Here is a 52,368-nt window from a genome sequence, read left to right as displayed (position 1 = left end):
ATAGTGCGTAAGTCCTATTATATATCTTTTAATTACACTATTTACTTAAATTTACTTATTCTGCCAACTTAATTGAACTATAAGATTACGGCAAAATTCCATTAACGGCAGATATAAAAAAGCCTTGTAGTCTCTCCCAAAACTACAAGGCTTAGCGGCTGTAAGTTTCCTCTTTCACTTACTTCACTGTAAGTTCGCTGTCTGGTGACATTCTTGTTCTTATTATGCGATTTATACCCAACTTTCCGTGTTGAGTTCTTTTGTGTGACCAATCTTCTCAAAAACCGAGTAAAAGCTCCATGCGCCAATTTCCTGAATCCATGTAAGCATTTACCTACAACAGTTATTTATTTTTTGCCAATAGATTGTTGCATTGTTCAAGTATTTTTTCGCTTAAGCCACTCTTTCGTGTGGTTCTGACGCATAGCGCTTGTGTAAACGCGTCGCGATCTACCAGTAAGCTCACAACTTTTTTGGCCCGGGTAATCGCTGTATAAATCAGTTCCTTACTCAGCAAATTTTTGGCCTGTTGATCGAGTACTACAGCCGTATGAGTAAATTCTGAACCTTGCGATTTATGAATCGTCAAAGCAAATGCCGTTTCGATACTTTTCGGTAAGCGGGTCGCCAGCACCCATTTTTCTAAGCTCGGGAAATACACTTCAAATTGTGACTGTCCTTCTTGTTCTCTCCAGAAACAGATGCCAATATCACCATTGGACAGACCCAGCTGATAATCGTTATAAGTCATCATCACTGGTCGACCGGTATACCAGTCGCCCTGTTTTAACTTGCCTACACTGGCCAGAAAACGCTGTTCAATCTGCTGATTGATTTTATTCAAGCCCAGATCACCATGCCGGATTGCGGTGAGAATCCGGTAATGATCAAAGTACTGAATTGCCTGCTGTACATATTGCTCGAAACCAGCCTGATCCTGAGCCAGCTTGATCGCGTCTGCATAAGCCTGATAGCCATACATCAGTTGATCATAATATGGGTCTAACTGTAGACCTGTAGTTGGGTTTATTTCTGACAAATATTGCAGTTGCAGCTGGTCAATTTCCACTTGGTCCAGTGCAATTGCTTGCAGCTCACTCGCAGTAACTACTTGTTGTTCAAACTGGTTTAAAACTGATGCTGGAACATGCTCCTGCTGGATAAAGTGTGCCATCGCTCCAATCCGGGCGCCTGAAGCAAAACGGCGCGTCGTGATTAAATTCACTCGGTTATCCGCCAAAACAGAAGTCTGCTGTAAATCTGCCAGTACAGTGCCGACATCCACCGAGGCCAGCTGATCTGCATCGCCTAATAAAATTAAGCGGGCTGAATCTGGCACTGCAGCAAGAAGCATCTGCGACAGGCTTAAGTCCAACATGGATGCTTCATCAACCACGATCACATCATAGGGTAAAGGCTGCTTGGCATGAAACCGTGGGCGTCCCAACCGCCCCAAGCCCAGTAAGCGGTGCAAAGTAACGGGTTGAACCTGCTTTAAAGCCTCCAGTTCAAAAGCTTGTAACTTTTCACTATGTAAAGCTTTCTGCAAGGCTTCTTGCATTCGCTGCGCAGCTTTACCCGTCGGAGCGGCCATCGCAATCCGGATATTAGGCAAGGCTTCATGCAGTACCGCAATCATATGTGCCAAGGTATAGGTCTTACCGGTTCCTGGCCCACCAGTAATAATATTCAGTCCCTGCTTGGCGACCATTTCCAGCGCTTGCTTTTGCTGTGGATCTGTCAGGAGGTTATGATCACGCTCACTTAAATTTACTGGTGTGATGGCTTGTGACTTGATCCGGGCGATCTCTGTAGCGACTGCCTGCTCCAGCTGCCAGTAGCGGTATAAATACAACTGCTGGTTTTCAAAAATAAAAGGTGCAATGCCTTGAGCCTGCTGGCTACGATCCAATACCAAATGATGCAATAGAGCTTTTTGCTCAGCACTGGCCGGAATACAACTATTGCCCTCCTGCATCGCTTCAAGGAGCTGCTGAATCAGCAATTTTGCGGCAGCATCAAAGGTCGCCGAACTGAACGATGGCTGACATAGATAGTCAATCCAGGCCATTAAATGGGCTGATTGCTGAGACACGTGAATTTGCTCATTTTCCACACAGTTATCCTCAAAGTTATCCACAGGATAATCTTCTGTTTAAACTCTTAAAATTTTATAAATCATCAAAATTATGCTGATTTTTTCTGCTCAAAATAGCCCAGAATTTCATCCAGTTTCAGAATAAATTCCAGACCGGGCTGCCAGTGATAAGCACCCTGTTCAGCCTGGCCATTCATACCGCGCAAATACAGATAAGTCGCCCCACCCAGATGCTGCCGCATGTCATACCCCTGCATGTTCACGCTTAGATAACGATGCAATGCCACCAGATATAAGGCCGCTTGCAGCCAGTAACTGGAGTGAGTCATATTCTGCTGGATGGCCTCGGCCGTGTAATGCTGCTGATCCGGCCCGAGAAAATTGCTTTTATAATCGGCAATATGATAGCGCTGGCCATCAAAATAAACCAAATCGATAGAACCGGTCAGATAGCGTGCTGATTTTACCTCATTAAAATCAGGCATGAGAATATCATGCTCGGCAAACAGTTGCTGGATCTGACGAATCTGTAACGGCACATCGGTTAAAGACAGGTAAAACGGGAATTCAGACAAATAAGTACCTTGCTGCAACTGCTCCAGGCTGAACTCTGCCTGTAGGGGTGCAGCCAGAATTTCTTTGAGCCAGTCATGAACCCGATTGAGCAGAAGATCTTCAATCATCTCATCAATGAAATGATCGAATGCCTGCTGAAAAACGGTTTCTACATCCAGTTCTGCTGCTGTCTCAGCAGGCGTCATCTGCGCCATTTCCTGTTCGAAAAACTGGATAAAAGGCTCATCATCCAGTTCTGTAACATAGCGCTGAAACTGCCCTAAGAAGTTCAACCATTCAGAGTGATCGAATGTTTGAGCGGAACGGAAAAACTGCTGCCATTCCTGACGATAAGCTTCACTCTGATCATGCAGGCGAATTCCGGTCAGGATTTTATAATTCAGGCTGGAGAGTACTTTTTGCATACTCTGCTGCAATTTCTCCGGCTGCATTTGACCTTGACGGGCCACCTGACTAAACAGGGTCTGTAAATTCACACAGGCCGTCTGATAGCCCCGAGTAAATGCCTGCTGTAACAATGGACGAACATGAAAGGCCTGATGAAATTTCTCTTTCAGTTCCTGCCAGATTTGTGGCGCCGTATTTTTAAAACGGCGGCGGATTTCCAGATTCCAGTAACTGCGATCCTGAAAATCGATATGCTCAAAAATACTGTGCAGGAAGGTTCCGGCTACCGTGCCTTTTGGAAAATTCAGCCTGATCCAGTCCAGTGGCTGACTGGCTATCTGCTGTTCCAGTTCCAGCAGATTCATTTCATCTGCGGCACTGTCCGGACGTTCAGAAGCGATGACCAGATCATCCTGCAATATCGCCTGATGCGGGAGATGCTGTGACAGCGCGGTAAAGCTGGTTTTAGTCCGTGGATAGAACTGTCGCTCCGGTAAAGGATGAGCCTGCATCTGTAACGGTGCTTCTGTCTGTTTTGCCACAATTCTAGGCGGCTCAGAAGCCAGAGGTTGTTCCAGCAGACTTAGGGCATGCTGAAAGGCCGCCTCACCTTGTCCACGCCAGAATGCCAGTCCTGAATCCGCCTGTCCGCTCTGATCTTGCAGCATGGCATAAACCCGGTGACTGGCCCGGGTCAGTGCCACATACCAAAGCCGGTGATTTTCTGCGGCATTACGGGCCGCATTTTGCAAAATCGCCTGCTCATGCAAGTCCTTATGATTAACTGCAATCACCCGGGATTGTTCCAGTACATTTTCCGCGGCTGACAGGGAAAAGTTCAGATTTCCTTTATTCACATCAAAAGGTGCATCGGCACCTAACAGGAACACCACTTTAAATTCCAGACCTTTGGAAGCATGGATGGTTAAGAGCTGTACCCCATGATCGCCAGAGAGTTTTCGCTCTTTTTCGTTATCCTTGCCTGAAGGTGATTGCAACTGACGCAAATACCAGTGATACAGCTTTTGAGCACCCTGATAATATTCACTTTGCTGACACAGGATCTCGGTTAGGTGACGTAAATTCACCACTACCCGTTCATTGTCCAGGCTCTGGCTTGCAACCAGATTGGTCCAGACCTGAAACAGATTTAAAGCATAATTCCAGGCCGTCAGAAACCCTTTTTCAAACCACATTTCCCGGATAGCATCAAAGTCGGCAATATAATGGCTCAGACCTTCGCTCTGCTCTTGCAGTTCGATTAACTTTTTCAGGTTAAAGCCCAATAAACGGGTCAATAAAGCACGTTTGACTTTGGCTTCGTTAAAAGGCTCCATGATCGCGGTCAGAACAGCTGCAACATCCTGAGCCACCGGACTGGCAAAGACGCTCTGCTTAGATTCCTTATAACAGGGAATCCCCATGCGTTGCAGACGCTGCTTGACCTGTTCCAGCGCATAATGGCCAAAACTGAGAACTGCAATATCATCCGCTTTTAAGTGCTGAACGTTGTCACCCTGCTGGAAATACAGGTGCTGCTGTTCAGACTGATTCAATAACTGGCGGATTTTCCAGACCACCTGATCCGCTTCAACATCCTGTTCACCGAGTTGAATCCAGCGCAGTGGATGCGGATTGCTCAGCGTTTTATCGATTAAATCCGGATGTGGCCGGCTCCCCGCCTGAATCAGGGTGTAATGCACCTGTTCACCAAAATCCATCTGGCGTTGAAACAACGCGTCCACCACCTCGACCAGAGGTTTTACCGAGCGATGGTTTTGGATCAAGGTATATTCACGGCCCTGCTTTTGCAGCACATCGGCACGCGCCTTGTTATAGGTCAGCATGTCGCCGCCACGGAAACCGTAAATCGCCTGTTTCGGATCGCCCACCATGATCATACAGCCGGCTTTGACCCGGTTCGGATCACGCCAGACTTTAGCCAGCAGATCATCCTGATCCTGGTTGGTATCCTGAAATTCATCCACCAGAATGAGTGGATAGCGTGCCTGTACAAACTGGGCAAAGCGTTGACCTTGCTGTCCCTGTAAAGCTTCAGCCAAGGTTCGAATCTGTTGGGAAAATGTGGTTTCACCCTGTTTTTGCAAGGTTTGCGGCAGACGGTTCTGCACACTGCGAATAATATGATATTCAAGATAGGTGGTCAGCTGCTTCAACTGTGCATCCATCTTCTCTTTGACTTCGCACAATCCATCAATGGCCTGAATCAGGCTATGTTGCAGAATCTGCTGCTGCTCTGCTTCCGGACAGCTTTTGTTAAACACTTGAGTCGTCGGCTGAAAATCGGTTTTCTTACGGCGCAAATAACACAGATTCAATAAGATCGCATGCAGTTCTGGATCAAAAAAGCTCATCACACCTTTGGTTTTCAGTGCCGCCATCCAGGTCATAAAGTTTTCACAAACGTCACTTAATCTGGTCAAAAAACTCTTATGAAAATACTTCGGAGAATTCTGGCAATACTCCCGAATGATCTTAATTTCATGTTCATGTACATCGAACAGACGCTGAATGCAGTGCTCTAGTTCAGTCAGATCCCATTCGACTTTTTCTACCTTCTGAAAGTATTGCACACGGAAATTTAGAGCATCACGAACTAGTCCAGTATAATGTTCTACTGGTTTCAACAGGTTTTGCAGATATAGATGATTGATCATATATTGCGGCTGCTGCTGGATCCATTCCCGCAACACATCATGAATCAGTTGCTGGATATACAGATCCTGATCTTCAGTCAGTTCAGCCCGTTCAATCTTGCCGCTTTCAAAAGCAAATTCACGTAATAATTTCTGGCTAAAGCTGTCCAGTGTCCCGACAAACAGCTCATCTAGCTGGTTCAGTACCAGACGTAAACGGCGCCGGGCATAATCCATGCGTGAGCCATAATCTTTTAATACCTGCTGAAATAGTGGATCCGATTCAGCCTGGATTTTGGCGGTGATTTCGACCGAATTCAGCTCCTGATGACGCTGAATGAAGGCCAGCGTTTCCTCGACTCTGAGACGTACCCGGTTTTTCAGTTCAGCTGTAGCCTTACGGGTAAAGGTTGTGGCAATGACCTGATGCGGATAATACTGATCCAGAAAAATCCGTACCATCAAACTGGATAAGGTATAGGTTTTACCGGTCCCCGCGGAAGCTTCAATCCAGTGCAGGCCGCTAAAGCGCATGTCCTGAATCGGATTGGTTGAAATCTTTTTGTTCTGGTTGGGTAACATGGTCATTATTCTTTTATCCATTCCAGATGTTCATGAATCGGCGCATATAGCGCATGGGCAAAATCATGGCAACAGCGTTGCAAGGCCAGATCCGGGTCCTGATCCTGCAAAATAAACTGCCAGTCCTGATGCAGCTGGCTGGATTCATCGCTGGCCAAAGGCTTGGCACTTTCATAGCTGTTGTTCCAGGCCTTTAGCAGTTCCTGCATCTCGGCAATAGTGATCTGCCCCTGTTCATTTTCAGTCCATTCCCAGGCCTTTTTCATCAGCAATTCGGCAGGCAATACCAGCGGCTGGGTCTGTCCCACTTCCCAAGCTTTCAGCCAGGCCTGTAAATGATGACGTGCCTGACTAGAACGCAGTCCGGAGAATTTCAGGGTTTTATTACTGAAAATGACAATCCGTTCCAGCTGCGGCGACAGTTCATCATTATTCAGATAGGCCAGCCAGAGCAGATATTCCAGCCAGACCTGTGCCCGACGTTTTTCCGAAGCGGAGGAAGACTGCATACTCAGCCAGTAACTGCTGTGCGGCACTTGCGGCAAGGTAATATGAATCAGCAATTCAGGGTTATATTGCCAAGTTTGCTGCGTTACAGGTGTCAGCTCTTTATTCAGCTGCAATAAACGTTCTTTTAGCGATTGCTGTTCCTGCTGACTGCTGAGCCAGGTCGCTTCCTGAGTTTTTCCGACCGGTAAGCGGTCCAACATCAGCTGTGGCTCAATCTCTTGATCCTGTTGTAATAGGAAATCACGGACCTGATACTGTTCCAGTTTATTCAGCAATAAGGGTTCTCGTGAACTTGGCAGATCGGCATATCTCACACTGGAAACACCGATACTTTTCAGGAATAGACGTGCTGGGAAAATCATGTCACGAATCCACTCATCCCCTTTCAGCACCCGGATTTCTTTCTGCATCAAGGCCGGATAATGGGCATTGATCCAGCTGCTGCGCTTGCCCTCTGCACTGCGAATATATTCTGCTACAGCAAACCACTGGGTCTGATAACGTGGAGTATGAGATTCGACGTAACCGATCGGATCGAACGGCTGTAGTGGATGCACATGATAGAGCTGACGGATATGCTTGGCCACGCTCAAACCATTCATCTCAACCGTTTCATCGACTTCAGCATCGGGCTGGTCTGACTGGCAAATCAAGGCAATATGCTGGATCAGTTCCTGCAATGAAGTGGATGGATCACGCGCTTCACCATCATCAACATCAAAGCCATTATAGAACAGCCATAAATTGTCCTGTGCCAGTAGCAATGCATCCAGAAAAGCGCCTTGGTCATCATCCAGACGGGAACGATCCCCTAGTTGCGGCTTCAAACTGTTCATCAGGTCAAATGGCACCTGCTGCTTCCGGCTCGGAAATTTACCGGTATCTAGATTCAGCATCACCACCAGTTTATATGGCAACGGACGGATCTGGCCGATTTGACTAAAGGTAATTTGTCCGGTCGGCTCGGCCTGATCCAGTTGCATCTCCAGCGTATTCTGAATTTCTTCCAGTACATAAGGCAATGGCAGACTTAAGGCGACCAGCTCCTGGCTGGCCTGCGGATCATCCTGATCATGGTAATCGGCCAACGTCAGCATCCGCATCTGCTTGTCAATGATTTCTGCGACCGTCTTTAAGGACTCGACGCCGGCTTCACGGAACTCATTCAAGTCTTCACGCAGATATTCCAGCCAAGTTTTTACCGGGGTACGTTGTTCCTGTTCATGCAAAATCAGCCAGTCACGGCGCTGTACCAGATCCTGATAAATCTGGATTAAAGTCGAGATGAGAGGGAAATCACTACTCAAGACCCGAGCATAGCTTAAGGTATCCTGAAACAGGGCATGTTCCGGAACTGCAAGTCCGAGTGCCAGCCGATCCAATGCAAATTTAAAACTGAAGCGATAGTCTTCATCGCCTGCGGTCAGGCTTTGCTGTAAATGCTGCTGATCCAGACCGCGTTTAAAGCCCGCTTCACCCAGTAACTGCAACATGCGCTCAACTTGCGCGTAGTCCAGCGCATATAGTTGCTGGGTCGCATTCAGGCTGAGCCAGTCGGCAAAATCTTCGATACTGAAACGTCGATGCACCAGCTGAATCCGGCCCAGTACCGCGCGCCAGGCATTGCTGACATCGAGTCGGGATACCCCGGCAATCTGAATCGGTAAATATAGATTATCTTTTTGCAGACGCTGGCTATTGCCTTCCCGTTCTCGTGGCGGCGGTGCAAAGACACTCCGAATCGCCGGTTCCAGCTCTTTCAGATTCGGGGCCAGTACCAGAATATCGCTCGGCTGCCGTGGGGCATCTTCGGTACCTTGGGCCAGCCAGTGAATCATCTGTTCTTTTAAAACTTCCAGCTGGCGCAGTGAGGAATGACAGACATGAATTTGTACCGAATCATCATCTGGTTTGAGCGGATACTGGTGTTTTTCTGGTTCCAGCAGGTACAGAATATCCGACTGGATTTTGGCCAGTAACTTGTCTTGATACTCATCCACGAAAGCATCGGCCCAGAGACCTTCTTCACCCGAAGACAGTTTGGACAATAACGAGAAATGATCACGTGCCTGCTTGCCAAAGCGGGTCAGCAAGGGATGACGCGATTCCCGGTCTTCGGCATTAAAGTTCAGCTGAAAGGCTGCAAAGAAATGCTGGATTTCGGTATCAGTCGGCAAACGTCCCTGAGATTTTTCAAATTTCTTGATGAAACGTTCCTGCACGCCAAGGTCATAACGTGCTTTCCAGTCCGGATCGACACTATCGGCCCAGTATTCCTGTGAAGGGTTAAAGTGGAAAATATAAATATCGATGTATTGACCGAGACGGCGCAAGAAATCCAGCTGACTCGGTGGCAATTCTAGCAAGGTAAAGACCACGACCTGTTGTGGTAAGCGTTTTAAAGCCTGTGCCTGGGTATCTTCATTCTCCAAACGTTCCCAGTACATCTGTTCGATGTCCAGAATCTTGGCATAATCGTCCTGAAAGACATGCTGCCACAACCAGCGTTGCCAGGCTTCCAGTTCGCGTGCCTGAATCTTGACGAAGTCCGCCACCGGAATTTCATAGCCATTTTCATCTTTAGGAATATAGATCATCTGCTCAAGATCGAGCGCGATATCCTGTCCCCAGGACGCTAGCCAGTTGGTCGGACAACGGCATTCCTGTGGCGGGCAATTCCGCGCACAATAGCCACGATAGTCCATATAATGACTAAACAGGCGCGAGACCTGTTCAGATACCCAGTACAGCATGCTCTGTTTTTTCAGCTGCTTCTCTGTACCCTGCTCCAGACGATCTGCACTGTCATAAATCCGCTTGATAATCGAATACAGCGGATGATCGATCTCTAATGGAATCTGCTCAGGCAAAATACATTTACGTAGTGCCTGAAATACCCGCCATTTAATAATAATTCGGGGAATATTGGCTTCACGGACTTGTTCGACTTCTTTTGGATTATTTAGCACCCACTGATAGGAAGTCCACTGAAAGGCACGGATCCGGTGATGAAACTGGGTATTGGCACTGATGCCCTTTTTCTCAGCAATTTTCTGGGTGAGCCAGGCCTCTACTGCAGGAGACGGTACAATAAAATGCCGCGGCTGTAACACGGCCAAGGGATTTTTTGCGCTCTGGTTGACGATACGCAGCATACTATCCAAAAGCACATCAATGCGTTGACTCTGAATAACATGAATTGCCATCGTTTCCCCTGAAAAATGAGATGGAGCAGTACTACAAAATGATAAAGATTATTTACTATACTTACTGAACTGTCTATGTCACTTTAAAACTCATACTTCAGTCAAAAAAGTTCTTTGAAAAAAGCATCTTATTGATGTTTGAACAGAAAAAACAACATCTAGCTTTAGGTAATGCCCATGAAATTAGACAAAATTCCAGATCGTATCGATCCAAGTTTAGATTTAGACAGAATTCGCAACGAGTGCTTAGAGCTAACCAAAAAACGTGCCTATTATTCTGCCGGAGCAGCTGTGATTCCGGTGCCATTTCTGGACGTGGTCATTGATGTCGGCATTCTGTCGCAACTGATTCCGGAGATCAATGCCCGCTTTGGTCTAGCCCCTGAACAGATCAGTGTGTTTGATCCTGCAACCAAGCAGGTGCACTGGAATGAACTGCGTAAACGCGGAATCGAGTTTTCCGGTCTGGTGGTGGCACGCACAGCAGTCAAAAAATCTTTGAACAATGTTGCAGCGAAAGTGATCACAAAGCAAGTCACAAAATTCATTCCACTCGGTGGTCAACTGGTAGCCGCGAGCCTCGGTTATTTTGTGATGAAAAAAATTGCTGAAGCGCATGTGGAAGATTGCTATCGCACAGCAAAAAATATTCAGCAAAAACAGATTGCTCAAAGCAAATAAATTGCCCGCCCCATTTTTTATCCTCAAAATTTTCATAATTCAGGCAGATTAATCTGCCTGAAGCTGCTTTAAAATTGTTTTTAAAATTTCGACCCGAGCGGTGTTTTTATCATCAGTGGCGATAATGTGCCATGGTGCCTGTTCTGTCGACGTACGTTCAAACATGTCGGCGGCCGCTTTTAAATAATCCTCCCAACGTTCCCGGTTACGCCAGTCTTCATCGGTGATTTTAAAACGCTTATGTGGAGTATCTTCACGCGCCTTGAAACGGGCGGCCTGCTCTTCCTGGGAAATCGCCAGCCAAAATTTAATAATTACGGTTTGATGGTTAATCAGGCTCTGTTCAAATCGGTTAATTTCATCATAGGCCCGCTGCCATTCTGCCGGACTGGCAAAGCCTTCTACCCGTTCTACCAGCACCCGACCATACCAAGAACGGTCAAAAATACAGATATCATCATCAGTTTGCAGCTTGTTCCAGAAACGCCATAAATAAGGTCGATTCAGTTCATATTTTTCCGGCGCCCCGATGGTCTGGATTTCATATTCACGTGGATCCAGCTTTTTCACAATCCGCTTGATCGCTCCGCCCTTGCCTGCTGCATCCATCCCTTCAAACAGTAAAATCACATTGCGTGGGTCTGAGCGCAGCGCCTTGGCCACCTGAGGAGACAGTTTTTTCAGTTCCGCCTTATAGTGCTCTGTCTTGGCAAGCTCTTGCGAAGGATGCTGCAATAATTCTGGAATTTTGGCTTGCTTCCATCGTCCCTCGGCTCGAACCGGATGATTAGGACAATGTTTTAAAGACTGCAAAATATGCTGCGCAAACTGCTGGTCACGCCGTTTTTCATCTTCCCCATCAATGATCAGCCAGTCTTCGTCTTTAGTAAACCGCTCTCGCAAACACTGCACGGTGTCGTACTTTTTTTTGTCGCGCCAGTCCAGGCCATGCAGTTTGTGCCATTGCATTTCACTCGGATCAATCTGATCCAGGCGTTTTTGTAGCGTTTTCCAGGGCAAATCAAACCAGACCTTGACCACATCAACATAGTTATTTTTCAGATCCTGCTCAAAGGTACGCATATCCTCCAGATAGGCATCAAACTGGGCATCATCAATGGCACTGGTCTGCATGGTGGTTCTGAGCAGATCGCTGTACCAGTTACCAAACAAGACCATGATCTGGCCCTGGGCAGGAATAAACCGTGTATAGGGTTGCCAGAAGGTCTGTTTTTCTCCTAATACTTGCGGCTGATCGGCCTTTACCTGCAAATAACGAGGATCTACCCATTTACGTAACTGTTTGACTGCTTCACCCTTACCTGCCAATTCGATTCCATTGACCAGAACAATCAGGCTTTTGCCATTTTTCTGACCTTGGGTTTTCCTTAGATCATACTGGGCATTGATCAGCGCAAGGGATAGCTTGTCTTCATCCATTAACTGGAAACTTTGTTCTTCTGTACGCATGGAGATCCCTCATCTTTTATTCTTGTGGGCAGTATAGCGAGGAGTTTGAAGGCAAAAATAGCGTTAGCAACGTTTTTCACACGATTAGATTGTCTGTTTAAACAGCAAATTGACATTCAAATAAGGAATCATTGATCAATTTGTCATAGCGAGATTGCGCCACACCCTCTAAGATTCTGAGATCGAAAAATCATATTTGAAAATACATGTCCAAACTTGCCCGATTAGATGAACTCTTAGAACAGTATTATCAGCTGAAGTATCACACTCAGCCTGAAATTTTAAGCCGTTTACAGGATGTGCAGGCATGGCAAAAGGCACGGATGCAGCGCAGCCATCATCAGCATTTTTCTGAAAAAAATAACCAGCTGATGGCCGAATATTTCCTGAATCGGCTCTATGGCGGCCCAGACTTTGACGCACTGGCCGAACAGATTGCCCGACTGATGAAATATGCGCACAAGGCAGAAAAAATGATTCCGGAAAATGCCCTGAAAACCGGAACCTCAGGCGTAGAACTGGCGATCTTGGCCGTGCAACTGGATGAACAGGTCGCAATCCAGCTTTTAGAGGATTATCCTGCCAACACACCACTGACCGATGAAATGATGCGCGTGACCTATCTGAAACTGGATCAGGGGGAAGCACGCTTGAAACAGCTGGCATTGCTGGATCAGCTAGGTGTTAGCCTGGATAAATATATGCGTTCCTTTGTGGTTTATACCGCTTTCAAGATGTGTAAAGGTGCAGCCAATAAATATCATTTTCAGGTGATGTATGAGTTTATGCAGGACGGTTTCCAGGCCATGAAACCGTTAAAATCGGCAGAAAAATTCGTGCATGACTTTACTGCGATTGAACGTGGCATTATTGATAAGGTGCATTCAGGCGACCCAATGCCATTTCAATAATAGATTCCTTTCCCATCCATGATGAGGAAGGCTTGCGGTCCTGCCTGATCCTGATATTTTCGGGTTTGTATGGCAGGACATTGCCAGTGATAAATCATATGAATTATTCGATCACTGGCGGTGAAGATTTCCGCCCACATTCCTATTTTTCTGTATATTATTCATAACAATTGCATCATGATTGCTGAATAACATCCAAGAATCTGTCATTATGCAGGCAATGCAAGATTAACCCGATTGATATGTTAGGAGTGACTCCAATGTCGAATGAAAATCAAACGCCTACCCCTACACCCGAGTCGGCACAACAGACAGACAAAGTGAGCCCATTCTTAACCACTCCGCTTCCGCAAGGCGCTCCACAAGGTCAGCAACAATCTCTAGAACAACGCCTGACCGATACCCCTGTGACTGGAACTGTCCCTAAATATAACCTGCCACGCGGTGCCAATACCGGTAACGTCGGTCCAACCACACACTTCGGCTACAAGACCGTGAGCAGTGATGAAAAAGCCCAGAAAGTGGCTGAAGTATTCCATTCGGTGGCCAGCAAATACGATATCATGAATGACCTGATGTCATTCGGTATTCACCGTCTATGGAAACGTTTTGCGATTAATATGTCAGGTGTACGCCGTGGCCAGCATGTGCTGGATATTGCGGGCGGTACGGGTGACCTGGCCAAAGTATTTAGCCGTGAAGTGGGCCCTACCGGTCATGTAGTACTGTCTGATATTAACGAATCCATGCTGAATGTTGGCCGTGACCGTCTGATTGATGCCGGCTGTACCAATGTTGATTTCGTTCTGGCGAATGCAGAAACTCTAGAGCCATTTGCCGATAACAGCTTTGATCTGGTGACCATTTCGTTTGGTTTGCGTAACGTGACCGATAAAGATGCAGCACTGGCAGCCATGTATCGTGTGCTTAAGCCAGGCGGCCGTTTACTGATTCTGGAATTCTCTAAACCAGTCTTCGAGCCATTTTCAAAACTGTATGACCTGTATTCATTCACCGCTTTACCAATCATGGGCAAAATCGTGGCGAATGATTCAGAAAGCTATAAATACCTGGCTGAATCAATCCGTATGCATCCAGACCAACGTACTTTAAAAGGTATGATGGAAAATGCTGGCTTCCAGAACTGTGATTATCACAATCTGACCGGCGGTATCGTTGCCGTTCACCGTGGCTTCAAGCTTTAAGGGTTGTACCCAATATGTGGTCACTTCTCGCACTCGGTGCTGTTGAACGCCTGATTCATCATATGATTGATCTGGATGCGATTACCCGCATTCAGCTCAATGCTTTGGCTGGGAAAATGCTGCGGGTGGTCATTACTTCACCGCAGCTGTCCGTCGATGTCTTCTTTGATGAAGGCAAGGTTCGTCTGGAGCCAACGCCAACCGGTCATACTGAAGACTCTTCGATATTTGAACAGCGCCCTTATGAAGCCAATAGTGCTCAAACTCCTGAAGCAACGGCGACGCTGCAGGTGAGCAATGTCGTAGAGCTGCTTAAACTGCTGCTTGCTGATGAAGTCGGCAATATTCCATTGCAAGGTGACTATAAACTTCTGCAAGAAATCCAGCGCATCATGCAGCAGGCTGAGCCTGATCTGGCAGCTCATTTGAGTCCCTGGATTGGCCCTGCTCTGGCACATGAAATTGGCAAGTTGCAGCTGGCTCCGAAGCATTTAAAACGCACTTTACAAAGCCAGTTATTTTTTGCTGAAGATGCCCTGAAAGAAGATAGTGGTCTCTTTGCCCCGCGCTGGCAAATGGATGACCTGAATCAGGATACTCGCATCCTGAATCAGAATTTGGATCGCGTTGAAGCCAAAATCCGTCAGCTTCAGGCACAGATTGAATCTGACGATTCTACTGATCAGCCATTTACTCCAGCTACACCTCATATTCCTTCTCAATACTAGGTACACCGCTTTATGATTCCGCATGTTTCACGTCTACTCGAAATTTGGCGCATCGCCGCGCACTATAGACTCGACACGTTGTTTCCTGCGGAAGAACTTCCTGAAAAAGCCCGGCATATTTTATCTTTGATCCGTATGCATCCGGCAGCCTGGTCTAGCCGTGAGCGTAAGAATCCACTCAAGCTGAAACTGGCACTGGAAGAAATGGGACCGCTGGCAATCAAGCTGGGTCAGTTGCTTTCGACCCGTCGTGACCTGATTCCGCCTGAAGTGCTGCAACAACTGGTCCTGTTACAGGATCAGGTTAAGCCTTTTGATAATGATGTCGCCAAGATGCGTATTCAGGAATCATTAAAAGCGGATGTAAATACCCTGTTCGCCCGATTTGATGTTCAGCCACTGGCAGCTGCCTCGATTGCACAGGTGCATACCGCAGCCCTGCATGATGGCCGTGAAGTGGTGGTCAAAGTGACCCGTCCGAATATTCGCCAGCAGATCTTGCAGGATTTTGAAATTCTAAGCTGGCTGGGTGATTTTCTGGAAAAACGTCTGGAAGCAGCGCGTGCCCTGCATTTGTCAGAAATTATTCAGGACTATCGCCAGATCATTCTGAATGAGCTGGACCTGACTCTGGAAGCGGACAATACCCGCCGTATGCGTTACTACTTCACTGGCTCCAGCATGATGTATGTGCCTGAAGTCTATATGGACAGTAAGGACGTGCTGGTGGCAGAACGGATTACCGGTGTTCCGATTTCGGATATTGCCACCTTTGATGAACTGGGTATGGACCGTGCTGATCTGGCACGTAAAGGTCTGACGATTTTCTTTACTCAGGTGTTCCGCGACAACTTCTTCCATGCGGATATGCATCCGGGTAATGTCTTTGTTGAAACTATCAATCCGGCCAATCCGCGCTTTATTGCGCTGGACTGCGCGATTATGGGAGAGCTGTCCAAGCATGACCAGATGACCGTGGCACGTATGCTGCTGGCGGTCATGAACAGTGACTTCATGCAGCTGATTCAGATTGTGCATCAGGCCGGCTGGATTCCACCAGGTACCGATCAGGACGCACTAGCACGCGAAATGCGTCGTACCGTGGGTCCAATGGTCTCCAAGCCGATGCATGAACTGGATTTTGCCGGGATTCTGATTCAGGTCATGGACATCGCCCGTCGTTTCCATCTGGAAATCCCGCCACAACTGATGTTGTTACTGAAAACATTGGTACATGTGGAAGGCCTGGGAACAGATTTATATCCTGAACTGGATATCTGGAGTCTGGCGAAACCCATCCTCACCGATTGGGTCAAAGCCCAGATGAATCCGCAAAAGAATATCAAGGAACTCGGACAAAAAATCCCGGATCTGCTTTTGGGCGCGCAGGACCTACCGACCCTGATGATCGACAGCCTGAACGGTCTGAAAAACCAGTCCGCCTGGCATGCCAAGCAGCTTAATGAATTGCAAAGCATGCGCCTGCAAATGGAACATCAGCAAAAACGTAGCTGGATTTTTGGCAGCATCATGGCCATTCTGCTTTCGATTGCGATCATTTCACCATGGTTTGTGTCAGTGATTTTGATCGTACTGGCAAGCGTACTCGCAGTCTGGCGGATTGCAAAATAACTGAAATAACCTTCTTAAAAGACCTGACATTGTTCAGGTTTTTTTATTTTTCTCCTCCCCTATGACTCCTAAGTCACTTTAGGATACATCTTGCCATTGGGCTCTGTGACCAGATGCTTAAAATATGTCCTCATTGGTCAAATATGGGTTGAACCTTTATGCAGATTTTACAAAAACATGCGCCTGCTCTGAAAATCCGTGCTGGGCATCAGGCTCGTGAGCTGATTCTGAAAGAAGGTTTGCAACCCGAACAGGTCGATATTGTGCCGGGTGCTGCAGGTGGCCCCAAGGGTATTGGCATTCAGGGACTGGATCAGGCCATTTTTGGCGAGTTTTTCCCCCGTGCCCCTCAGCGTAGAACGCTAGTCGGTTCATCCATTGGCAGCTGGCGTTTTGCCAGTGTCGCGGCGTGGGGAGCCAAAGCAGGCACTGAACGTCTTGCCGACTTGTATACCCATCTATACTTTCACAAGAAAATGACCCGTAAGGAGGTCAGTGACGTTTGTCGTGGCATGCTGCTGGATCTGGTACAAGGCAAAGAAACCGATTTAGTGAATCATCCAGATTATCATCTGACGGTATTATCGATTAAAGCCCAGCACATTTTCCAAAGTGACAAGGCGCTCCCCCTACTCGCCTCTGTAGCTGGCATTGTGGGAACTACCGCTGTAGCGCGCAAACATAGTCGCCATTTTATGCAACGTGTGATCAGCCAGCCGAATACCGGTGAACAGTTTAAAATTGCCGATGATGGATTTACTACACATTATCATGCCCTGACTGAGCAAAGTGTTTTGTCATGGCTGATGGCTTCTGCTTCTATTCCGGGCGTGATGGCAGCGGTCAATAATATTCCGGATGCACCGCAAGGTTATTATCGTGATGGTGGCTTGATTGACTATCATATTGACCTGCCGTTTCAGAGCAAAGGCATCGTGCTGTATCCGCATTTTACTGACAGCATTACTCCTGGCTGGTTCGATAAGCTGTTTAAACGCACGGCAAGCCCGGAAAATCAGGCACGAACTTTGCTAATTTCTCCCTCTCAGGAATATCAGCAAAGTTTGCCTTTGGGTCGTTTACCGGATCGTAAGGACTTCACTTTGAAGGGTTTGGATCAAGCCCAGCGGATTCAGCTCTGGAAGCAATGTATTGCAGAAAGTCAGCGCTTGGGAGATGAATTTCTGGAACTAGTCGAGAAGCAGAATTTTGCCGATGTGATGCAAAGTCTGTAATGGGCGCAGTCTGTCCGAATTGTTTGTATAATTGCCTTAATTTTTTGAACTGTTGAGATTTATGCAGAAATTTTTAGTGATCCTGCAATATGCATGTATAGCCTTTGGACTTTATCTGATTTATAGCGTTAGCATGTCGCTGTATACCCAGCAATTTGAGCTGATGGAACTGGTGGCAGATATTGGTACCATTCTGATCTGTCTGGATTTGGGTGTGTTTTTATATACTAGTAAAGGCAAACAAGGCATCACCATGGAAGAGTATGCCAAACAGCTGGAACAACCACCGTCTAAACTGGTTTATGTGACACGTAAACTGGGACATCTGGGTATTTTATTGATTATTACCAGCTGGATTGTTCCGATTATTAATAGTTAATCCAAAATAAAAAACCTCCCGATGGGGAGGCTTTTTTTAAATTTCTTTGAGATGACAGGCTTTTAAAAATTGATATGTTGAATCATACAATTCACTCGGTCTGGTCCAATCATTATCATCTACATTCGGTAGGTAAATCACCACTCCTTGACGCGCACGAGTCAACAAAACACGATAAGTATTCAGTAGATATTTTTGCTTTTCCATCTGATTGATGTTCTGCCATTTTGTTCCTTTAAATGCTTGATAACACCAACCATCCTTAAAGTAAAAATTAATATCCCACGCAACACAGCAGTAATCTAATTCTAATCCTTGAACATCAAATTCTGTGGCGACATCTTCTAAGTAATATGAAGAACGTACATCAATTGTAGAATTCAAAAACCAATCAGATGGTGTGATTTTATTTTTAACATCAATCCCCTCTGCTTTGAGTCTTCTTGCGCCTGAGCTCGCAACCATGCCGTAACGCTCTGTCCCTTTAGCTTGTTGTTTTAGCCACGACTTGGCTCTTTCCAAGTTCCTTGTTAAAACAATTGGATAGGATTTTATAACTTGGCTATAAATATGTTGTGCTTTCGTCGCATCCCCATCTAAAATTGCTTGGACAAGTTCAGCAACTCTTTCACTTCTAAACGACCTTACTGATACCGCCAAATGTAAATCAGGTTCTTTATTACCATACTGAATTAAATGATGCTTTCGGCTTTGATCTTGTATATAGACACGATCCTCTAAAATTTTCTCAGAATAATAAATCTGCCATTCAGGATAATGCTGTTGTAAAGCATCTAACCATTCGATAACCCCTGCTTCTCCAGTGTTAATCTCTTGACCGCCACCGATCAAACAAATAATCACACACCAATCTGTGTGCCGATCCATTACCTCAATCAAAAATTGTGGTTCAGATTTATCAAAGCTCTGAATTCCCTTTTTTTGCTTCATAAAGTTAGAAACTTGTTCTTTGCGCCAAGCTCTTTGTGCCTCATCAAATACTACCACCTTTTCAATAGGAGCTTCTAATGACCTTAAGTACTCATCTCGAAAGTGATGGATATTTTGAATAAAAGCTTTTGCTTTTCTTTCAGCACTTGATCTGGTTTCAAGTTGACCTTCAGTTTTTGCTGTTTCGACTGTTTGTCGAATCAGCGCTTCCCTTAGCACATCAACAAGTGGGCCATTGCCCGAGAGAAAAACTGAATGTTCTGATTCGTCTTTTTTTAGTCGCTGGTTAGCAATATTCAGCCCTGCTAATGTTTTTCCAGCACCCGGTACTCCTGTAAGAAAACAAATTGCCTTATGTCGTTTTTCTTTTGTTGTTTCAATAATATGTTCAATACGTGCTGAAGTTATTTTTAAATTAATCGCCCCTGCATCACTTCTGGAAATATCTTCAACTTGATGTCCTTGATAAAGTGCTTTCGCTGCTTCAATGATTGTGGGTGTCGGTCTATAGCTGGCTTGATTCCACTCTTGGATATTAATGTCCATACCCACATCATAATGCGCAAGAGCCTGTAGAATCATTTGGTTTAAATTGTACTGATGACAACAAATGGGTGCTCCAAGATCATCTACATCCTCCCAAATGATCTCTTGTGTATCCGCTTCAGTAGCTATAAGAATTGGAATAATTTTTTTATCATGACTTTGTGAATGAAAATTCTTTAAATCCAAGCAATAATCAATCACCTGATTTTTTGCAGTTGTAGAGTAAAAACTTTCCCCAACCTTAAACTCAATAACAAAGATTAAATTACGAATAATCAGAATATTATCAGCACGCTTCCCCATTCGAGGAATGCTGTACTCAAAGTAAAGATGACCCTTTGCTATACCAACTAAATTTGCTTTTAAAATATCTATTTGTGCTAACCAAGCATTTTTCTGTAAATCTTCAAGTGCAAATTCATGATGCTGTGCCAAATTACCTAAGATTAAGTCATTTGAGCTAGATAAAAAATCTTGGATGGAACTTTGATAATAACTTCTTAGCATTTTTAGATTCTTTGAGATTTTTTAATATTGTCGATACGAAAAACCTCCCTTTTGGGAGGTTTTTCGTTTAGAGCCTAAAGATTATTTCGAACCTTTAATCCCGGCTTGAAGTAATAGTGCTCCTAAACCACCAATTTTATTTTCTTGTGGTTTAGCCGCTTGAGGTTTCTTGCCATGCGGGCGGTCACCTTGTGGACGTGCATGCTGTGGACGTTTGCCTTGTGGCTTGCGCTCACCGCGTTGCTCATTGTCACGACGTGGTTGACGTGGTGCTTTCGCTGGCGCTTCCGAACCTTCAGGACGCATCGACAGATTGACACGGTTACGTTCCACATCAACGTTCAGTACACGAACTTGTACGATTTGACCTGGTTTTACCACTTTATGCGGATCAGCCACAAATTCATTGGCTAATTCAGAAATATGTACCAAACCATCCTGATGTACACCAACATCCACGAAAGCACCGAAGTTAGTCACATTGGTGACTACGCCTTCCAGCTGCATGCCTTCAGTCAATTGAGCCACTTCAGTAATATCATCACGGAATTTTGCGGTACGGAATTCTGGACGCGGGTCACGGCCAGGTTTTTCCAGTTCAGCCAAAACGTCCTGAACGGTTGGCAGCCCGAATTTATCATCGACAAACTCTTCAGCATTGACCTGGCGAATGATTTCAGTATTGCCAATAATATCTTTTACAGTCGTTGCTTTCGCTTCAACAATTTTAGATACCAGTGGATAAGATTCAGGGTGAACTGCAGACGCATCTAATGGTTCTGAACCTTGCTGGATACGCAAGAAACCCGCTGCCTGTTCAAAAGTACGTTCACCTAGACGTGGCACTTTTTTCAGGTCCTGACGGTTGTCAAAACGGCCATTTTCCTTACGGAAGTCCACGATTTGCTGCGCGATTGATTTGTTCAGACCTGCGATATAACCCAAAATCGCAGCAGATGCAGTATTCACATCCACACCGACCGAGTTCACACAGTCTTCAACGACTGCTTCAAGAGTTTTTGCCAGACCGGTCTGGTTTACATCATGCTGGTACTGACCTACACCAATGGACTTAGGATCGATTTTCACCAGTTCTGCTAATGGATCTTGCAGACGGCGTGCAATTGATACTGCACCACGGATCGATACATCCAATTCAGGCAATTCCTGAGAAGCCAGTTCAGATGCTGAGTAAACAGAAGCTCCCGCTTCTGAAACAGAAACACGGGTCAATTTCAGGTCGCTATTTGCAGCCATCATTTCAGCAACCAATGCTTCAGTTTCACGGCTGGCCGTACCATTCCCGATTGCAATCAGGTCAACATTGAATTCGCGGCAAAGACGCGCCAATTCAGTCAGTGAACCTTCTTTATCATCTTTCGGTGCAAATGGGTAAATGGTGCTATGTGTCAGTACATCACCTGATTCATTCACCACTGCCAGTTTCACACCAGTACGGATACCAGGGTCTACACCCAGAGTTGTACGGGCACCTGCAGGCGCAGAAAGCAGTAAATGACGCAGGTTTTCAGCAAAGACCTGCATTGCTTCAGCTTCAGCAGCCAGACGTTTTTCAGTCAATAATGAATGTTCGATCGTTGGACGAACTTTACCAAGCCAGAACAGTTTCGCAGTTTGCTTTAAGAAATCCTGACGAGATTGCGGCTGAATGATATCCAGGTTGTATTCAGTTTCAATACGTGCCAATGGTGCATCATCTTCGCCATCTACTTTAAGGCCCAGTACATTTTCCTGACGGCCACGTAGCATTGCCAATAAGCGATGCGAAGGTACCTTGTTCAGATTTTCAGAGAAATCGAAGTAATCACGGAATTTTTTACCAACTTCTTTTTTCTCTTCGCTAGCGACCAGACTTTTCAGCACGGCAGTTTTAGCAAACATTGCTTTAAGCTCAGTGGTCAACGCAATATTCTGTGCCCAGTCATCAATCAGGATGTGCTGGATTGCATCGAGCTGGCTTTCCTGATCTGGATAATCTTCATGGCTAAAGCCCGCTAAAGCTTCTGCTGGATCCACGGCTTCAGTAAAGATTTTTTCTGCAATCGGACCTAAACCGGCTTCTTTGGCTTTAAACGATTTGCTGGTACGTTTTGGACGGTATGGTGCGTAAATTTCTTCTAGGGCATTTTTAGTTTCTGCCGCATTCACCCGTGCCAATAAATCATCAGATAATTTATTTTGTTCTTTTAGTGATTCGATTACCTTTTCACGGCGTTCATATAAATCACGCAAATACGATAAACGTGTATCGAGCTGGCGTAGTTGCGTATCGTCTAAGCCCTGCGTTACTTCTTTACGGTAACGTGCAATGAAAGGAACGCTGGCACCCTCATCAATCAGTTTGATGGCAGCTTCTACTTGATTTGGACGTACGGCAAGTTCTTTTGCCAACTGCTGAACTAAGTCAGTCATCGTGTTTGATCCCACAAGGATAAGTACTAAATGGCATGATTATAAAGACCAGGTCTATAAAATCCACCATTGTTTTTATTAATTTATATAAGCTTCAGATAACCGTATACGATCGTTTTCCAGTTTTTCCACTAAAGTTTGCATGAACTTTGCATTTTATTCTTGTTCCGAGACGATTTTTTTCGCATATAGATGTATATATTTGGTATCTATGTCTTGATTTTAACTGCAATATTTGATGCTTTAGAGCATAGTCAATTAATAGTAATGAATCGTATACTCAAAGCATATTTCATTTTTTGTTTATGACGACAATAAAGAATAAAGGAGCACCTCATGAGTTTAGTGGTACCTGCTGAAAAACCCGATGCTGTACATACCGAAACCGACCGGGTCGAGCGCATCCTGGTTGTCGATGATGATGTGCGTCTGCGTACCCTGTTACAACGTTTCCTTGAAGATAAAGGCTTCGTCGTTAAAACTGCGCACGATGCTACCCAGATGGATCGACTATTACAGCGGGAACTGTTTTCTCTGATTGTGCTCGATTTTATGTTGCCTGTAGAAGACGGCCTCAGCATCTGTCGTCGCCTACGCCAGTCGAATATTGATATTCCAATCATTATGCTCACCGCACGTGGCAGCGATTCAGATCGTATTGCAGGTCTGGAAGCCGGTGCAGATGATTACCTGCCTAAACCATTTAATCCAAATGAATTGCTGGCACGTATCCGTGCAGTTTTGCGTCGTCAAGTCCGTGAAGTTCCAGGCGCTCCTAGCCAGCAAATGGAAGTGGTATCCTTTGGCCCCTGGTCACTGGATCTGTCGACACGTACTCTGACTCGTGAAGGACAGGTGGTGACCTTAACTACCGGTGAATTTGCAGTATTAAAAGCGCTGGTACAACACCCACGTGAACCTTTAACTCGTGACAAGCTGATGAATCTGGCGCGTGGTCGTGAATGGGGTGCGATGGAACGTTCAATTGACGTTCAGGTATCACGCTTACGTCGTTTGATTGAAGAAAACCCTGCCCGTGCGCGTTATATTCAAACCGTTTGGGGTGTCGGTTATGTGTTTGTTCCAGATGGTACTGAATAATTTTCTTATTAGAAGAAAGTAAAATATTCGTCCGTCTATCAATTTAGTTTTTAATTACGTGACAAATTCATTCGCAACTGTTTGAGGCAGGAGGTATTCATCTCTAATGTTTCTGCGATAAATTGATTACTTGCCGCAATTTGACGAGTTTTGCGAATGAAAATGGTTTTGCCTACTTTTGCCGAAACAAAAGTAGGTCGAACCGAAGGTTTCAACCTATATCTAAATTACAGATGGTTTGACTCCGGTGTGATAAGGCCTTTTAATCAACTCATAATAATTTGCTGAAGTCATAGCACAGGATTGCTCAGTGAAACTCGACCCCATCGACCCACAAAAATTTACCGATTTTGTCAGCTACTCAGAAAAAAAACGTACCCCTTGGGAACGCTTTCTGGACAAAATCAAACCGCGCTCTGCAGCAATGCGAACCACTGTACTGGTGGTCTTTGTGGTCTGTTTCAGCCTGTTCATGTCAATCTGGTTTTTCTGGCGCACACTTTATTTACCTGAAATTCAGCAACATGCACGTTATTTGGCTATGGAGCTGGAAATTCTCAATAATCCGGACCTGCGTCTTTATCATAAAGAACAGGAAGTCGATATTGATACCTGGCTCAAAAACCGGATCGGAATCGAATATGTCACCAATCCGGCTGAATATCCGAATGTAAAAGACAAGGTCATTGCCGAATTCTTTACTAACCAGATTGAAACCAAACTGGCCAAAGAATTAAGAATCGAACAGGCAACCGTTTATTTCCAGTTCAAGCCAAGTCCACGCATCTGGATTCAAACTCCAGAAATGAATGGCAACTGGGTACGTGAGCCTCTTAAAACCTATGCCAACTATAGCCCTGAACTGATTCTAGGCTGGCTGTTGGGTACGCCACTCATTGCCGGAATTATTATCCTGACCCTGGTGCGTCAGCTGAACCGCCCTTTACGCCGCTTGCAGAATGCAGCAAACAGCTATAGTAAAAATGGTTCCGCTCCTTATCTGGATACCAATCATGGTCCGCTGGAAATCCGTCAGGTGAATCATGCCTTTAACCAGATGATTTATACCTTGGATCAAACCGAGCGTGATCGTCGAATCATGCTCGCGGGGATTTCACATGACCTGCGTACACCGTTGACCCGTATCCGTCTTAGCGCAGAAATGATGCCGGATGAAGACTTTCTCAAGGAAGGCCTGATTTATGACGTCGAGGATATGGATGCCATTCTGAACCAGTTCATTTCCTATATGCGGGATGGCTCCGATGAAGAGCTGCAAGAAACCAATGTCAATGTACTGTTGCAGGAACTGGTCAAGCAGTTTAAGCCACTCGATATTCGCTTTACACCTCAAGAGATACCACTGGTTGAAGTACGCAGTATGTCGCTGAAACGCCTGATTGGTAACCTGATCAACAACTCGAAACGCTATGGTGCAGAACCGATTGAGCTTGCTGCCTATGTGCAGGACCATAAACTGATGATCAGTGTGGCCGATCATGGTGAAGGGATTCCAGAAGACCAGATTGAAGCGCTGATGCAACCCTTTGTTCGTGGAAATTCTGCGCGTACCGTACAAGGCAGTGGTCTGGGTCTGGCCATTGTCAAACGTATTGTAGATATTCACTCAGGTGAGCTGCATATCCAGAATCGGCCTGAAGGCGGTCTGGAAGCCATTATTGCCTTACCTCTGAAAACAGCAGATTCAGAGGCACCTACTGCCCCAACCACCTTGGATAAAATTCGTCAAACGCTCACTGATCACTTCTAGTAAGTGATCACAAAAGCATCAAACGACTTTTTAGTATTTCTATACAATTCATTTTAATTTTCAATAATTCAATTATTTAAAAAACATCATTTTTCATTATACCTACATTTAGCTAAAAAATTAGACCTTAGCCTAACACCTATGCAAAATACATTTTTTGATCGGTACAATCCGTATCATTATTTAAGAATTTATGAGAGTTGAAATGTCTTTAGATCGTATCCGTTTAGCCTCCCTACACAACAAAGTCATCAGCCCTGAACAAGCTGCTGAATTCATCGAAGATGGTATGACTGTGGGTATGAGTGGCTTTACTCGCGCTGGTGAAGCGAAGGCGGTTCCTTTAGCTTTAGTACAACGCGCAAAAGCAAATCCATTAAAGATCACGTTAATTACTGGTGCATCACTAGGGAACGATCTAGACAAACAATTGACTGAAGCTGGTGTATTGGCACGCCGTTTACCGTTCCAGGTCGATAACACTTTACGTAAAGCGATCAATAAAGGCGAAGTGATGTTCATCGATCAGCATTTGTCTGAAACAGTTGAACAGATGCGTAACCAGCAGTTGAAAAAACCTGATGTAGCGGTAATTGAAGCAGTTGCGATCACTGAAGATGGCGGCATCATTCCAACAACTTCTGTAGGTAACTCTGCAAGTTTTGCAATTTTTGCTGAAAAAGTGATTGTAGAAATCAATACGAATTTAAGCCCGGCATTTGAAGGCTTGCACGATATCTACATCCCGACATATCGTCCAACGCGTCAAGCGATTCCATTGACTCAAGTGGATGAGCGTATCGGTACGCATGCGATCAATATCGATCCATCTAAAATTGTTGGTATCGTATTTAACAGCGAATTGCATGACTCTCCATCTACTGTGACCGCACCAGATGATGAGACTCAAAGTATTGCCAACCATTTGATCGCTTTCTTTGAAAAAGAAGTGGCTGAAGACCGTCTACCGAAAAACCTCGGGCCTCTTCAAGCAGGGATTGGTTCAATCGCAAATGCGGTATTGACGGGTCTGAAAGATTCAAACTTCGAAGACTTGATCATGTACTCAGAAGTACTACAAGACTGTACCTTTGAATTGATCGACGCAGGTAAGATGAAGTTTGCTTCAGGTTCTTCAATTACACTTTCTGCTAAATATGGCGAGAAAGTATTTAACAACCTTGAGCAATACAAAGACAAACTGGTATTACGTCCACAAGAGATCTCTAACCACCCTGAACTGGTACGTCGTTTAGGTATTATCGGGATCAACACTGCGCTTGAATTCGATATCTACGGTAACGTGAACTCAACTCACGTTTGTGGTACTAAAATGATGAACGGTATCGGTGGTTCAGGTGACTTCGCACGTAATGCGCACTTGGCAATCTTCGTGACCAAATCAATTGCGAAAGGTGGCGACATCTCTTCAGTAGTACCATTCGCGTCTCACGTAGACCATGCTGAACATGATGTAGATATTCTGGTAACTGAACAAGGTCTGGCAGATCTTCGTGGTCTGGCGCCACGTGAACGTGCTCGTGCGATCATCGATAACTGTGCACACCCAATGTACCGTGATGCATTGAATGACTACTTCGACCGTGCATGTGCGAAAGGTGGCCATACACCTCACCTGCTTCGTGAAGCATTATCTTGGCACTCTAACTTTGAAGAAAATGGTCATATGCTTGCAGTAGAAGCTGCAGTCAAAACTGCTTAATTGACCGATTCAGAAAACGCCCTACGGGGCGTTTTTTTATGGAAAAATAAATAAACAAGGACAAATCCATCTATAAAAATCTGATCAGATTAACTTCTTAAATATTTTGAATGATTAAACTGCACTTAGTTTGGATGCAGGGCTTTAAATTCCAGTTCTTCACCCTCATACTTCTACCAAGACAAAGATTAGAGACATGACATGCGCGTAGATATTTGGTCAGATGTGGTCTGCCCTTTTTGCTATATTGGTAAAAAACGTCTGGAAGCTGCTGCAAAGGAAAGTGGGATTGAACTTGAAGTCCATTGGCATAGTTTTCAGCTAGATCCTGAAGCACCAGTCCGTCAGGAAGTTTCCAACTCTGAGCGTTTGGCACAAAAATATGGCCGCTCAGTGCCAGAAGTTGAAGACATGCAGCGCAATATTGCAGCCATGGCTAAACAGGAAGGCATTGAATTTAACTGGGAAGGCGCCAATTCTGGCAATACCTTGAATGCGCATCGCATCATTCACCTGGCACAAAGCAAAGGTCTAGGCAATGAAGCTCAGGAAGCCTTTTTCTACAGCTATATGACGCAAGGCCTGCCAATTGGTGAACGTGAAACGCTGGAAGATGTCGCAGCGCGTATTGGCCTGAACCCGGTTGAAGTAGATGATTTACTCGACTCGGATGAATTTGCGGATTTTGTTAAATTTGACCAGGAAGTAGCGCGTGACCAGCTCAAAGTTACCGGTGTACCTTTCTTCGTTTTTGACCAGCGTATTGCTTTGGCAGGTGCTCAGCCGAAGGAAGTTTTCTTGCAAGTCCTTGAAAAGGCATTAGAGGAGCCACAGGAACAGCCAGCAGCTGATCAGTGTTCTACAGATGCTTGTGATGTTCCGGCAAAGCCTGAATAAAAACTAAATCAAATCAAAAAATCCCCATTCAAGATGGGGATTTTTATGGATGATATGAATTATTCAACCAGAAAACTAATCTTTAGATTGACACGATATTCGGTAATTTTATTGTCATTAATAACGACCTTCTGTTCATTGATCCAAGCACCTTGAACATTTTTAATCGTCTCTGTGACTTTCGCGATGCCAGTCTGAATTGCATCCTCAAAGCTTTTACTACTGCTTGAATTGACTTCTACCACTTTTGCAATTGCCATGATTCAACACTCACTCTGTGAAGATAGAAACATTCATCTTAGTTGATTTAAATTTCTCTACAGCTCTTAGCAAACAAGCGATAGCAAAAACTTACAGGGAATGAACAAATACTAATCTGTCATTACTGTTTTAAAAAAATTTAAATCTAGTTCTCTATTTTCGATAATCAACAAATAAATGTTTGCTTAAAAGCTTCTAAAACATCTAAAAAATGTATAAAAAACAATCCAAAACCGTCTAGAGCAAATATTCTAATACATTGTTTTATAGAGTATTTTATCTAAATTTAGTTGCTTTTCTTGCCGATTTGATCATTTTTTATTAATTGCCATTTGATATTATTTTTCACGTGATTTAGGACTAACTTTTCCCTTGTTCAAACTCTTGAACACCCAGATATCAAAAGGTCATGTTATGAAAACTGTTAAATTTTTATGCGCAGCAACTGTGATGGCTTTTTCTCTACAAGCTTCAGCACAAATGGCTCAAGTGGTTTATCTTCCAGATTTCCCTGTGAGCAAAGCACCAGTTGAAACTGTAGCAACAGATACTGCAACTGCAGAAACTGAAAAAGCGGCTTAAGTCTTTAAGCGAAATCTCCCAGCAGGCTGAATTATTCAGCCTGTTTTTATTTCAGGGCTTCGAAAATTTAACTTGTTCTTCTATTTAAAGAGCATTAAAAACCTCATTATTTTTTATTTTGATTTCATTCACTTTTTATTCAAAAACAACTACCAAATTCGCTTAAAAAATACTCAAAATAATCAAGTATTTTGTCAAACAGATGCTTATAATCAGAACCTGATCTTTTATTGATTTCAGACTTTCTTGTTATGAACCAGCTTCAAGCATTAATACAGGGAAAAATTTCTCCGCAGGCAATTTCTGTGGATTTTTTGATTGAAATGGCTGAGCGTTATCCAGATCCCAACTCTATCGAATACAAACTGGTAGAACTCGCGGTCAATATAATCATGGCCAAGACACTGGATAAAGCACTCAAATATATCTAGAGAGCTAAAATGAATGCTTTAGAAAAAGCAAAATTAATTAAAGAATTAAATGAATTGGGGCAGCAACTAGAACATAAATCCCTCAGTTTATATGAAGCCGCCCGAACCAAAAAACGACTCCAGGATATTTTTCATCTCTGTGATGAACCTGTTTTTAAAAATCAGATTTTAAGTTTTAAATCCCGTGTCCAGCCGGAGATGGCAGCACATCAGTTTGCAGCGAGCACCCAGTTTCATCACCGTTATCGCGGTTATTTTAAGGACCTTGTCCAGCTGCAACAGGCACTCACTGCACATTCAGAAACAGGTTGGGCCTTTTTTCATCAGCCACAAAAAGGCTGGCAAATCTGGTTGGGTCCTGTAGACCAATCTGATTTTTTACATAGTGAATGGGATGAATTAGTAAATTCCCGCAACTGGCTTTTACAACAACAGCAACAAGGCGCATATTTTCCTCTCGATCCCCAACTGGATATTCCGGCTTTATCTGTTCAGGATGCCGAATTCGATACGCTTACCCTGGAAATCGCGCGTTATCATCAGGGCAGTTTGCAGATCCAGACCAAGATCACTGCACCTCAACTGTCTAAAACAATTAAACCTGATTTAGACAGAGCAACTAGCGAAACAGAAGAAGCTAAAACAGCTGAGCTGTCTATAGAAATAGACAACACAGATAGTTCATCCTCTCTTTTGATAATAGATGAAAATATTACTTTCCCTGAATCTATACAGCTAGGTGAATTCTCTGCTCTGCTGCATCCATTAGAACATGCTGGAGCGACTATACGGCGTCTCTGTGCCCTAGAATTACAACCGACTGTCTCCCAACCGGCCGATCTGGAAATAGCGCTATATTATGCCGAGGAAGAGCACTGGCAGGCACGTCCTGTTTATCTCTCCATGCAGACCGATCAGCAAGGGCAAGGTCTGAAATATCTGATGCTCTTAGGCGCACCGAGCCTCTTGCAGGCCAATTCCTGTATCCAGCACTGGGGCACGCAACGTGGACGGCGTTGTATAGAGATAAAATCCATATCATGGGCAGCTTTAGGTGCCTGTCTTGATCAGATAGATCTTTTCAGTGAAATATATCTGCAACAAGCCGAAACGGTCTGGATGCCTGAGGAAAGCTATGCCTATATTCCGGCTCGGTGTATTCATCAAAAGAAATTTATCAATTTTGAGGAAGCGCCCGCTGATTTTTCTACTCCAATTTTATTGCTACAGGAACATCAGAAAATTCGGGTGATTCATGGAGAACGTCGCCTGGCATTGTCCAATCAGGAAATCGCTTATCCTTATTTAATGCTCAAACGTGATAAGGATTTGAATTGGCAAAAAATTCATCAAATTGTTTTAGGATTGTCACAGCCGGTACGGGTTTTAGATTTTTATATGGCAATTCAGGCACAAATCATTAAATAATTGATGTAGTTATGTAGTTTATCCTTGCTTTTTTTCCTTATTTTTTAGAAAACTAGCGCAGTAAATAAAATACGATAAGAGCAAGAATCAACTCATGCGAATAAACCAAATTACTCGAATCTTATTGCTATCACTTGGCGTGGGATTAAGTAGTAGCCCAGTTTGGGCAGAAGCATCTCCTACAGAACCTGCAGAAACAGAACAGCCTACAGGTACAGGTACAGGTACAGGTACAGGTACAGGTACAGGTACAGGTATTTTAGATCAGATTCCACGCTTGATCGATGCCACGCCTACGATTTTACCTGAACAGTCAGACGAAGCGATGGTGCCCACCACCGAAGAAACAGAAGATAAATCTTGGGCTGACAAAAAGCAGAAAAGAATCCGTGAATGGGCAGACCGCACCGCACATAAGATTGATAACTGGTTTGGCCAGACCAACCCGGATGAGCCAGCAACTGCGACTTTGCGAATCATCCTGGATAATAGCTGGGACAAATATGAAAACTATGAAATCAAGCCGAGGATTCGAGGAAAAATCAAGCTTCCAACCTTGGAACAAAAGTTAAGTCTGGTCTTTGGTGATGACAGCCTGGATAACGAACTGGATAGCAATGTCGCAATTACCAATGAAAATCCTGGCAATGCCCGGGATAAAAATCTGGATATTCGCCGTACCCGTGAAAACAACAGCTCGTTTGCACTACGCTGGTCAGAATTTTCAAATGGCCTACCTTTCGATAGCGATCTGGATCTGGGGGTACGTTCTGGGGATGATATCTATGTACGGGCCAAAATCAGTAAAGACTGGGCGATGCAGAATGACTTCTCTTTTCATGCCGAACAGATTTATCGCTATGGATTGCAGAGTGAAAATTATTTGCGGACCAACCTGGAACTGATCCATGCTCGTCCCAATGAGGCCTTTTTTTCCAATCAGTTAAGTTTAACCTATGCAGATGAGCAGGAAGACGATTTGACCTGGGACAACTATACCTTCAGACAGCATCAATTTTTCCAGGGCAACCGCTTTAACTATGGCATCTATACGGGCGGCTATCTGGATGATAAAGATTTACGCTTAAATCGCTGGGGACCTTATGTGTCCTGGAGACAGCCTTTCTTACGTGAATGGTTCTTTGTGCAAGGCGACCTGAACTATCTGAATGATGACCGACTGGACCGAAGCCATTATCTGGGTGCGATGGTACGTCTTGAGGCCATTTTCTAAATTTGAACAAATCCGAAACTATAAAAGCCCATAAAATATGGGCTTTTTAATGACTGAATCCAATAAGTTTTTATTGGCGGTGCTCAACCGTTGTAAAGGCAATACGATCACTACGAATCACACGTTTTTGCTGCAAAGAAGGCTGTTCCATCTGTGGCATATTCCATACTGCGCGGTCTGTACGCTGCATTCGTTTTACTTTTGGCGCTTCTTTTTTCATTGGTGCCTGAAAAATAATACGATCGCTACGAGTCACTTTTTTGGACTCAGTATCGGCCATTGTGGCTGCGCTTATTGACATCAGAATGATTGCACTCAGACTCATCATCAGTGATTTTTTCATGGGAGAATTCTCTCAACTTAATAATCGTTATTATAAATTAATATTTTAATTATTATCTATTTTTTAGATTTAAAACTTAAAGGTATTTTTTTATTCTGGCTATCGCTTTTTTAAATCATTAAAGGGGAATTCAAGTCTTAAACGATAAATTCAGAATATAAAAAATCCCTCCGTAGAGGGATTTTTGAAATATAAAAATTAACCCAACAATAGACTGTTAATACGTTTTACATACTCAGCCGGATTTTCTGGTAGGCCACCTTCTGCAATCATCGCCTGATCAAAGATTACATTGGCCAGATCATCAAACTGGGCAGAACCTTCCAGTTTTTTCACCAATGGATGTTCCGGATTAATTTCCAGAATCGGCTTAACATCAGGTACAGGCTGACCTGCATCTTTCAGCATACGGATCAGTTGTGGAGAAAGCTCCCCTTCTCCTGTGACCAGACACGCTGGTGAATCAACCAGACGAGTCGTTACACGCACCTCTTTAGTTTTATCTTTCAGAGAATCTGTCAACTTTTCAACCACAGGTTTGAACTGTTCAGCAGCAGCTTCAAGTGCTTTTTTCTCTTCCGCATCTTGTAAATCACCTAGATCCACTGCACCCTTAGAGACATTTTGCAATGGCGTACCATCAAACTCATGCACGAAGTTCATTGCCCATTCATCAACACGCTCTGACATCAGCAATACTTCAATGCCTTTTTTCTTGAACACTTCCAGTTGTGGTGAGTTTTTCGCAGCATTCAGGCTTTCAGCGGTAATGTAGTAAATCGCTTTCTGGCCTTCTTTCATGCGTGCTTTATAGTCCGCCAATGAAGTGCTCACTTCATCATTGGTCGAAGTTGCATAGCGCAGCAGTTTCAAGATACGTTCGCGGTTACCGAAATCTTCACCCAGACCTTCTTTCAGCACCGCGCCAAATTCGCGGTAGAAAGTTTTGAAGTTTTCCTGATCTTTTTCATCTTCAGATTTTGCCAGATTATCCAAAGTGGTCAGAATACGGCGGGTATTGCCTTCACGGATGGTTTTCACATCACGGCTTTCCTGCAGCAATTCACGGCTCACGTTTAATGGCAGATCGGCACTGTCCACCACACCCTGTACAAAGCGCAGATAGTTTGGAATCAGGTTATCCGCATCATCCATAATGAAGACACGTTTCACATAGAGTTTGATGCCGGCTTTGGCTTCACGGGTGAAAATATCCTGTGGTGCCTTGCTTGGGATATAAAGCAGTTGAGTATATTCAGTACTACCTTCAACACGGTTATGCGCCCAAGCCAATGGTGCAGCAAAATCATGGGTTAGGTTTTTATAGAATTCGGTATATTGCTCTTCAGTAATCTCAGATTTATTCCGAGTCCACAGTGCGCTGGCCGAGTTAATCGCTTCCCACTCATCGGTCTTCACATATTGACCGCCTTTTGGTGTTTCCCCTTCAGCAGCTTCTTCTTCCTGCCAGACTTCTTTTTGCATCTGGATTGGCAAGCTGATGTGATCTGAGTATTTATTGATGATCTGTTTGACTTTATAGCTTTGCAGATAATCCAGCGCATCTTCACGCAGATGCAGGATAATATCGGTACCACGACCTTCTTTAGTGATTTGTTCAACTTCGAATTCACCAGTACCGCCACTGATCCAGCGCACCCCTTCTGAGGTATCCGTACCGGCACGACGTGATTCTACAGTAATCTTATCAGCCACAATAAAGCCTGAGTAGAAACCGACACCAAACTGGCCAATCAGCTGCGCATCAGCTTTCTGATCACCCGTCAGTTTTGACATAAAGTCTTTGGTCCCTGATTTGGCAATCGTCCCCAGATTTTCAATGGCTTCTTGCTGGCTTAAACCGATCCCGTTATCTGAAATGGTAATAGTTTTATTTTCTGGATCGAGGCTGACACGTACGCGGAGGTCAGGATCATTTTCATAATATTCAGGATGGTTGATCCCTTCAAAACGTAATTTGTCACACGCATCTGAAGCATTAGAAATTAATTCACGCAGGAAAATTTCAGGATTTGAATAAAGCGAATGGGTCACGAGGTGCAGTAACTGCGCTACCTCAGCCTGGAAACTGTGTTTTTGTACGCTTAAATCGCTCATGAATCACTCCTATTATTTTAGATACAGATGTTAACTGCTGCCTATATGAATGGAGTGAGTTCAATAATTTTCAATAGCCTCAAAATAATTTTTTCGCAAAAAGTATTTTTATAGCTTTCATTTTTATCAGTTTAATTGATTGGATGGATAAGACTTAATAAGGCCCCATTTTATAGATGCGATCAAAATGCAGATCCAGCTGCTGCTGACGCATATTATAGACCTGGCTCAAGCAGGATATGGATTCCTGGCAACGGTCACGAAACTGTAGCCATTTCACCTGATCACGTTGAATCACCGAACGTGTTCCCATCGGCACCATACGGCGCAAGATGTTATAGCTGGTACTCATTTTGACATCAGCATCATTCAGCAAACGATGTTCACAAATTGTTTTCTCAGTCGCGGTTGTCGCTTTCTGACAATTAAAACTGGCAGCATAACTCTGTGAAATAAACAGCGTGCTGAAGATCAAAAGACTCTTCGACAAAAAACTCATGCTTTGATCTTCCTTATTATTAAGTCGTATTCAATTAATATTTACTTTATTCGTTTTAATATATTTGAGTATTGCCAATTTGCTCAATTTCAATACGTTATAAATCGTTGTTATTTTGAAAAAAAGCCCCATTCAAGATGAGGCGTTTGGAAAAAATGAACCAAAAATTGGAGCTTAGAATTTATAGCTATAACCGATCGTATACACCCAAGGATCGATTCCAAATTCACCTAAATTAATTTTTGTACCATCAGCAGTTCTTGCTTCCAGATCTGTATCTAAGTCTGCATAACGTGCATCAACAAATACACCCCAGTTTTTTGCATCCGCTGGCTGGAAGTTAAAGCCGACTTGGCCAGCTACACCATAAGCAACATCTGCATCAAGCTTTGCTACACCTAATGCGTCTTTTGCAGTTTGGCTAAATTCTTCATCCCATGGAATGAATACAGTAGCACCTACACCGATATATGGAGTAAAGCGGCTTGAATTTTTAAAATTATATTTGGCTGTGATCGTTGGTGGTAGATGTTTTAATGATGCAATTTTCACATCACCCGCCATCTCAACATCATGTTTAAATGGGGTAGCCAATAATAATTCGGCTGAAATATTGTCATTGAAAAAATATTCGACTGAAGGAGTGAAATTGAGTTCGCTACTTGCTTTAGCATCTTCAACTACACCAGGAATCAGGTCAGTTTCCTGAGCAGGCGCTAATACAGAAGCCCCCACCTTTACTTGCCATTGACCTGCCATCGCAGATGCTGAAAGACCCATTAATGCAATTAGAGCTACTTGCTTTAACATTTTAAAATACCCCAAGGGAAGAATAATTATTAAGAAAATATTTCTTAATTAATAATAAACATGGCTTAAATTAATATGCAATAGAGATTATAAAACTAAATTTTATTTATTATTTAAGTATATGTAATTATTAAATATTTATTTTAAATTGACTATATTAGTTGGTTTTAAATACCCAGTAATTTAATCAGATTAAAATAATAATATTCAGAGTAAAATAATCAGGTTTATATTAATTTTTTATTTAAATATATATTTTAAATACATCTTATAGTTTATTTTAAATCTAAGCAACTCTGCTCCGATTTATATCAGAGCAGATTAAAAAGGACTTACAGAACCATGGCTGCAATCCAGCCAAAAATCATAAGTGGAATATTAAAATGAATGAAGGTTGGAACCACACTATCCTTCATATGGTCATGCTGACCATCCATATTCAGACCAGAGGTGGGGCCTAGAGTTGAATCTGACGCTGGAGAGCCGGCATCACCCAAAGCAGCCGCAGTCCCGATAATTGCAATAGTTGCTGCAGGACTAAAACCAAATTGAATACAGAGCGGTACATAGATAATCGCCAGAATTGGCACAGTCGAGAATGATGAACCGATACCCAAAGTAATCAGCAGACCAATCAATAACATTAAAAAGGCGGCAAGTGCCTGACTATTGCCAATCCAGTTCACCGAAGCTTCGACTAAGGCGGGTACCTGATTAGTCGCTTCAATTACGGCAGCAAAACCTTGCGCGGCAATCATGATAAAGCCAACCAGGGCCATCATACGCATACCGGTAATGATTACATCATCTGCTTCTTTCCATTTAAAGATTCCGGCACAACTCAAGATTGCGACACCGACCAGACCAGCAAGAATCATCGAATCTGAATAGAGCTGTACTGCAAGGGTTGCAAAGACAGCAACCGCTGCCATCCAGATAGTAAATTTAGCAATTTGTGGCTTTGCTGATTTTTGTTCCACACCCAGTTCAGCAGATATACTTTGCTGCTGTTCCACATGGATATCTTTATAGAGACGCGGCTTACGGTAACTAATAAACATGGCCACCAGCAAACCCACGAACATACCTGCGACCGGAATCGCCATCGCAGCGGGAATCTGGTCATAAGTAATCTCAAAGCCATAGGGTTTACCAAAAGTATTGATGTTATGGCCCAGAATATCATTCAGAAAAATGGCACCAAAACCGACTGGAACCAGCATATAGGTTCCCACCAAACCAAAGGTCAGCAAACAGGCCACCAAACGGCGATCCAGCTTCAGATGGTTAAATACCAATAATAACGGTGGAATCAGAACTGGAATAAAGGCGATATGTACCGGAATCACGTTTTGCGAGAAAACGGCAGCCAATGCGACGGTACAGAAGATCAGATATTTAACCTTGTTCTGTGCCTTTTCTGATGCCTCACCTTTTAAGGTGGTAATCATTTTATAGGCCAGCAAGTCAGGCAAACCGGAACGCGCCAAGGCCAAAGCAAAAGCACCCAGGATGCCATAGGCCAAGGCAATTTTAGCGCCACCGCCCAGACCATTGTTAAATGCGTCTAAAGTTCCCTGGAGGCCAAGACCTGCCAACAAACCACCCGTAACAGCACCAATGACCAGGGCAAAAACCACAGGTACACGTGCCAATGAGAGTCCAAACATGACTCCAATAGCAGCAAGAATTGCGAACATAATGAATTGGGAATGAGAGAAAACGGCTATTTTATCAGAAAATCCGGATAAAAATTCTTCCACTTATCCCTTGCCGAGTCACGTTCCCAATCTCCGTATCAGATGGTCGCTGTTAATTTCTGCTGAATAAAATTATGAATCAGATGAGCCACCTGTTCCGGCTGGCTTAGGATAGCCCAGTGATTGGCATTCAGTTCTACCCGGGAAAAATCTTCCACCCATTTTGGCATTTCATCAATCAGATCCGGGCCAACAAACTGGTCCTTTTTGAGCACAATTGCCTGTACCGGACAGATCGCAAAACGCTGTCTAGGTCGAGATAAACGTGGTAGAAAGTTCGCCCGATACAGATTGACGCCATATTTGCCGTCTTTGACAATATTCTGGTTTAGCGGCAGATTATCCTGCTGTTCCAGCTGACTGATCATTTTGCCCCAACGTTCTGCATTAAAGAAATTCCATGCTGTAGGTGCTATAAAAGGTAGCTGGAATACCGCGATATACCAAGACTTGGTCATCTGTTTAAAAAACTTGGCCTTATACTGTTTAAACTGTTCACGCATCCAGAAAGCAGCATGATCCAGACATGGACCTGACATGGTGCTAAAAGACAAAATCCGGCCTTTAAATTTAGGTTCGGTGACTGCTTCCCAAGCCTGGATTGACCCCCAGTCATGAGCCGCAAGGTGGAAAGCTCGTCCTGGCAAGACCTGATCGACCACTTGCTCTAAATCTGCACACAGACGTTCCAGACGATAATCCCGAATTTTCTTGGGAACGCTGGAGTCTCCTGCTCCGCGCACATCATAGGTCACCACAAAATAATCCTGAACGAGGTGAGAAATTACCGCTTCCCAAACATCCTGATGGTCAGGATAACCATGAACCAGCACCAAAGCCGGTCGCTCAGGCTCACCCCAGGTTTTCACATAGAGACGTTGATGATCGCTGGTATCTACCCACTGGCTATGTCTTTGCATAGATGTATCCTTATTCGCTGATTGACTCTTTTATTGTTGAAATAGGCACGATTTATCAATGCCAGCTTATTTTTGTTGTTCTAGTATGCATACAAGACCAGAAAAAAGAATATCCGCATGAGCCTATTACGAAAAATTCAGCAACTGCCTTTATTATCCAAATTTATCCTGAATCGCTATGCCCCTTATCGTGGAGCAGGCATTGTCATTGATGAAATGGACTTTGCCAATTATCACGTTCGCGTGAAAATGCCACTGACTCGCAAGAATCAGAATATTGTGGGAGTACATTTTGGTGGCAGCCTGTATTCCATGGTCGACCCTTTTTATATGTTATTGCTGATGCATCATCTTGGTCCGAAATACATTGTTTGGGATAAAAGCTCTACCATTCAGTTTCTGGCGCCAGGACGCGGAACAGTCTATGCTGACATCCGGATTTCCAAGCAGGAAGTACAAACAGTAAAAGAACTGGCAGCCAACCATAGTCCGGTTTATCGCCAGTATCAGCTTAATATTTATGATGATTCCGGTGTGCGTATCGCTGAGGTACAAAAGACCGTTTATATCCGCCTTAAACAGAGCAAAGGCAAGCCTCGAGAAGCTAAATAACGAAATTGAATAAACTAAAAGCGCCATTGAGGCGCTTTTAAATCTATCTGGAGGATCGTTCTGTCGATTAACGACGACGGTTATTCTGCTCAATCGCCGCACCAGCACCACCACCGATGGCACCACCAATTGCAGCCCCACCTGTACCGCCAAAGATGCTTTTACCCACAGCAGAACCTACAGCACCACCGACACCACTATAGGTCGCATTACGGTTTGAACCACCTTGAGCTTTACTGCCGACTGCTGCACCGGCACCACCGCCAACTGCCGCACCAACACCACCACCCACTCTGTTACCTACACCACCACCCACTGCACCACCGAGTGCAGCTGCGCCAATACGCTGGTCTTTAGCAGACATATTTTCACAGCCTGCCAACATAAAAGTGGAGATAGTTGCAACAGCCATTACGCTCATTAACTTTTTCATGATCTTGGCCTTCCTTCGTGCTTTGACTTAAGATTAACCTGATTTTAAGGAGCGATTCATAACAAGATGTTAAATCTTGAAACCCTCATGATTTATTTTGTAAAGAGCGCATGAAAGATCATGTTTTATTGATGATTTATCCATATTTAGGACAAGTAACCACCAGATAATCTGATCTTTTCTAGCGATATAAATATGAATAATTTTAGGAAATAAAAAAGCCACCCGAAGGTGGCTTTTTAAAATGATTTAGCGGCTAATTACAGACCGTTAAATTCATCGCTGAATGCTTGGCTCAACGCTTGGTCTACATCGGAGAAGTCATTGTGCAGTTCAAATTCTGCAGCTTCTGCTTCTTGACGACGACGCTCTAAGTGATAAGCCAGACCTGTACCCGCTGGGATCAGACGACCTACAACTACGTTTTCTTTCAGACCGCGTAGATCATCTTCTTTACCTGTTACAGCTGCTTCAGTTAACACACGAGTGGTTTCCTGGAACGATGCAGCAGAGATGAACGAGTCAGTAGAAAGCGACGCTTTGGTAATACCCATCAATTGACGCTCAAACTTCGCAGGGAACTTGTTCTGCGCAAGAACAGCTTGGTTCTCTTGCATCACACGGATGTAATCCACTTGTTCGCCTTTGATGAAGCTTGTATCGCCACCGTCAGTGATATCCACTTTACGCAGCATTTGACGTACGATTACTTCGATGTGTTTATCGTTGATTTTTACACCTTGCAGACGGTAAACGTCCTGAACTTCGTTCACGATGTAGTTGGTCAACGCCACTTCACCTTTCAGACGTAAGATATCATGTGGGTTCTGTGGACCATCAGAAATGGTTTCACCACGGTTCACATGTTCGCCTTCGAACACGTTAATGGTACGCCATTTCGGAATCAGCTCTTCGTAAATCTCAGAACCATCATCCGGAGTAATAACCAGACGGTTTTTACCTTTGGTCTCTTTACCGAAGCTTACAACACCTGACACTTCTGCAAGGATTGCGTGTTCTTTCGGTTTACGCGCTTCGAACAAGTCAGCAACACGTGGCAGACCACCGGTAATATCACGAGTACGTGAAGATTCTTGTGGTACACGACCAATTACGTCACCCACACCAATGGTTTCGCCATCACGGACAGAAAGAATGGTGTTTTGTGGCAAGAAGTAGAACTGTTCGCCGCCATCTACTGTGTCAAGCACAACAGCTGGACGTAAATCTTTACCAGAAGCAGGACGTGCTGTTACAGGCAAGATTTCAACAGTGGTCATACCAGTTGCATCATCAGTTTTCGATGTTGCAGTTACACCATCAGCAATCTGGCTGAAGCGAACTTTACCAGCTACTTCTGTTACAAGTGGATGTGTATGCGGATCCCAAGTCGCTACGATACCGCCTGCTTCTACAGCTTCGCCATCTTTCAGCAAGATCGACGCACCGTATGGCAGTTTGTAACGTTCACGTTCACGGCCTAAGTCATCTGCAATACCGATTTCACCTGAACGTGAAGTTGATACCAAGTGACCTTTGGCATGTTGTACAGTTTTCACATTGTGGAACCGTACAGTACCTTTGTTACGAACTTGTACGCTGTTTGCAGCAGAAGTTCGGCTCGCAGCACCACCTACGTGGAAGGTACGCATGGTTAACTGTGTACCCGGCTCACCAATCGACTGAGCAGCCATAACACCCACAGATTCACCTGGGTTTACCAAGTGACCGCGTGCAAGGTCACGACCGTAACATTTCGCACAAACACCGAAAGTAGATTCACAAGATACGACTGAACGTACTTTAACTTCATCGACACCTTGCTCTTCCAGGTAGTTTGCAAGTTTTTCGTCGATCAATGTGTTACGCGGCAGAATAACTTCTTCAGTACCCGCACGTTTCACATCTTCAGCAACTACACGACCCAGTACTCGAGTACCCAGGTTCTCGATCACGTCACCACCTTGAATGAACGGAGTCATGACAAGACCAGACAACGTACCACAATCCGGCTCAGTGATGACCAAGTCTTGCGCAACGTCTACCAAACGACGAGTCAGGTAACCAGAGTTCGCTGTTTTCAGTGCTGTATCGGCCAAACCTTTACGCGCACCGTGTGTTGAAATGAAGTACTGAAGTACTGTCAGACCTTCACGGAAGTTCGCTTTAATTGGTGTCTCAATGATCGAACCATCCGGTTTCGCCATCAGACCACGCATACCAGCCAACTGACGAATCTGAGCTGCGGAACCACGGGCACCAGAGTCAGACATCATGTAGATGCTGTTGAATGATTTCTGTTTCTCGTCTTCACCCTGTTTGTTCTTAACAGTTGTGAATGACAAGTTGTCCATCATCGCTTTCGCTACCTGGTCGTTAGTACGCGCCCAGATATCGACCACTTTGTTATAACGTTCGCCGGCAGTTACGAAACCTTGTTCGAACTGTTGTTCAATTTCACGAACTTCAGCTTCGGCTTTCCCGATAATCGCTTGTTTTTGTGGTGGAATGACCATGTCTTCCATACCTACAGAAACACCAGAACGAGTCGCTTGACGGAAGCCAAGGTACATCAATTGGTCAGCGAAGATAACAGTGTCTTTCAGACCCAGTTTACGGTAGCAAGAGTTGATTAACTTAGAGATGTTCTTTTTAGTCATCTCAACGTTAATTTGCTGGAAGTCCATACCTTCAGGCACAACTTCCCAAAGCAGACAGCGACCAGGAGTTGTATCTACGATAATCGTTTGCTGTTCACGTTCGCCGTTTTCGTTGATCACGGTTTGGTGTACACGTGCTTTCACGCGAGCGTGCATATCTACCTGACCAGTCGCAAGCGCACGGTTCACTTCGTCAGTATCCGCGAACACCATGCCTTCACCTTTGGCATTTACTGCATCACGAGTGATGTAGTAAAGACCCAAGACAACGTCCTGAGACGGTACGATGATTGGCTCACCGTTCGCTGGAGACAGAATGTTGTTGGTCGACATCATTAACGCACGAGCTTCTAACTGAGCTTCAAGTGTTAATGGTACGTGTACCGCCATTTGGTCACCGTCGAAGTCGGCGTTGAACGCAGCACATACGAGTGGGTGAAGACGGATCGCTTTACCTTCAATCAGAATAGGTTCAAATGCTTGAAGACCTAGACGGTGAAGGGTCGGCGCACGGTTCAACATTACTGGATGCTGACGAATCACAGAGGCAAGAACATCCCAAACTTCTGGAGTTTCACGTTCAACCATTTTCTTCGCAGCTTTAATGGTTGTAGCCTGACCAGATGCTTGCAGTTTCGCAAAGATAAATGGCTTGAACAGTTCAAGCGCCATTTTCTTAGGAAGACCACATTGGTGTAAACGAAGGCTTGGACCTACGGTAATTACCGAACGACCAGAGTAATCGACACGTTTACCCAACAAGTTCTGACGGAAACGACCTTGTTTACCTTTGATCATATCTGCCAAAGATTTAAGAGGACGTTTGTTAGAACCTGTAATTGCACGACCACGACGACCGTTATCCAGCAATGCATCTACAGATTCTTGCAACATACGTTTTTCGTTACGTACGATGATGTCTGGCGCTGCAAGGTCAAGAAGACGTTTCAAACGGTTGTTACGGTTGATTACACGACGGTAAAGATCGTTCAGGTCAGAAGTCGCAAAACGACCACCTTCAAGTGGTACAAGCGGACGAAGATCTGGTGGAAGTACTGGAAGTACGTTCATCACCATCCATTCTGGCTTGTTGTTCGAATCGTTGAAGGCTTCCATCAATTTCAGACGCTTAGAAGCTTTTTTAAGCTTAGTTTCTGAAGTTGTGTTTGGAATTTCTTCACGAAGACGCGCAATTTCAGCTTCAAGATCGATATCTTTAAGCAAGTCTTGAACCGCTTCTGCACCCATTTTCGCAGTGAATTCATCACCGTGTTCTTCTAACGCATTGAAGTATTCTTCATCGTTAAGAAGTTGGTATTTCTCAAATGGAGTCATACCTGGGTCAGTTACAACGTAAGATTCGAAATACAATACGCGTTCGATATCACGTAGCGTCATGTCTAAAAGAAGACCGATACGGCTAGGCAGTGATTTCAAGAACCAGATGTGTGCAACTGGAGACGCAAGCTCGATGTGACCCATACGTTCACGACGAACTTTCGCAGTTGTTACTTCAACGCCACATTTTTCACAAATGACGCCTTTGTATTTCATACGCTTGTATTTACCACACAAGCATTCGTAATCTTTTACTGGACCAAAGATTTTGGCACAGAATAAACCGTCACGTTCTGGCTTGAACGTACGATAGTTAATGGTTTCTGGCTTTTTAACTTCACCATGAGACCACGACTTAATCATTTCTGGTGACGCAAGACCAATACGGATGCGATCAAACTCTACTGGAGCATGACCGTCGGAATCCGTCTTTTTGCGCATGATATCGAGCAAGTCTTTCAATTTTTTTCTCCGTGTGTCGAGGAGATTTTCACTTCCCGACTGGGTCACAAATATTGTTTTTTACTGAAATTCGGGAATCTCAAGAATCCCCCTAAATCCCCCTTTATAAAGGGGGACTTTCTCCCCTCTTTCTTAAAGAGGGGTCGGGGGAGATTTCTTAGTCACCATTTTTCAGTTCAATGTTGATACCTAAAGAACGGATCTCTTTGGTCAATACGTTGAACGATTCAGGCATACCTGGGTCCATATAATGGTTACCATCTACAATGTTCTTATAGATACGGGTACGGCCTTCAACGTCATCCGACTTCACAGTAAGCATTTCTTGAAGCGTATATGCTGCACCGTATGCTTCCAGTGCCCAGACTTCCATCTCACCGAAACGCTGACCACCGAATTGTGCTTTACCACCCAGCGGCTGTTGCGTTACTAGAGAGTAAGAACCAGTAGAACGCGCATGCATCTTGTCGTCAACCAAGTGGTTCAGTTTCAGCATGTACATGTAACCTACAGTTACAGGACGGTCGAAACGTTCACCAGTACGGCCATCATACAATACTGTTTGACCTGTACGTGACAAACCAGCAAGCTCAAGTAATTCTTTGATCTGACCTTCTTCAGCACCGTCAAATACTGGAGTTGCCAGAGGAACACCTTTACGCAAGTTACCAGACAACTTCAAGATTTCTTCATCAGTCAGGCTGTCAAGATCTTCTTGCTGACCGCCAACCTTATTATAAATCTTGTCTAGGAAATCACGCAGTTCAAGAACTGTACGCTGTTCTTTCAGCATCTTGTCGATTTGATCGCCAAGACCTTTAGCAGCCATACCCAAGTGAGTTTCCAGAATCTGACCCACGTTCATACGTGATGGTACACCGAGCGGGTTCAGTACGATATCTACTGGTACACCATTGGCATCGTGCGGCATGTCTTCAACAGGCAGGATGTTAGAAACTACACCCTTGTTACCGTGACGACCCGCCATCTTATCACCCGGCTGAATACGACGTTTAACTGCCAGGTAAACCTTAACAACTTTCAATACGCCAGTTGTCAGTTCGTCACCTGTAGAAAGTTTGCGTTTTTTCTCAGCAAATTTCTCATCAATTTCAAGGCTCTTCTCTTTCAGGAACACTTGAATTTGAGTTAAACGTTCAGCAATTGCTTCATCACTTGGTTGGATATCAAGCAGATCAACCAGCTCTAAACCAGATAACAATTCTTCAGACAGTTTGTCACCGCGTTTAGTAGTACCGCCACCGTTAGATTCCTGACCTTTCAACAGACGGACAATACGTTCGCGTGCTGCTTCTTCGAAGATTTTGTATTCTTCTTTCAAGTCTTTACGGTAAGCATCCAGCTGAGCTTTTTCAATTGCCTGAGCACGTTCGTCTTTCTCAAGACCGTCACGTGTAAACACTTGAACGTCGATCACAGTACCTTTAGTACCCGATGGAACACGTAAAGAAGAGTCTTTTACGTCAGCCGCTTTTTCACCGAAGATTGCACGAAGCAGTTTTTCTTCAGGAGTTAACTGAGTTTCACCTTTAGGCGTTACTTTACCTACCAGGATGTCACCCGCGGTCACTTCAGCACCGATGTAAACGATACCTGACTCGTCCAGTTTAGAAAGCGCTGCTTCACCCACGTTCGGGATATCGGCAGTAATTTCTTCAGCACCCAGTTTGGTATCACGTGCAACACATGAAAGTTCCTGGATGTGAATAGACGTTAAACGGTCTTCTTGAAGAACACGCTCAGATAACAAGATCGAGTCTTCGTAGTTGTAACCGTTCCAAGTCATGAACGCTACACGCATGTTTTGACCAAGCGCAAGCTCACCGCCATCAGTTGATGGACCGTCAGCCAGAACGTCACCACGACCTACTTTATCGCCCAGGTTCACAAGAACTTTCTGGTTGATACAAGTGTTCTGGTTAGAACGTGTGTATTTGATCAGGTTATAGATATCTACACCTGCTTCGCCCGCAACCATTTCGTCTTCGTTGACACGAATAACAACACGCGAAGCGTCAACAAATTCAATACGACCACCACGTTTCGCGATTACACATACACCTGAGTCATGTGCTACGTTCGCTTCCATACCGGTACCAACCAGCGGTTTGTCAGCAATTAACGTAGGAACAGCCTGACGTTGCATGTTCGAACCCATCAATGCACGGTTGGCGTCATCGTGCTCAAGGAACGGAATTAGTGATGCTGCTACAGATACAACCTGTTGAGCAGACACGTCCATATGCGTCACTTTTTCAGGAGGCATACGTACGAATTCACCTTGGTGACGTACAGAAACGAATTCTTCAGACAGGTTGCCGTCTTTATCTACTGCAGAGTCGGCCTGTGCAATCACAGTACCTACTTCTTCAATCGCAGACAGGTATTCAACGTCATCAGTTACGCGACCATCAACCACTTTACGGTATGGAGTTTCCAGGAAACCGAAGTTGTTACATTTTGCGTAAACAGACAGCGAGTTGATCAAACCAATGTTTGGACCCTCAGGAGTCTCAATTGGACATACACGACCGTAGTGAGTTTGATGTACGTCACGTACTTCAAAGCCCGCACGTTCACGAGTCAAACCACCAGGCCCCAGTGCTGATACACGACGCTTGTGGGTAATTTCAGATAACGGGTTGTTTTGGTCCATGAACTGAGACAACTGGCTTGAACCAAAGAATTCTTTGATTGCAGCAGCCACTGGCTTCGCATTGATCAGGTCTTGCGGAGACAGATTATCAGTTTCAGCTTGAGACAAACGTTCTTTAACAGCACGCTCTACACGAACCAGACCTACACGGAATTGGTTCTCGGTCATTTCACCTACAGAACGAACACGACGGTTACCCAAGTGGTCGATATCGTCGACTTCACCTTTACCGTTACGGATTTCTACTAATGTTTTTAATACATCAGTGATATCTTCATTCGAGAGAATGCCTTCAACTTCGCGTGACTTCTGATCAGTACCCACTTCGTAAGGACGACCCAAACGACGGTTGAACTTCATACGACCCACTGGAGACAGATCATAACGCTCAGAAGAGAAGAACAGGTTATTGAACAGGTTCTCAGCAGCTTCTTTTGTTGGTGGCTCACCTGGACGCATGACTTTGTAGATTTCTACAAGCGCTTCATCACGGCTTACTGTCGTATCAGCACGTAATGTATCCGCAATGAACGGACCACGGTCGATATCGTTAGTGAACAGGATGTTGAACTGTTTCACACCGCCTTCTGCAATTTTCACCATTATTTCATGGCTCAGAACAGTATTGGCTGCAATCACATCACCATCTTTCAGTGGGATATCTTCAGCAGTGATACGTTCGTACAGGTACTCATCAGGAACAGAAAGCTTCTCAAGACCAGATGCTTCCATTTGACGTACATGACGTGCGTTAATACGTTTACCTTGTTCAACAATGACTTTGCCGTCTTTGTCAGCAATGTCGAACTGTGCCATTTCGCCGCGCAGGCGCTCTGGAACAAGGTCAATCTGATAGCTACCCATGTCCAGATACACAGGTACTTTCTCGTAGAACATGTCGAGAATTTGTTCGTTGGCATAACCCAACGCACGAAGCACCACAGTCGCAAGCAATTTACGACGACGGTCAATACGTACGTAGACCAGGTCTTTGGCATCGAATTCAAAGTCTAACCATGAACCACGGTAAGGAATGATGCGAGCTGAATAAAGGACTTTACCGCTTGAGTGAGTCTTGCCTTTATCGTGGTCAAAGAATACACCCGGTGAACGGTGCAATTGCGATACGATTACACGCTCGGTACCGTTAATGACGAAAGTACCGTTGTCTGTCATAAGCGGCATTTCGCCCATGTAGACTTCTTGTTCACGTACGTCTTTGATTGATTTAGTTTCGCGATCTTTCAGGATCAAACGAATTTTTACGCGCATTGGTGCTGCATAAGTTGAGCCACGAAGGATACATTCGCGTACATCAAACTCAGGCTTACCAAGACTATACTCAACGAATTCTAAAGCAGCATTGCCAGAATAACTTTCAATAGGAAAAACTGAACGAAATGCGGCTTGGAGACCGATATCTTCGCGGTTTTTTGGTGATTTGCCATCTTGTAAGAATGTTCTGTACGAGTCGACTTGAATCGCGAGCAGGTACGGAGCATCCATGACGCTAGGCAATTTACCAAAATTCTTACGGATCCGTTTCTTTTCGGTATATGAGTATGCCATCTGGAGTCCTCGGAAAGTGTAAACCAAGCCCGCCTGCAGAACGGGCTCAGAAGGAATTACGCTGGCCGATATGGCCACCACTCTTTACAAATGCTGCAATTTTTAGTGGTATTAAAACGCTTAACAATATTTTTTTAATGAAAAATATTGGTAAGCGTTTGTTCATTATGTTTATTTTTAATTTGTATGAATTTTATATCATGCAAACAAAAATCGAGCCGATTATTGTAACGCAAAAAGGCTGATGACCCAAGAGCCATCAGCCAATTTTTGGAGCCGATTATAAAAAAACCGGCTCCTTTAAGAAATTACTTAAGAGTAACTGTAGCACCAGCTTCTTCAAGTTTTTTCTTAAGCTCTTCGCCTTCTTCTTTAGAAACGCCTTCTTTAAGAACTGTAGGTGCGCCTTCAACCATGTCTTTAGCTTCTTTCAAGCCAAGACCAGTAGCTTCACGAACTGCTTTAATTACAGCAACTTTGTTAGCACCGAAAGAAGTCAACTCAACGTTGAATTCTGATTGTTCTTCAGCAGCAGCAGCAGCGCCAGGAGCAGCAGCAACAGCAACAGCAGCAGCAGATACGTTGAATTTCTCTTCGAAAGCAGAGATTAGTTCAACAAGTTCAAGAACAGTTTTTTCTGCAACTGCGTTTAGGATTTCTTCGTTAGTTAAAGCCATGAGAATAACTCCAAATGGAAATTGAATGGTGTGGAAATAAATTTAAGCTTATGCAGCTTCTGACTCGTTTTTCTCTTTGAGCGCAGTAATAAGGCGACCCAATTTCGAAATAGGAGCTTGAAGAACGTTTGCAAGCATAGTAAGCGCTTTTTCTTGGTTCGGAAGGTTCGCGATTACGCTAACTTCAGCACCTTCGTAAACTTTGCCATCAAATGCAGCAGCTTTAAGTTCGAATGCTTTGTTAGTTTTTGCGAATTCTTCGAACAAGCGTGCAGCTGCACCCATGTCGTCTTCAGAAGTCGAGAAAGCTAAGATTGTTGGGCCAACAAGGCTGTCGTTCAAGATATTGAATTGAGTATCTTGAAGAGCGCGTTTAGCCAGAGTGTTACGCACGATACGTGTTTTAACACCTAGTTTACGAGCTTCAACACGAAGAGCAGTTAATTGCTCAACTGTTAAACCTTGGTAGTCAGCAACAACAGCGGCAAATGCAGTAGAAGCAATTTCACTTACTTCAGCTACGATCTGTTTTTTGCCTTCAATAAGAAGAGCCATTGTAAAACCTCCTAACGGTGATTTATGTGCCTGATACAAGCACACTCCCAATTCGTGAATTCATCTCTGAAATCACACGCGGAGGATGAACAAATCACACCACCGCGTCTACGCAGGCTGGAATATTAAGAAAGAAGCATAAAACTCCCCTCGCCTGAGGTCTTTGACGCTGATAAATTTACATTTATCAATTCAAAGTCTGCCTAAGTTCGCAAGAGACGGAGCGTTTCTTGCGTAAAAATCAAAGCAGCGCTTTGATTTTTACTCAGGGCTTTAAAATTCTGTATAAGTTTAAAACTTATTTAGAAACGTTTGCTACATCAACAATCAGACCAGGACCCATAGTAGAGCTTAGAGTGATCTTTTGGATGTAAACACCTTTAGAAGTAGCAGGTTTTGCTTTCTTAAGGTCAGCTACAAGAGCTTCAACGTTTTGACGAACAGCTTCAGCAGAGAAACCTACTTGACCGATCGCAGCGTGAATGATACCCGCTTTGTCTACACGGTAACGTGCTTGACCAGCTTTTGCATTTTTAACTGCAGTCGCAACGTCAGGAGTTACAGTACCCACTTTAGGGTTTGGCATTAAGCCACGTGGACCAAGAATCGTACCCAGTTTACCAACAACGCGCATTGCATCAGGAGCAGCAATCACTACGTCGAAGTCAAGGTTTCCGCCTTGGATACTTTCAGCAAGATCGTCGAAACCAACAACGTCCGCACCAGCTTCTTTCGCAGCTTCAGCAGCAGCGCCTTGAGCAAATACAGCTACGCGTACAGTTTTACCAGTACCTGCAGGAAGAGTAGTCGCGCCACGAACAACCTGATCAGATTTACGAGGGTCAACACCTAGGTTTACAGCGATGTCCAAAGATTCTTTGAATTTCGCAGCTGGAAGGCTAGTAAGAACTTCTACAGCTTCTTCTAAAGTGTAAACTTTCTGTGCTTCTACAGCAGCAGCAATGGCTTTTTGACGTTTAGTTAACTTTGCCATGTCTTATAGCTCCACTTCCAAGCCCATAGAACGTGCAGAACCAGCGATGGTACGTACACGCGCGTCTAAATCAGCACCAGTTAAATCTGGTTCTTTAGTAGTCGCGATTTCTTCCAATTGAGCACGAGTCAACTTACCAACTTTAGTTTTGTTAGGTACAGAAGAACCCTTTTGGATACCAGCAGCTTTCTTAAGAAGAACAGCAGCAGGTGGAGTTTTCATGATAAATGTGAACGACTTGTCGTTGTACACAGTGATCACGACTGGAATTGGCAGACCAGCTTCAACTTTTTGTGTAGCAGCATTGAATTCTTTACAGAATGCCATGATGTTAACACCACGTTGACCTAGTGCAGGACCAATCGGTGGAGATGGATTCGCTTTACCAGCTGGAACTTGCAGCTTGATATAGCCGTCAATCTTCTTAGCCATTTCAAATTACCTCTGGGTGCAAACGCCGCTAGGCTCCCCAATGATTTCAAGTAACGATACCGTTACAACAACAATGCCTGATTTGCACGCAAATCAGGCGTTTTCAACCCGAACAAATTAAACTGTTTTTTCGACTTGGCGAAATTCCAGTTCAACCTGAGTTGGTCGGTTAAATACATTAATCGTCAGCGTTAAGCGTGACTTGTCGTAAAGCACTTCTTCCACCACACCTTTAAAGTCAGTGAATGGACCGTCAATTACGAGTAATTCTTCGCCTGGTTCAAACATGGTCTTAGGACGCGGTGCTTCACCAGTATTGCGTACACGTGCAAGGATTGCATCAGCTTCTTTTTGCGTAATTGGAGCCGGTTTTTCAGCCGTACCACCAATAAAGCCAAGCACTTTTGGACACTCTTTCACGATGTGCCAAGTGTCATCATTCATTTCCATTTCGACTAATACATAGCCAGGAAAGAACTTACGCTCTGATTTACGCTTCTTGCCATCCTTCATTTCTACCACTTCTTCGGTAGGAACAAGGACTTCACCAAAGCTATCGGCAACAGCGCTACGCTGGATTCGATCATTAAGCGAACGCATCACTTGTTTTTCATAACCTGAATAGGCATGAATAATGTACCAACGTTTCATAGCTCTCTTACCCGATAATAAACTTCATTAACCAGCCTAAAATATAGTCAAAGCACCATAGAACAATGGCTGCAATCACTACAACAGCAAGGACTTGCCAAGATGTGGTCATAGTCTCTTGTTTGGTAGGCCAGGTCACTCGACGTAACTCGATTCGTGCATCCTTAAGAAGACGAACAAAGCCTTTGCCTTGATGGGTGGCGTATAATAAACCGAATGCCACAACGATACAAGCCAAAATTACCCCAACGCGCACCCAAATATCATTCGCAGGCGCCCAGTATGCAGGTAAATATTGGTTTACCATCATAGCACCGACCAATAAAATCAAGGCGATAACCCATAGAACAATGTCTAATGGAGAACTAGAACTTACATCTACAGCAGGATTATTTCTTTGAGGAATTGCCGCTTCGCTTAATGCGTCGCGTGATTTATCATTCGACATTTTTGTACTCGTCGTAGGTTTCGCGACTTATTATATGACCAGTTTTGCCGACATCAAGCGTCTTTTGAAAAAAACTTGGCAGGCCAGGAGGGACTCGAACCCCCAACATTCGGTTTTGGAGACCGACGCTCTACCAATTGAACTACTGGCCTGTAGATAAACTGGAGCCGAAACTCCAGCTTATTTTCTATTCTATGATTATGCAGTTACTTTAGCAACTACACCAGCACCAACTGTACGACCACCTTCACGGATCGCAAAACGTAGACCTGGGTCCATTGCGATTGG

The 52,368-nt window shown here is 44.4% G+C and carries 39 protein-coding genes, 1 tRNA gene and 1 pseudogene; 17 read left to right on the top strand and 24 right to left on the bottom strand.

Annotation, left to right across the window (positions count from 1 at the left end):
• Positions 1 to 343 precede the first annotated feature (343 nt).
• The 3 genes from recD to B3Q46_RS12000 form a co-directional block, all read right to left on the bottom strand.
• Positions 344 to 2,116 carry an exodeoxyribonuclease V subunit alpha gene (gene recD, locus B3Q46_RS12010; protein WP_286715999.1) on the bottom strand — a complete coding sequence of 591 codons (1,773 nt, stop codon included), beginning with the start codon at positions 2,114 to 2,116 and terminating at the stop codon, positions 344 to 346.
• Positions 2,117 to 2,187: 71 nt separating this feature from the next.
• Positions 2,188 to 6,306 (bottom strand): UvrD-helicase domain-containing protein, encoded by a 4,119-nt coding sequence (locus tag B3Q46_RS12005; protein ID WP_286715998.1) that lies wholly within the window; start codon positions 6,304 to 6,306, stop codon positions 2,188 to 2,190.
• Positions 6,306 to 10,016: an exodeoxyribonuclease V subunit gamma gene (locus B3Q46_RS12000; protein ID WP_005232486.1), complete on the bottom strand. Its 3,711-nt coding sequence runs from the start codon at positions 10,014 to 10,016 to the stop codon at positions 6,306 to 6,308. Before B3Q46_RS12000 ends, B3Q46_RS12005 begins: the two co-directional genes overlap by 1 nt.
• A gap of 177 nt (positions 10,017 to 10,193) precedes the next feature.
• Between B3Q46_RS12000 and B3Q46_RS11995 the strand changes: the two genes are divergently transcribed.
• Positions 10,194 to 10,697, top strand: a complete 504-nt coding sequence (locus B3Q46_RS11995; protein ID WP_004781723.1) for a hypothetical protein — start codon at positions 10,194 to 10,196, stop codon at positions 10,695 to 10,697.
• Positions 10,698 to 10,745: 48 nt separating this feature from the next.
• Here the strand turns inward: B3Q46_RS11995 and B3Q46_RS11990 are convergent, their stop codons facing one another.
• Positions 10,746 to 12,167, bottom strand: a complete 1,422-nt coding sequence (locus tag B3Q46_RS11990; protein WP_286715996.1) for a polyphosphate:AMP phosphotransferase — start codon at positions 12,165 to 12,167, stop codon at positions 10,746 to 10,748.
• A 206-nt stretch (positions 12,168 to 12,373) separates the two neighbouring features.
• Between B3Q46_RS11990 and B3Q46_RS11985 the strand changes: the two genes are divergently transcribed.
• The 6 genes from B3Q46_RS11985 (at position 12,374) to B3Q46_RS11960 (ending at position 18,257) form a co-directional block, all read left to right on the top strand.
• Positions 12,374 to 13,078 carry an FFLEELY motif protein gene (locus B3Q46_RS11985; RefSeq protein WP_005232490.1) on the top strand — a complete coding sequence of 235 codons (705 nt, stop codon included), beginning with the start codon at positions 12,374 to 12,376 and terminating at the stop codon, positions 13,076 to 13,078.
• Positions 13,079 to 13,338: 260 nt separating this feature from the next.
• Positions 13,339 to 14,283, top strand: coding sequence for a bifunctional demethylmenaquinone methyltransferase/2-methoxy-6-polyprenyl-1,4-benzoquinol methylase UbiE (gene ubiE, locus B3Q46_RS11980; RefSeq protein WP_005232491.1), 945 nt, complete (start codon positions 13,339 to 13,341; stop codon positions 14,281 to 14,283).
• Positions 14,284 to 14,297: 14 nt separating this feature from the next.
• Entirely contained in the window at positions 14,298 to 15,011 is a 714-nt protein-coding gene (locus B3Q46_RS11975) for a ubiquinone biosynthesis accessory factor UbiJ (RefSeq protein ID WP_005232493.1), read from the top strand.
• A gap of 12 nt (positions 15,012 to 15,023) precedes the next feature.
• Positions 15,024 to 16,643 carry an ABC1 kinase family protein gene (locus B3Q46_RS11970; protein WP_286715991.1) on the top strand — a complete coding sequence of 540 codons (1,620 nt, stop codon included), beginning with the start codon at positions 15,024 to 15,026 and terminating at the stop codon, positions 16,641 to 16,643.
• 158 nt (positions 16,644 to 16,801) lie between these two features.
• Positions 16,802 to 17,878, top strand: a complete 1,077-nt coding sequence (locus B3Q46_RS11965) for a patatin-like phospholipase family protein (RefSeq protein ID WP_005232497.1) — start codon at positions 16,802 to 16,804, stop codon at positions 17,876 to 17,878.
• A gap of 61 nt (positions 17,879 to 17,939) precedes the next feature.
• Positions 17,940 to 18,257, top strand: coding sequence for a hypothetical protein (locus B3Q46_RS11960; RefSeq protein WP_004781714.1), 318 nt, complete (start codon positions 17,940 to 17,942; stop codon positions 18,255 to 18,257).
• 36 nt (positions 18,258 to 18,293) lie between these two features.
• On the opposite strand, the gene B3Q46_RS11955 is transcribed toward B3Q46_RS11960, so the two are convergent.
• Complete coding sequence (locus B3Q46_RS11955; RefSeq protein WP_286715987.1) at positions 18,294 to 20,261, bottom strand: DUF2075 domain-containing protein; 1,968 nt, start codon at positions 20,259 to 20,261, stop codon at positions 18,294 to 18,296.
• Between the two features lie 81 nt (positions 20,262 to 20,342).
• A complete protein-coding gene (locus tag B3Q46_RS11950) occupies positions 20,343 to 22,694 on the bottom strand; it encodes a Tex family protein (protein WP_286715984.1) in 2,352 nt (783 codons plus the stop codon).
• 336 nt (positions 22,695 to 23,030) lie between these two features.
• On the opposite strand from B3Q46_RS11950, the gene ompR reads away from it, so the two are divergent.
• The 4 genes from ompR to B3Q46_RS11930 all read left to right on the top strand — a co-directional run bounded on the left by ompR (position 23,031) and on the right by B3Q46_RS11930 (position 28,186).
• Positions 23,031 to 23,795, top strand: coding sequence for a two-component system response regulator OmpR (gene ompR / locus B3Q46_RS11945; RefSeq protein WP_286715982.1), 765 nt, complete (start codon positions 23,031 to 23,033; stop codon positions 23,793 to 23,795).
• Positions 23,796 to 24,105: 310 nt separating this feature from the next.
• Positions 24,106 to 25,566, top strand: coding sequence for an ATP-binding protein (locus B3Q46_RS11940; RefSeq protein WP_005232503.1), 1,461 nt, complete (start codon positions 24,106 to 24,108; stop codon positions 25,564 to 25,566).
• A gap of 205 nt (positions 25,567 to 25,771) precedes the next feature.
• Positions 25,772 to 27,289, top strand: coding sequence for an acetyl-CoA hydrolase/transferase family protein (locus B3Q46_RS11935; protein ID WP_004781704.1), 1,518 nt, complete (start codon positions 25,772 to 25,774; stop codon positions 27,287 to 27,289).
• Positions 27,290 to 27,490: 201 nt separating this feature from the next.
• Positions 27,491 to 28,186 (top strand): DsbA family oxidoreductase, encoded by a 696-nt coding sequence (locus B3Q46_RS11930; RefSeq protein ID WP_005232505.1) that lies wholly within the window; start codon positions 27,491 to 27,493, stop codon positions 28,184 to 28,186.
• A 59-nt stretch (positions 28,187 to 28,245) separates the two neighbouring features.
• Here B3Q46_RS11930 and B3Q46_RS11925 read toward each other — a convergent pair whose 3' ends face one another.
• A complete protein-coding gene (locus B3Q46_RS11925; protein ID WP_005232506.1) occupies positions 28,246 to 28,446 on the bottom strand; it encodes a dodecin family protein in 201 nt (66 codons plus the stop codon).
• A gap of 415 nt (positions 28,447 to 28,861) precedes the next feature.
• Here B3Q46_RS11925 and B3Q46_RS11920 point away from each other — a divergent pair, with 415 nt between their 5' ends.
• The 4 genes from B3Q46_RS11920 to B3Q46_RS11905 all read left to right on the top strand — a co-directional run bounded on the left by B3Q46_RS11920 (position 28,862) and on the right by B3Q46_RS11905 (position 32,122).
• Positions 28,862 to 29,029, top strand: a complete 168-nt coding sequence (locus B3Q46_RS11920; RefSeq protein ID WP_004781698.1) for a hypothetical protein — start codon at positions 28,862 to 28,864, stop codon at positions 29,027 to 29,029.
• Positions 29,030 to 29,280: 251 nt separating this feature from the next.
• Complete coding sequence (locus tag B3Q46_RS11915) at positions 29,281 to 29,460, top strand: hypothetical protein (protein WP_005232508.1); 180 nt, start codon at positions 29,281 to 29,283, stop codon at positions 29,458 to 29,460.
• 9 nt (positions 29,461 to 29,469) lie between these two features.
• Entirely contained in the window at positions 29,470 to 30,888 is a 1,419-nt protein-coding gene (locus B3Q46_RS11910) for a hypothetical protein (protein ID WP_005232510.1), read from the top strand.
• A gap of 94 nt (positions 30,889 to 30,982) precedes the next feature.
• Entirely contained in the window at positions 30,983 to 32,122 is a 1,140-nt protein-coding gene (locus B3Q46_RS11905) for a hypothetical protein (protein WP_286715975.1), read from the top strand.
• A gap of 70 nt (positions 32,123 to 32,192) precedes the next feature.
• On the opposite strand, the gene B3Q46_RS11900 is transcribed toward B3Q46_RS11905, so the two are convergent.
• From B3Q46_RS11900 to B3Q46_RS11875, 6 genes are all read right to left on the bottom strand, one after another.
• Positions 32,193 to 32,465, bottom strand: coding sequence for a hypothetical protein (locus tag B3Q46_RS11900; protein WP_286715973.1), 273 nt, complete (start codon positions 32,463 to 32,465; stop codon positions 32,193 to 32,195).
• Between the two features lie 198 nt (positions 32,466 to 32,663).
• Entirely contained in the window at positions 32,664 to 34,583 is a 1,920-nt protein-coding gene (htpG, locus tag B3Q46_RS11895; protein WP_005232515.1) for a molecular chaperone HtpG, read from the bottom strand.
• A 154-nt stretch (positions 34,584 to 34,737) separates the two neighbouring features.
• Positions 34,738 to 35,082 carry a lysozyme inhibitor LprI family protein gene (locus B3Q46_RS11890; protein WP_166134767.1) on the bottom strand — a complete coding sequence of 115 codons (345 nt, stop codon included), beginning with the start codon at positions 35,080 to 35,082 and terminating at the stop codon, positions 34,738 to 34,740.
• A gap of 174 nt (positions 35,083 to 35,256) precedes the next feature.
• Positions 35,257 to 35,892 (bottom strand): OmpW/AlkL family protein, encoded by a 636-nt coding sequence (locus B3Q46_RS11885; protein WP_180013272.1) that lies wholly within the window; start codon positions 35,890 to 35,892, stop codon positions 35,257 to 35,259.
• Between the two features lie 332 nt (positions 35,893 to 36,224).
• Positions 36,225 to 37,592, bottom strand: coding sequence for a Na+/H+ antiporter family protein (locus B3Q46_RS11880; protein WP_286715968.1), 1,368 nt, complete (start codon positions 37,590 to 37,592; stop codon positions 36,225 to 36,227).
• A gap of 98 nt (positions 37,593 to 37,690) precedes the next feature.
• Positions 37,691 to 38,572 (bottom strand): alpha/beta fold hydrolase, encoded by an 882-nt coding sequence (locus B3Q46_RS11875; protein WP_208462456.1) that lies wholly within the window; start codon positions 38,570 to 38,572, stop codon positions 37,691 to 37,693.
• A gap of 117 nt (positions 38,573 to 38,689) precedes the next feature.
• Here B3Q46_RS11875 and B3Q46_RS11870 point away from each other — a divergent pair, with 117 nt between their 5' ends.
• Complete coding sequence (locus B3Q46_RS11870; protein ID WP_159123442.1) at positions 38,690 to 39,184, top strand: DUF4442 domain-containing protein; 495 nt, start codon at positions 38,690 to 38,692, stop codon at positions 39,182 to 39,184.
• Between the two features lie 67 nt (positions 39,185 to 39,251).
• Here B3Q46_RS11870 and B3Q46_RS11865 read toward each other — a convergent pair whose 3' ends face one another.
• From B3Q46_RS11865 to rpoB, 3 genes are all read right to left on the bottom strand, one after another.
• Positions 39,252 to 39,617 carry a DNA transfer protein p32 gene (locus tag B3Q46_RS11865; protein WP_034170980.1) on the bottom strand — a complete coding sequence of 122 codons (366 nt, stop codon included), beginning with the start codon at positions 39,615 to 39,617 and terminating at the stop codon, positions 39,252 to 39,254.
• Between the two features lie 260 nt (positions 39,618 to 39,877).
• Positions 39,878 to 44,077 (bottom strand): DNA-directed RNA polymerase subunit beta', encoded by a 4,200-nt coding sequence (rpoC, locus tag B3Q46_RS11860; RefSeq protein WP_004781676.1) that lies wholly within the window; start codon positions 44,075 to 44,077, stop codon positions 39,878 to 39,880.
• A gap of 157 nt (positions 44,078 to 44,234) precedes the next feature.
• Positions 44,235 to 48,323 (bottom strand): DNA-directed RNA polymerase subunit beta, encoded by a 4,089-nt coding sequence (gene rpoB / locus B3Q46_RS11855; RefSeq protein WP_004781674.1) that lies wholly within the window; start codon positions 48,321 to 48,323, stop codon positions 44,235 to 44,237.
• On the opposite strand from rpoB, the gene B3Q46_RS11850 reads away from it, so the two are divergent.
• Complete coding sequence (locus B3Q46_RS11850) at positions 48,317 to 48,568, top strand: hypothetical protein (RefSeq protein WP_034170979.1); 252 nt, start codon at positions 48,317 to 48,319, stop codon at positions 48,566 to 48,568. The genes rpoB and B3Q46_RS11850 overlap by 7 nt on opposite strands.
• Before the next feature lie 63 nt (positions 48,569 to 48,631).
• On the opposite strand, the gene rplL is transcribed toward B3Q46_RS11850, so the two are convergent.
• From rplL to B3Q46_RS11810, 8 genes and pseudogenes are all read right to left on the bottom strand, one after another.
• Positions 48,632 to 49,000: a 50S ribosomal protein L7/L12 gene (gene rplL / locus B3Q46_RS11845; protein WP_004781672.1), complete on the bottom strand. Its 369-nt coding sequence runs from the start codon at positions 48,998 to 49,000 to the stop codon at positions 48,632 to 48,634.
• Positions 49,001 to 49,048: 48 nt separating this feature from the next.
• Positions 49,049 to 49,555 (bottom strand): 50S ribosomal protein L10, encoded by a 507-nt coding sequence (gene rplJ, locus B3Q46_RS11840; protein ID WP_004781671.1) that lies wholly within the window; start codon positions 49,553 to 49,555, stop codon positions 49,049 to 49,051.
• A 298-nt stretch (positions 49,556 to 49,853) separates the two neighbouring features.
• Positions 49,854 to 50,549, bottom strand: coding sequence for a 50S ribosomal protein L1 (gene rplA / locus B3Q46_RS11835; protein WP_004781669.1), 696 nt, complete (start codon positions 50,547 to 50,549; stop codon positions 49,854 to 49,856).
• Between the two features lie 3 nt (positions 50,550 to 50,552).
• Entirely contained in the window at positions 50,553 to 50,981 is a 429-nt protein-coding gene (gene rplK, locus B3Q46_RS11830; protein WP_004781668.1) for a 50S ribosomal protein L11, read from the bottom strand.
• A gap of 117 nt (positions 50,982 to 51,098) precedes the next feature.
• A complete protein-coding gene (nusG, locus tag B3Q46_RS11825) occupies positions 51,099 to 51,632 on the bottom strand; it encodes a transcription termination/antitermination protein NusG (RefSeq protein WP_005232530.1) in 534 nt (177 codons plus the stop codon).
• Positions 51,633 to 51,639: 7 nt separating this feature from the next.
• A complete protein-coding gene (secE, locus tag B3Q46_RS11820) occupies positions 51,640 to 52,080 on the bottom strand; it encodes a preprotein translocase subunit SecE (RefSeq protein WP_208462748.1) in 441 nt (146 codons plus the stop codon).
• Positions 52,081 to 52,156: 76 nt separating this feature from the next.
• A tRNA-Trp gene (locus tag B3Q46_RS11815) sits at positions 52,157 to 52,232 on the bottom strand.
• A gap of 46 nt (positions 52,233 to 52,278) precedes the next feature.
• A pseudogene (locus B3Q46_RS11810) lies at positions 52,279 to 52,368 on the bottom strand (elongation factor Tu); the annotation flags it as partial.

The sequence above is a fragment of the Acinetobacter sp. UBA2581 genome, assembly GCF_002339435.1.
GTDB lineage: Bacteria > Pseudomonadota > Gammaproteobacteria > Pseudomonadales > Moraxellaceae > Acinetobacter > Acinetobacter variabilis.
Note: the sequence above shows the minus strand (reverse complement) of the source record. Positions and strands in the feature narration are given on the sequence as shown.

Bases quoted from the DNA above. Each gene is read 5' to 3' on its own strand.
- rplK (WP_004781668.1), bottom strand. From the start codon at position 50,981: ATGGCTAAGAAGATTGACGGCTATATCAAGCTGCAAGTTCCAGCTGGT.
- B3Q46_RS12005 (WP_286715998.1), bottom strand. From the start codon at position 6,306: ATGACCATGTTACCCAACCAGAACAAAAAGATTTCAACCAATCCGATT.
- rplA (WP_004781669.1), bottom strand. From the start codon at position 50,549: ATGGCAAAGTTAACTAAACGTCAAAAAGCCATTGCTGCTGCTGTAGAA.
- B3Q46_RS11930 (WP_005232505.1), top strand. From the start codon at position 27,491: ATGCGCGTAGATATTTGGTCAGATGTGGTCTGCCCTTTTTGCTATATT.
- B3Q46_RS11990 (WP_286715996.1), bottom strand. From the start codon at position 12,167: ATGCGTACAGAAGAACAAAGTTTCCAGTTAATGGATGAAGACAAGCTA.
- B3Q46_RS11910 (WP_005232510.1), top strand. From the start codon at position 29,470: ATGAATGCTTTAGAAAAAGCAAAATTAATTAAAGAATTAAATGAATTG.
- B3Q46_RS11955 (WP_286715987.1), bottom strand. From the start codon at position 20,261: ATGCTAAGAAGTTATTATCAAAGTTCCATCCAAGATTTTTTATCTAGC.
- B3Q46_RS11975 (WP_005232493.1), top strand. From the start codon at position 14,298: ATGTGGTCACTTCTCGCACTCGGTGCTGTTGAACGCCTGATTCATCAT.
- B3Q46_RS11960 (WP_004781714.1), top strand. From the start codon at position 17,940: ATGCAGAAATTTTTAGTGATCCTGCAATATGCATGTATAGCCTTTGGA.
- secE (WP_208462748.1), bottom strand. From the start codon at position 52,080: ATGTCGAATGATAAATCACGCGACGCATTAAGCGAAGCGGCAATTCCT.
- B3Q46_RS11985 (WP_005232490.1), top strand. From the start codon at position 12,374: ATGTCCAAACTTGCCCGATTAGATGAACTCTTAGAACAGTATTATCAG.
- B3Q46_RS11995 (WP_004781723.1), top strand. From the start codon at position 10,194: ATGAAATTAGACAAAATTCCAGATCGTATCGATCCAAGTTTAGATTTA.
- B3Q46_RS11950 (WP_286715984.1), bottom strand. From the start codon at position 22,694: ATGACTGACTTAGTTCAGCAGTTGGCAAAAGAACTTGCCGTACGTCCA.
- B3Q46_RS11900 (WP_286715973.1), bottom strand. From the start codon at position 32,465: ATGAAAAAATCACTGATGATGAGTCTGAGTGCAATCATTCTGATGTCA.
- B3Q46_RS11870 (WP_159123442.1), top strand. From the start codon at position 38,690: ATGAGCCTATTACGAAAAATTCAGCAACTGCCTTTATTATCCAAATTT.
- B3Q46_RS11970 (WP_286715991.1), top strand. From the start codon at position 15,024: ATGATTCCGCATGTTTCACGTCTACTCGAAATTTGGCGCATCGCCGCG.
- B3Q46_RS11965 (WP_005232497.1), top strand. From the start codon at position 16,802: ATGCAGATTTTACAAAAACATGCGCCTGCTCTGAAAATCCGTGCTGGG.
- B3Q46_RS11905 (WP_286715975.1), top strand. From the start codon at position 30,983: ATGCGAATAAACCAAATTACTCGAATCTTATTGCTATCACTTGGCGTG.
- ompR (WP_286715982.1), top strand. From the start codon at position 23,031: ATGAGTTTAGTGGTACCTGCTGAAAAACCCGATGCTGTACATACCGAA.
- htpG (WP_005232515.1), bottom strand. From the start codon at position 34,583: ATGAGCGATTTAAGCGTACAAAAACACAGTTTCCAGGCTGAGGTAGCG.
- B3Q46_RS12000 (WP_005232486.1), bottom strand. From the start codon at position 10,016: ATGGCAATTCATGTTATTCAGAGTCAACGCATTGATGTGCTTTTGGAT.
- B3Q46_RS11880 (WP_286715968.1), bottom strand. From the start codon at position 37,592: ATGTTCGCAATTCTTGCTGCTATTGGAGTCATGTTTGGACTCTCATTG.
- B3Q46_RS11935 (WP_004781704.1), top strand. From the start codon at position 25,772: ATGTCTTTAGATCGTATCCGTTTAGCCTCCCTACACAACAAAGTCATC.
- rplJ (WP_004781671.1), bottom strand. From the start codon at position 49,555: ATGGCTCTTCTTATTGAAGGCAAAAAACAGATCGTAGCTGAAGTAAGT.
- B3Q46_RS11885 (WP_180013272.1), bottom strand. From the start codon at position 35,892: ATGTTAAAGCAAGTAGCTCTAATTGCATTAATGGGTCTTTCAGCATCT.
- B3Q46_RS11865 (WP_034170980.1), bottom strand. From the start codon at position 39,617: ATGAAAAAGTTAATGAGCGTAATGGCTGTTGCAACTATCTCCACTTTT.
- B3Q46_RS11890 (WP_166134767.1), bottom strand. From the start codon at position 35,082: ATGAGTTTTTTGTCGAAGAGTCTTTTGATCTTCAGCACGCTGTTTATT.
- B3Q46_RS11850 (WP_034170979.1), top strand. From the start codon at position 48,317: ATGCCATCTGGAGTCCTCGGAAAGTGTAAACCAAGCCCGCCTGCAGAA.
- B3Q46_RS11915 (WP_005232508.1), top strand. From the start codon at position 29,281: ATGAACCAGCTTCAAGCATTAATACAGGGAAAAATTTCTCCGCAGGCA.
- ubiE (WP_005232491.1), top strand. From the start codon at position 13,339: ATGTCGAATGAAAATCAAACGCCTACCCCTACACCCGAGTCGGCACAA.
- rpoB (WP_004781674.1), bottom strand. From the start codon at position 48,323: ATGGCATACTCATATACCGAAAAGAAACGGATCCGTAAGAATTTTGGT.
- B3Q46_RS11920 (WP_004781698.1), top strand. From the start codon at position 28,862: ATGAAAACTGTTAAATTTTTATGCGCAGCAACTGTGATGGCTTTTTCT.
- B3Q46_RS11875 (WP_208462456.1), bottom strand. From the start codon at position 38,572: ATGCAAAGACATAGCCAGTGGGTAGATACCAGCGATCATCAACGTCTC.
- B3Q46_RS11925 (WP_005232506.1), bottom strand. From the start codon at position 28,446: ATGGCAATTGCAAAAGTGGTAGAAGTCAATTCAAGCAGTAGTAAAAGC.
- rplL (WP_004781672.1), bottom strand. From the start codon at position 49,000: ATGGCTTTAACTAACGAAGAAATCCTAAACGCAGTTGCAGAAAAAACT.
- nusG (WP_005232530.1), bottom strand. From the start codon at position 51,632: ATGAAACGTTGGTACATTATTCATGCCTATTCAGGTTATGAAAAACAA.